We start from the raw sequence: 55,848 nt of genomic DNA, 5'->3' as shown, positions 1-55,848 counted from the left end.
TCATTTCCGGAGGAACCGGTTCGGGCAAGACGACGCTTGCAAACGCTGTGATCGACGCGATCGTCAAATCTGCGCCGGAGGATCGCCTGGTCATTCTTGAAGACACCGCGGAAATCCAATGCGCGGCCGAAAACGCCGTTCTCCTCCATACCAGCGATACGATCGATATGGCGCGGCTCTTGAAGAGCACCATGCGGCTGCGTCCCGACCGGATCGTCGTTGGCGAAGTCCGCGACGGCGCGGCCCTGACGTTGCTCAAGGCCTGGAACACCGGCCACCCCGGGGGCGTGGCGACCGTTCACTCCAACACTGCCATGTCGGCGCTGCGTCGCCTTGAACAGCTGACGGCCGAAGCAAGCCAGCAGCCGATGCCCGAGGTGATCGGAGAGGCCGTCGACCTGGTTATCTCGATCGAACGGACGCCGCGTGGGCGTCTTGTTCGAGACATCATCCAAGTCGAGCGGTTCATCAACGGACGGTACGAGATCGAATCCGATCAGCTCACCGAAGAACAGGAGGCGCGCCATGTCGCGTAAGCATGCTCTCATCGTTGCCGCGCTCTGGGCGGTGCCAATCGTTCTTGCCTCGGTCGCGCCGGCGCTTGCCAGCTCCGGCGGCAGCCTCCCATGGGAAGGGCCGCTGCAACAGATCCAGGAGTCGATCACAGGTCCGGTCGCGGGTGCGATCGCGCTTGCAGCCGTGGCCATTGCCGGCGGCATGCTCATCTTCGGCGGCGAGCTCAACGATTTCGCGCGGCGACTTGTGTACGTCGTTCTCGTCGCCGGCATCCTGCTCGGCGCCACCAACATCGTCGGCCTGTTCGGTGCGACGGGCGCTTCGATCGGGCTGACGGACGATCAGATCACAATTGTTTCGAACGGAGGAGGGGAGGGCGATCATGGTTGAGTCCCTTTCCGGCCTGCGGCGCAACCGAATCCACCGCGCGCTTTCGCGCCCGAACCTACTGATGGGCGCCGACCGGGAGTTGGTGCTGATCACGGGTCTTGCAGCGGTGATCCTGATCTTCGTCGTCCTCACTGTTTATTCGGCGCTCTTCGGCGTCGCTGTATGGGTCGTGATCGTCGGGCTGCTCAGAATGATGGCGAAGTCCGACCCGCTGACGCGGCAAGTCTATATCAGGCACATTTCCTACAAGCCCTACTACAAGGCGACCACTTCGCCGTGGCGGCGGTATTGAGGAGGCGGCCATGGTAGCTCTCAAACGCTTCCGGGTGACCGGCCCATCCTTTGCCGATCTCGTTCCCTACGCCGGCCTCGTCGACAATGGTGTCCTCCTGTTGAAGGACGGAAGCCTGATGGCCGGCTGGTATTTCGCTGGCCCGGACTCCGAAAGCGCGACCGACCTCGAGCGCAACGAGCTGTCGAGGCAGATCAATGCCGTTCTGTCACGGCTTGGAAGTGGCTGGATGATCCAGGTCGAGGCCATCCGCATTCCGACGGTCGACTATCCCTCGGAAGACCGTTGCCATTTCCCTGACCCGGTGACCCGTGCGATCGATGTCGAGCGCCGGGCGCATTTCGCACGCGAGCAGGGGCATTTCGAGAGCAAGCATGCGCTGATCCTTACCTACCGGCCGCTCGAGTCCAGGAAGACTGCTCTCAGCAAATACATCTACTCGGATGAGGAAAGCCGGAAGAAATCCTACGCGGACACTGTGCTCTTCGTGTTCAAGAACGCGGTGCGAGAGCTTGAGCAGTATTTTGCCAACACACTTTCGATCCGACGAATGGAAACCCGCGAAACGGTCGAAAGGGGAGGGGAGAGGATTGCCCGATATGACGAGCTCCTCCAGTTCGCCCGATTCTGCACCACCGGGGAAAGCCATCCAATCCGGCTTCCCGATGTTCCCATGTATCTCGACTGGATCGCCACCGCAGAGCTCGAACACGGGCTGACGCCAAAAGTCGAAAACCGTTTCCTCGGCGTCGTTGCGATCGATGGTCTGCCGGCCGAAAGCTGGCCGGGCATTCTGAACAGCCTAGACCTGATGCCGCTGACCTACCGATGGTCATCGCGCTTCATCTTTCTCGATGCCGAGGAGGCCCGACAGAAGCTCGAACGCACACGCAAGAAATGGCAACAGAAAGTTCGGCCGTTCTTCGACCAGATATTCCAGACACAAAGTCGATCCGTCGACCAGGACGCCATGACCATGGTGGCCGAGACTGAGGACGCCATCGCGCAGGCCTCATCGCAGCTGGTTGCCTATGGCTATTACACACCGGTCGTCGTGCTGTTCGACAGCGATCGCGAAGCACTCCAGGAGAAGGCCGAAGCGATCCGCCGGCTGATCCAGGCGGAAGGTTTCGGGGCGCGGATCGAAACGCTCAACGCCACTGACGCCTATCTCGGTAGCTTGCCAGGCAACTGGTATTGCAACATCCGTGAGCCGCTGATCAACACCAGCAATCTCGCCGACTTGATTCCGCTGAACTCCGTCTGGTCCGGAAATCCGGTCTCCCCATGCCCCTTTTACCCACCGAATTCCCCGCCCTTGATGCAGGTCGCGAGCGGCTCGACAGCGTTCCGTCTGAACCTGCACGTCGATGATGTCGGCCACACGCTGATCTTCGGGCCGACCGGTTCAGGCAAGTCTACTTTGCTCGCCCTGATCGCGGCACAGTTTCGCCGGTACGAAAATGCGCAGATCTTCGCCTTTGACAAAGGCAGTTCACTTCTGCCCCTGACGCATGCAGCCGGCGGCGATCTCTATGAGATCGGTGGTGACAGTGCGGAGGGAGAAAGGGCGTTGGCCTTTTGCCCCTTGTCCGAACTCAAAAGTGACGCCGACCGGGCGTGGGCGACAGAATGGATCGAGATGCTGGTCGGCCTGCAGGGTGTCACCATCACCCCCGATCATCGTAACGCCATCTCTCGGCAGATCGGCCTGATGGCGAGCGCATCCGGTCGGTCGCTGTCTGATTTCGTCAGCGGCGTGCAGCTGCGCGAGATCAAGGACGCACTGCATCACTACACCGTCGATGGTCCAATGGGCCAGCTTCTCGATGGGGAAGAGGACGGCCTCACGCTCGGCGCCTTCCAGACCTTCGAGACCGAACAACTGATGAACATGGGTGAGCGAAATCTCGTGCCAGTGCTGACCTACCTGTTCCGTCGAATTGAGAAGCGTTTGGATGGGTCCCCCAGTCTGATCGTGCTCGACGAGGCGTGGCTGATGCTCGGCCATCCTGTATTCCGCGACAAGATTCGCGAGTGGCTGAAGGTGCTGCGCAAGGCGAATTGCGCTGTCGTTCTTGCGACCCAATCGATCTCCGATGCCGAACGGTCCGGGATTATCGACGTGCTGAAGGAATCCTGCCCGACCAAGATTTGCCTTCCGAATGGCGCCGCCCGTGAGTCGGGCACGCGAGAATTCTACGAGAGCATCGGCTTCAACGAGCGACAGATCGAGATCGTCGCTACCGCCATGCCGAAGCGCGAATACTACGTCGCCACGCCAGAAGGCCGGCGGCTCTTCGACATGTCGCTTGGGCCAGTCGCCCTGAGCTTCGTCGGCGCGTCGGGCAAAGAGGACCTCAAACGCATCCGCGCGCTGAAATCCGAACATGGCCGCGACTGGCCGATCCACTGGCTTGAAACGAGAGGAGTTCACGATGCCGCATCGCTACTCAAGTACGAATAGATGGCTTGCCCGCTTGGCGGCCGCCGCTCTCGTGATCGGAGCTGCAGGCTCAGTGCAAGCCGGTACAGCCACCGGCGCTGCGACCGAATGGACGCAGCTCGCCAACAATGCGCAGCTCGTGGATCTCATGAAAAGCTCCGGCATCCAGGTCGACAATCAACTGACCCAGATCAGCCAGCTTGCAGAGCAGATCCAGAACCAGCTGAAGATCTACGAGAACATGCTGCAAAACACTGCGCAGCTTCCTCACCATGTCTGGGGTCAGGTCGAAAGCGATCTCAACCAGCTGCGCAGTATCGTCGACCAGGGACAGGGCATCGCCTTTTCGATGGGGAATGCGGACGACGTTCTTCAGCAGCGCTTTCAGAGTTATGCCGATCTCAAGACGAATTTGCCGGACAACGCAACGTTCTCCTCGACCTACCAGTCCTGGTCGAACACCAACCGCGACACAATCGCCAGCTCGCTGAAAGCGGCGAGCCTCACGGCCGACCAGTTCGATAGCGAGGAAGATTCGATGTCGTCGTTGAGGTCGATGTCCGAAACGGCTGACGGGCAGATGAAGGCCTTGCAGGTCGGCCACGAGATCGCCGCCCAGCAAGTCGCGCAAATGCAGAAGCTTCGCGGTCTCGTCTCCCAACAGATGACAATGATGGGAACCTGGCTTCAGACGGAACAGACCGACAAGGACCTGGCGCAGGCGCGGCGGGAAAAGTTCTTCAACGCGGAGGTCAAGAGCGTTCCGGAAGGCCAGAAAATGGAACCGCGATGGTGAGCCGCCCCGTCCTGATTGCCTTGCTGGTGGCTGCCGCCGCTGCATCGTCTGCAGCGACTGTGCTAATCCTCAATTCGCGAAACACAGGAATAACTGCGCTAACCGAGGAGCAGCGCGCCGTCCGGGAAAAATTCTTCGGCTCCGACAAGGAACTGCCGCCGATCAAGGAAGGCCAGGAGATGCGCCCGAGATGGTGAAGGTAACTGTTGCGCGTTCGTTCCTGATTACAGGCCTCTTCTTCCTCGCCTATGCAGTTCCCGCATTTGCGCAGGAGGGACAGGTCCTCACGGAACTGGAAAACCAGGTCTCGTCCGCTGCGAAGGGGTGGGAGACCACCATCATGGAGGCGGCGAAATCCCTATTCTGGATTCTCGCAACGATCGAGATCGGCATTGCCGCCGTCTGGTTGGCGATACAGTCAGCTTCACTGGACAGCTGGTTCGCCGAACTGGTGCGGCGGATCATGTTCATCGGGTTCTTCGCATTCGTTCTGACCCAAGGTCCGACCTTTGCGCGAGCAGTAGTCGACAGCCTTTTCCAGATTGGCGCCGGCGGGGGTTCAGCTTCGCCCGCTGAAGTGTTCGATGCAGGCATCCGCGTCGCCTCCCAAATGTCGCAACAAGCACAGTTCGGGGTGTTCGAAGACAATGCGCTCGCGATTGCCGCCGTTCTCGCCATGGGCATCGTTGTCATCTGCTTCTCGCTGGTTGCGGCTATTTTCGTGTCGGTCATGGTCGAAATGTATGTCGGCTTGCTCGCCGGCATGATCATGCTCGGACTGGGCGGCTCTTCCTTCACGAAAGACTTTGCTGTTCGCTACCTCGTCTATGCCTTCGGCGTCGGCATGAAGCTCATGGCCTTGGTGATGATCGCCAAGATCGGATCGAACGTGCTGCTCGGCCTCGCTCAAGCTCCGACTGCCTCGTCAGATCAGTTCGTCACCACCTTGGCCATCGCCGGTATTTCCGTCGTGGTCTTCATTATCGCCATGTATGTCCCGAACATCATTCAAGGCGTTGTCCAGGGCGCATCGGTTTCCGGAGGAATGGAAGCGATCCGCCACGGCGGGCAGGCGGCCTCTTTCGCCGCGGGCGCTGGCTTCCTCGCTGCCGGCGCTGCCGGCGCGGGCTTTGCGGCCGCTCAAGCCGCACGAGCTGGCGGTTCATCCGTCGCTGGTGCCGCTCTACGGGGGATAGGTGCAGGCTTCGGTTCCGGCGCGCAAGCAGCCGGATCGGCCGCGAAGGAAAAGGCGATCGGTTCGCCCGGCGCCTATGCGGGGTCCATTCTCGGACTGGCCAACGCCAAGCTCGATCAACAGCGCGGCGGTCATAGCGGACCGAAACCTCCTCCCGAACGCAACGACAAACCGTAATCGAGACAAGGGAAGAATAAATGGCAGCGAACCGCGCCCCGGAAAACCCGTATCTTGCCGCCCGCCAGGAATGGAGCGAACGTTATGGCTCCTATGTGAAGGCCGCAGCCGCATGGCGCATTGTCGGTGTCCTCGGCCTGGTCATGGCCGTCATCGGCTTCAGCTACGCGATGTATCTGAGCACGCAAGTGAGGCTCGTGCCTTACATCGTCGAGGTCGACAAGCTCGGAGCCGCAGTCACGGCAGGCTTTCCCGAGCAGATCGAGTATGCCGATGTCCGCGTGGTGCGCGCCACACTCGGCAACTTCGTCACAAGCTTTCGCTCGATCACGCCGGATGCGGTGGTGCAGAAGCAATATATCGACCGCACCTACGCCCTTCTTCGCACCTCCGACCCGTCAACCGAGAAGGTCAACGCCTGGTTTCGAGGCAATTCTCCATTCGAGAAGGCGAAGTCCTCGACCGTTGCCATCGAGGTCAACAACATCGTCGCGCTCTCGAACCAGACCTATCAGATCGACTGGACGGAATACGAGCGGGACCGCAAGGGCAAGGAAACCGGCACACGCCGTTTCCGCGGGATCGCAACGGTGACGCTCACCGCGCCACAGGATGAGGCGACGATTCGCCTCAATCCGATCGGCCTCTACGTCCGGGATTTTGACTGGACGGGACAGCTTTAAGGGCAGGGATTCTTTCAATGAAAAAAACGGGATTGATCGCAGCCGCCGGCTGCATGGCCGGACTCTTGCTTGCGGCGGGCGCGCAGGCGCAAAGCATGACGACGAATGAGGTCAGGGGAACAAATCTTTCCAGAAAGTGGCGTGGCACGCCGGGACTGGTTACGACAGGTCCGGACGGCAAGGTGATCTTTCTGTTCGGCGAGACCCAGCCGTCCGTCGTCTGCTCGCCGCTGCAGGTCTGCGACATCGAACTTCAGGGTGGCGAGATCGTCCGCGACGTCCTCGTCGGCGACACCGTGCGCTGGAAGGTAGAGCCTGCGACGTCGGGAGCGACAGGCGGGCAGGCCATCCACCTGATCGTCAAACCCTCCGAACCTGGGCTCGTTACCTCGATGGTCGTGACGACATCGCGGCGCACCTATCATATCCAGCTCAAGTCCCACCCCAGCCAGTACATGGCGCGCGTTGGGTTCGAATATCCGGAAGACGTGTCGACCAAGCTCGCCGACATCAACGCCCGTCTCGAAACCGGTGGCATTCCGGGCGCCGCGCCGGACAAGCTGAATTTTTCCTATTCGATCAGCGGCAGTGCTTCTTGGAAACCGAAACGGGTCTATTCGGACGGGGTGAAGACCTACATCCAGTTCCCGAAATCGATCTCCGGCGAGGACGCGCCGGTGCTCTTCGTCGTCTCCGGCGGTCAAAATCGCATCGTCAATTATCGGATGAAGAACGACGTGATGACCGTCGACTATGCGATCGACAAGGCGATCCTCGTTTCCGGCGTCGGTTGGCGGCAACAGAAGATCAGGATCCGGAGGGGAGGCTGACCATGCGGAGGCTTCTCGCGTTTTTCATCGCGGTCGCGCTGCTCTCCGGCTGCCAAACGGCGGGCGACGCACTGACCACCAGTTCCACGCCTGTGGCCGTCACCGGACCGGCTGCAAGCGCCATCGCCGGCGACATGGCAAGTCGCCTGGCTGAACAGATCGGCCCGGCCGGTGCTACGAACACGATCAAAATGGAAAAGGATACGTCTGAATTCGCGACCGCCCTTGAGGCGGCCCTGAAAGGGTGGGGCTATACAGTCGCCACCGACGGCAAAACGGCCAAAGACGTCAAGCCGGTCGAACTTGATTATGCAATCGAGGGCTTCGACGGGCAGGTGCTGGTGCGGCTCTCGACGCCTTCCATCGCTCTTGGCCGCGCCTATACGCCGACAGAGGCCGGCGCCACGCCGGCCAGTCCGCTTTCGATCATGCAGCGCAATTGACGGAGACAAACATGGTCCAGTCGCTCCAGCTTGGCACGCCCAGCCAAGCCGACGATCAGAATGGCATGCGCCGGCTCAACCGCCTGCCGATCATCGTCGCCATCATCGTCATCGTGCTATTCATCGGCGTCGTCGTGATTGGTCTATCGCTGCGGGGGCTCTCCTTCAATCGTGGCGACATCGAGGGTGCTTCCAACACACCGGCGACGACTTTCGGGGACCAACTCAAGCGGGGTGTCACGGATGGCATTATCGGTGAACCAGAAAAGCAGGAGGTGTTTCAGCCGACACCCGTCGTGGTGGAAAAAAAGGAGACGCAGGAACCGGTCGTCGAGCGCCGACCTGAGGAGAGACAAGACCGTCGCCAAAGGCTCGAGTCAGAGGAAGAGTGGAAGGCTCGCCTGAAACGGGAGGAGGATGAACAATATATGCGCGAGGCCCAGCGCCAACGGATGGCACGTCTCCAGGCTCGCGCGACGGCGCTCGAATCGCCGTTGCAGGTAGACATCTCCGACGTCGAGAAGGCCGCAAACTCCACCAACGACACCGGCCGTCAGCCGACAAATATCGCAGCAAACAGCGCGTCAGACCTTTATGCCGCCGCCATGAAATCCGGCCTGATGGGACAGAACGTCGATCAGAACGGGCAGACGTCGAAGGAGGACTTTTTCAATCAGGACATCAAGGATCTCGGCTACCTGCCGAACCAGGTCGTGCCGCAGATGTCGCCGTATGAGCTGAAGCGTGGCTCAGTCATTCCCGCCACCTTGATCACCGGCCTCAACTCCGACCTGCCGGGGCGCATCAGCGCGCAGGTCAGCCAGAACGTCTATGACAGCGCCACCGGCTATCGGCTCCTGATCCCGCAGGGTGCCAAGCTCTTTGGCCGTTACGATTCCAAAGTCTCGTTCGGCCAGGAGCGTGTCCTCGTGGTCTGGACCGACCTGATCTTTCCTAATGGATCGACCCTGCAGATCGGCGGCATGGCCGGCACGGACGCCGAGGGATATGGCGGCTTCAAGGACAAGGTCGATCGGCATCTCTGGCGCACCTGGAGCTCGGCAGCACTCGTCGCGTTGATCGGAACTGGGATCGACATGTCGATGCCGGAGAGTTCGACGATTGCGACGCAGGACACGGCGTCCGATGCGGCTAGGCGGAATTTCGCGGAAAGCTTCGGGCGCGTCGCGGAGCAGACGATCTCGAAGAACCTCAATGTCCAGCCGACGATCCAAATCCGCCCGGGCTACAAATTCAACGTGCTCGTCGATCAGGATATTATTTTTCCGCAAGCTTATCGACGGTAGCAACTGTGATGAATTCTCTTATCACTGCACATGCTCCAAAAATACTCGCGACGATAGCGGCTTCCACAGTATATGGGCTTTTTCCGCCCTTAGGGGTTGCATTTAGCGACTGGCTCGGCGATTCTGGGGTCACTAACCCGCAAACGATAATGACTGTTACGGAAAGAAGCATGCAGGAAAACGAGCATTCGCCAACCTATCCCAACGCTTTCAGCGCGATGAAAAATGCGGCGACAGTGGCGTCCGCTTTGGATGAATTCCAATCGCACTATCCCATTGATTTCGTCACATTCCATCTTGCGAGGACAATCGTCGATAGCGTTGACGCGCCATTTGTACGAACCACCTATCCCGATAGCTGGGTTTCGCGCTATCTGCTTAACGACTACATAAACGTCGATCCAATCATTCGAGAGGGTTTTTCTCGACAGCTGCCTTTCGATTGGCGCGAGATTGATATTGCCGAGACCGCGCAGGAGTTCATGGTCGATGCCGAGCTGCACGGAATCGGGAGCAACGGGGTCTCTATCCCGATTGTTGACAAATCGCGTCGTTCGCTCCTTTCGATCAACTCCCAGAAGAGCGATGATGAGTGGGCGTTCATCGAGCGCCAATTTTTACCGGAGTGGCTTGAGCTCGGATTCCTTCTGCACCGCAAAGCAGTGTTCGAACTCCACGGAGAGAATGATCCCGTGCCTGCGCTAGGATCACGGGAAATCGAGTGCCTTCATTGGGCCTCGCGCGGTAAAGATAGCAAGGACATTGGCAAGATTCTGGGATTATCCGAGCATACGACGCGCGGCTACCTGAAATCGGCACGCTATAAGCTGGGTTGCCCCACATTGTCGGCCGCCATAGCCCATGCAGTACACCTGAACCTCATCACTCCTCATCTGGGTACCCCAACCTAGGGGTATCAGTCCGGGGGATTTATCTCCGCGCATTCCCGCTGCATGTTCGGACAGCCCGACGAACAGAGGGAGAGTGGGATTGAACGACGCGTTGAGGAATTTGATCGATACGATAGAGGCGTCGCAAGATGAGGTAGCGATCAAAACAGCGTTGCGTAACTACGGCAATGCATTCGGGCTTGAGCGATATGCTTATGTCGACGCGTCAGGCACCGAAATTCGCACCTTCAACAACTATCCAAAAGAATGGCAAGAAACATATTTAGCCAATCATTATTCACGCATCGATCCAGTCGTAACTGAAGCCAGGCGCCGACGCGAGGCCTTTGTCTGGACCGCAGATGATTGGCCGGCTCGAGGCATGTCCCAACTTCGAAAGTTCCGAGATCAGGCGTTCGATCACGGGATCCGTCGCGGCGTCACAATCGGGCTGAACGGCAGTTTCGGTTCACACATGATGCTGACGTTTGCAACATCGGAGGCACGAACAGATTTCCATGAATTGCAGCAAACACTTCCAGCTTTGCAGGCTTTGATGGTCATTCACTACCAATTGAGGTTCATCGCTGCGAAGATGCGCCTCGCCCCAAAGCAAACGCTGTCACCGCGTGAAGTGATGTGCCTTATGTGGGCGACGAAGGGAAAGACCGCACCCGAGACGGCGGTGCTCACCGGCATCAATGCTAGAACCGTGCAACACTATCTCGACAAGGCGCGTGAAAAGTTTGACGCCCAGTCCGTGCCGCAGCTCGTCGCAATTGCCAAGGATCGCGGCTTGGTCTGACGTTTATCCGTCACTCTCAAGTGGCACGTCCGGAACGTAGCCGAGCGCGTCCAGGATTTTCGAGAGTTCCTCTTGCTGGTTCTCGGACTTCTTCTGGCGCGCGATGTGTTCGTTTTGAAGGGCTTGAAGCACCGAACCGGAGATCGACGGGTCGTCACTGGCGAGAACCCACTCGTCATATACGGCTTGATCGGCTGCGAGGAGCCGACGGTGTTCGCGGATCGCCGAAACAGCCAGCGTCTCCAAATCCGATTTTCGCGCTGAACTGTAACGAAGTTGTCTTCCATTTTTGTCGTCTGCGCCGGATGAGCTGGCGTCCTTCATCCCCGTCTCCTCAAATTGCATACTGTGACGTCAAGACCCGAGGCCGCATACGCTCGCGATTAAATACCAGATCGTCACAGGATGGGAGGGAGTTCGTATTTTGAGCGGCTCAGCACTCGCGCGAAACTAACTTTCTGACGCTGCTGCATCATCTTGATTCGTCAACGGAATGTCTTTGTAGAGAATACTCCGTGGTGAAATACTCTACAAGCCGATGCTCTCTCGATCATGGAGATTCGAGAGGTATTTGCACGAAATCTGAAAGCCGCGCGGCTGGCCAAAGGCCTATCGCAAGAAGAGCTTGCTTTTCGAGCAGATATCGATCGCACTTACATCAGCTCCCTCGAGCGCAGCGTCTACAATGCGAGCATCGATGTGGTGGACCGCTTAGCAGCGATTTTGGAAGTAGAAGCATCTGATCTGCTGAAGCGGCCGCCGGAGAAGAAGTGACCCCTCCTTACTGGTCTGACGGGTCCCTGGTATCGAGAAGCTCCGTCAATCTTTACGGGCGATGTCAGCTGCATTATATATTCTCCACAAGGAGAATGATTATGACCGACACCTCACACGCCTACACGCCCGCCGAGGCCGCGGCTGTCAGCGAGATCGCTGTGAAGTCAGTGCACAATGCGATCGACAAGCGGATCATCGCGACGCATCTCATTGGCAGCCGGGGTCGAGCGCTCACCGATGAGGATCTGCTTCGGTTGAAGCTCTGGTACGGCGTCGGATCGATCTTGTCTGCCGAGCGCCGCAAGCGCTTATTCGATACGATCGACCAGAACCCGCATGCCGAAACTGTTAGGGCAGACGACTATCTCATTATCGACGTTGCGCGGGCACGAGAACAATTGGCCGCGCGGGCCGAGGCGCTTCGAGAGGCCGAACGAATGATTGAAAGCGTGAAAGGGGTCGTGGGCGGCGAGCCGGTGTTCAAGCGAACCCGTGTTCCCGTGCGAACGATTGCCGCGATGAAGACCCAGGGCGCAAGTACCGCGGAAATCGTCGAGGGTTATCCTGCGGTCACCGAGCGTATGGTGGACCTTGCCGAGATCTGGGCTGCGGCCCATCCCGGCAGGGGCCGGCCGCGGAAGCTTTCGGAACAGGGCCTGACGGTGAAATCCGTGAAGCGTCTGCGATTTCGAAACGACAGCGCTCCCAAACCCTCCGGCTCGACCTCGTGAAGTTCCTTATCGATGAATGCCTCCACACATCGCTTGTGGCCGTAGCGCAAGCGCATGGCCACGATTGTTTTCATGTGAACTGGCTGGGACTGAGCGGCGAAACCGACTGGGATCTGATGCCTCGGATCATCGAGGAGGATTTCACGTTCGTGACGAACAACGCCCGCGACTTCCGGAAGCTGTACGCGAAAGAGGAATTGCATGCGGGCCTGGTGATCATTGTCCCGCAGGTGCTTCCCGCGCAGCAACGAGAATTGTTTGCCCCTCATACTGCAGGATTTGGCGGGAGAGCAGGCTATGGTCAACGAAGTCATCGAAGTGACCCTCGATGGCGAGGACGCTGTTCTCACGCGCTATTCGCTTCCGGAGGCTTAGCGGCCTTCATTTGGCATCATTTGCCCCCAATCCTCGACAGGTCAATCCGCATCTCCGCTGATCCGACGCTTTCGGCATCTGTATCCGCAGGCGGCAGGTCGACGGTGGCCTTGTCCTGGTGTGCAGGCAACACGTTGTCGATCGTGACGCTTTTCCCAGGATCTTCCGCCTGAAAAACGCTCACCCCCTCGAACTCTCCGGTCTTCCAGGCATAGACCGCATCGTCGAAGATCTGCGGGAAGACATCGTCGTTCTTCGGATTGCCGTACCACTTGGCGACAATCCGCAAGACCTTGGCAAACATAGCCGTTCCCTTGCGGAGGTTTTCGCAAGGATCGACGAGATCGGGCTTCAGATCAGCCGCGTCCTTCACACCGACGCCAGCCGGAAACTGCGTCAGGCCGACACGCACCACCGCCTGGCCGACATACTGCCGGACGATCGCCATCGCCTCATCCTGCGTTGTCGCCTTCGGAACGAGGATCAATCGGCCACCTGATTTGACGGTGACGGCGAGCGGACCATTTGCGCCCGCCGCGGTCACGAACTGCTCGACGATTGCGGGCTTCAAAGAGGGGTCGGCGCATTGTTGGATGAGAGCGGCGTCGAGCATCAGGTCTCCATGGCATTCAGGTGTTGAAGGAGAAAACGACGGGTTTGTCGAACAGACGCGCCCAAGCGTTTGTGCTGGCGCGCTGGATAGCCACGATGGACGTCCCCTTGGTCCACCAACCGTTGCCGACGGCAATGACGACGTCCGGATCGTGGAGCATGGATTGGAGAAGGGGCCAGACGATCAGTTGCTCGTAGCAGATCAGGGGTGCGGCCCGCCTGTAGGCAATTGTCGCGACCGGGTTCGCGAAGAAATGCGCTCGCGCTCCGCCGCTCTGACCGAGGAGGGGCCGCCAAGGCTGCCACATCGAACCTGGCACCGGCATGCGCTCGCGATAAAGGAGGCGAGCCCCGTCGCTGGAGATGGCGATCAGAACATTGTCGTATCCGCCTGCATCTACGACAGCGGCGCCGGCGATAACGGTGGCGTCAGTTGCCTGCAAAGCTCGCACCCATAGCCGCTCGACGGTCGGCGTCCAGAAGCCAAGAGCGCTTTCGGGAAGAACAATCGAGCGGGCGCCGCCCGATGCCCGATCCGTGACCGTGGCAATCAGATCACGGTAACGCTGCAAGCTAGTGTCGCGCCCCAACGACGCTCCCATTTCGAGATCGACCCCCTGCCAACCTTGGGGTAGCGTCGATTCGTCCCAGGTTGCGGCGGACCCGATCCAAAAGCCTGCCAGGACGATCGCGACAGCTCGCCACATGCGGGTTACGAGGCCCATGAGGCCGGCTGTCACGGCAACCAGCCCCCACCATCCCCATCCTGGAAACAGCACGCCCGCGGCCGTGATCGGATGAGCCCAGCCGGTGATGCCGAATGGCGGAATGGCCATCAGAGCCGCTGCCAGGAAATAGTGACACGGACGAGCACCCGTCTCCTTCGTCCAGAGGACGGTGTACACGATGACGAAGCCGGTGGACGCACAGAGCCAGAGCAATAATCCAGGCCAGAGGTCAGACGAATAGAAGGTGGCTACGCCCTGCGGCAGACCGCGTGACGCAGCGAGAAAATAGCCGGCCGAGACAAACGCGGCCGTCAGCCTCGTTCGCGCAAGCGCCCAGAGAACCGGAAACGCGAGCGCGACCGGGAGAAGGAGGACATGTCCACTCCATCCCACCGTCCCGGCGACGATTGAAACGGCCATCAATGCGGTTGGCTGGAGGTGCTCACGGCGCATAGGTGAGCACCGGTTGCGCCAGACCGAGGATTCCGGAGGCGGGCAGGGGGCCGAAATAGCGGGAGTCATAGGAGCTCCTGAACGGTGAATGGAGAAAGACGCTTTCGTCGGGCACGACGCCGCCGGGAAATGGCTTCATCGACCGGCCATTGCCGTCCCGCTCTGCCAGATCGGAAAATGGGATTGGATGCCCATCGATTGTCACTCGGGCGCCGATTTGAACATGCTGCCCGGGGACTGCGACGACGGTCTTGATGAGCGGCGCTACGCCGCCCGGGCAGGTGCCGGAGCGGAGATAACCACGCTCTCTCGCCGCCATCATCACCGCAGTTTGCGGAGGGCAAATGAAGACAAGGTCTCCGGCAGCGGCCGGGCGATCGAGCGCCACGATCCGCCAGAGGCCGAGGGGTTCGCTCGGTGTCAGGTTGATGCGGAAACCGCCGACGATTGCGGCAGCAACACCGCTGCCAACGATGGATGCCGCCAAGGCCAAGAGCACGACTGCATGCGCCCTTTGAGCGCGTCGCGTCCCAAACGCAAACACGGATGTCTTCATTTGAGCGAGAGCCCCTGGCTCTTCGTCTGACGCAGGGTCTCCGCTTGCTTCAGCGCCTCGGTCGTGCGCTCATGAGCGGCGAGTTGCTGCACCGTCCGCATCGAATTCCACGCCGATTGCACCTCCGTCTTCTGTCCGGCCGTCATTCCCGAAGTGACGGCACTGAAGGTCTGTCCATTGGGTTCCTTCGCGGCAAGCGACAGGAAGGTTCGCTCGCCGAACCGCTCCGATACCGCCTTGGCGAAACCCTCCAGTTCCGCCTTCACCATTTTGTCGGCGAGCGCGTATTCGAGACCGGCGGGCAGGTCGTTCCGGTCGATCGCATCGCGAACGCGTTCCAATGTTTGTTTTGCGTTTGGCGACAGTGCGGGAATATCGATCGAGACCTTCAGCCGGACGGCACGTTCTTCGACCTCGAACTTGCGTTCCGCCTCCGCCCGCTGGCGCAGATAGCGCTCCAAATTTCGGGCCAGCGCCGGCGCATTGGTCCCAGCCTTCTCGCGCTCCTGTCTGTCGGAGCGGCTGGCGAGGATCCCGGTCTTGCCCTTCAGCGCGCCGAAGCTTTCGGGCTCCGACCCAAGCTTGGCCAACGTGGATTTCTGGGCGGTCTCGTCCTTCAGCATTGCATCGACATTGACTGCCTTGAACGCGCTTTCCGGCTGGGCGTAAACGAGGTGGAAGCGGGTCGAGACCTCCTCCCATTGCTTCTTCAATCCTGGATCGGCGGCGATCTTGTCCTCGATCGCCTGGTCGACCGATTTGGCGAAGGTTGTGATGCCCGAGACCATCGGCTTTGCCTCCTTGGTGTTGTTTTGGGTTGGGGACTGCGCGGCGCCGCGGATGAGGCCGAGCTTGCCGGCGACGGCGGCAAGGCGAGCGCCGAGATTGGCAAGTTTTTGCTTTTGGCTGACGACCCATTCCAGCCGGTCGCGAACCAGGGTTCGGGCGACGTTGACCAGATGCAGACCGCGTGCTTCGGCAAAACGAAGCGCCTCGCGGTAGAAGTCACTTTTCTCGTAATCGAGAGTCGTTTCCTTCGCGTTCCTTCGCGACAAGATCGGGATCAACCCACCGTTCTTCGCGAAGGATCTACGGCCGTAGTAGACGGTCAGGTCCTCACGATGACGGGTCATGGCGACATAGGTGAGATGGCGATCGAGCGAAAGGGAAGCGAGCACCTTGACCTGGTCGACCGTCGCGCCCTGGCTCTTGTGGATGGTCGTGGCATAGCCGTGATCGAGGTTGTTGTAGAAGCGCTGTTCGACCAGCACCTGGCGAGCATTCTCCCTCTCGCCGATCCGCGCGGTGATGCGTCCTGGTCCCGTCTCGACGACCTTGGCCAGCATGCCGTTCTTGACGCCGAGCGATCCCTCGTTCTTCAGGAAAACGATCTGATCGCCGACGGCGAAGTTGCGTCCGCCATCGGCGGTCTTGAACATGGTTCCCTGGTCGAGAACCCCGCGTTCGATAAGCTTGATGCGCGCCATTTGGTTGAGCATGCGCACGTCGCGGCGCAGATGAGCGAGGATAAGCGACGTCTTTGCCGGATCGTAATCGCGGTCCCAGGCAGCGATCAGGTTGTCGACTGCGTCGGCTTTCAGGTCCGATCCTATTATCTTGCCATTGGCACGGTAGGCGTCGACCGCCCGGCCGACCTTACCGCGCGCGAGATCGAGCGAGGCATAGCGCATCCATTGCTGGCGCTGGCGATAGATCGTTTCGAGTTCGGCATAGCCGATGCGATCGGCGATGGCGCGGAAGGCAGCCCCAGCCTCGATCGGTTGAAGCTGTTCGGGATCGCCGACGAGAACGAGCTTGGCACCGGCTTTCGTCACCGCTTCGACGAACAGCGCCATCTGCCTAGATGACACCATGCCGGCCTCGTCGAGAACGAACACCGTCTTGCCATCGAGCTGGTCACGGCCCTGGTTCCAGCGAAGGTCCCACGATGCAAGGGTCCGAGAGATGATGCCCGCTTCCTTCTCCAGGCCCTCGGCCGCCTTGCCGGCAAGTGCTGCGCCGACGACCCGATAACCGGCCGCTTCCCATGCCTCCCGCGCCGCCTTCATCATCGTCGTCTTGCCGGCGCCGGCGCGGCCGATCACGGCGGCGATCCGCTCAGGTCCCGCCACATGTTCGATCGCGGTCCTCTGCTCGTCAGATAGACGTTCATGACGCTCGAATGTCGCTGCCAGCACTGCGTCGCGAACGCCATGCGAAGAGCGCTGAGACAGCCAGATGGCGCGATTGGCCATCTCGGCTTCGAGCCGGATCATGTCGCGCGTCGTGTACTTGGCGGGCACTCGGATACCGGTGGCAAGGTCGATCCGCTCGCGCTCGATGCGGAAGGTTTCGGGGTGCAGAATGATCCGTACCATAAGGCTTTGGAACAGATCCGCGTCGTCGACGTAGCGGTGGAGGTTCTTAGCCACGTCGCGCTCGTCGAAGACGCTCTTCTCACGCGTGATCAGGTCGAGCACGAGCTTCGGATTATGGTCGATTCGTCTCGCGTTCTCGGCCCTGCGAGCCTCCTGCAGTTCGAGGCGTTCGAGCTCGACCGGGTCGGACGCACCATCTGATTTTCGCTCGATCGCCTTCGTGCCGACGCCGAGATGGATAGTCGGCTCGAGTTCAATCCCTTGCTTCTCGAAGGAGCGGCCATCGACGTAAATGTCGAGGCCGGCGAGCGCCAGGTGCCTGTTCTGGCAGGCAAACCAGCCGTCGCGAAACGCGTTGAAATCGTCGATGCTTCCGGCCCAAAGCTCATAGACGATTTTGCCGGCGTCGTTGCGGATCGGATTGCCGTCCGGTCCTGTTACCGGGACCTTCTTGGCTCCAAAACCGTCCGCGGTCAGCGGCCGCAAGGTCGTCATGAGATGAACATGCGGATTGCCGGGCGCATCATGGTAGACCCAGTCGGCCACCATGCCCTTCGCCGTGATGTACTGCTCGACGAAATCCCGCACCAGCGCGATGTTCTGCTTGGGCGTCAGCTCGACCGGCAAGGCGATCGTCACATCCTTGGCGAGCTGCGCGTCGGAGCGCTTCTCGAAATCTTCGACCTTGTTCCAGAAAGCCTCGGAAGCGCCGGACACCGAACGATCGGCAATCATCGAGCGCAGCCATTGCGGCGCGTCGGCGGGAATGACGAACTCCTCATGGAGCAATCCCTGCTTGCGGGTGTAATCGATCGTGCGGGCCTCGCGCTCGAACTCCATCTTGGCGCAATGCCGGTAGGCCGCTGACAGCACGGCGCTGCGGCCTGAGCCGCGGGCGACGACGCTGACGGAGAAATGGGGGACGGCCACGGCGGAACTCTTTCAACAGGTTCTGTCCAAGAGCGGCAGGCCCGCTAGGGGCCTCAAGCAAGGACGTCGCACCAGCGACGTATAATTGCGCCCTTCGGATCCGCTCCTTCGGAACGGCCGGGATCATTCACGAAAGCATCGCCCTTGGCGATTGTAGGATTCACAGTAGTGCGTTCCGCACTCACCTCCGGGACATTGGGTACGAAAGACAAGCTTTCTCACCCAAGGGAGTTAGACGGAATGAAGAAGCCATCCTCGAAAATCCGCGACGAAATCGCCAAGCTCCAGGAGCAGCTCAAGGCCGCCGAGACCCGTGAGGCAGAGCGCATCGGCCGGATCGCCCTCAAGGCTGGACTTGGCGACATCGAGATCGACGAGGCGGAGCTGCAGGGCGCCTTCGAGGATCTGGCCAAACGGTTTCGCGGAGGAAAGGCCGCGACGACCGGAGGGAAGAGGGGAGCTGACGTCGGCGAAAGCAGCGCACCGTCCACGCAGAACCCGTCTGTCGCGCCTGCGGGCGGGACTGCTGAGGCTTGAGCGGATGGCGCGCACGACAATATCCGACGCCCGCAAGAAGGACACGCGGGAGAAGATCGAGCTTGGCGGTCTGATCGTCAAAGCCGGTCTTCGCTACGAGAAGCGGGCGCTTCTGCTGGGCGCGCTGATCGATTTGAGCGAGCGGCTCAAAACCAATGTACAGGAACGATCGCGGCTTCTGGCAATCGGTGCGGAGGCCTTTGGGAAAGCCGATGAGTAGGATCATGCTCTTCATCGCCCCCGTCGCGCTCATGATTCTCGTCGCCGCTGGTTTGACCGGGATCGAGCACTGGCTGTCCGGGCTCGGAAAAACGGAAGCCGCACGGCAGACGCTTGGTCGGGCCGGGATCGCGCTGCCTTATGTCAGTGCAGGGCTCGTCGGCATCGTCTTCCTGTTTGCCAGCGCCGGCGCGATCAGGATCAAGACGGCTGGATGGGGCGTCGTCGCCGGCGGTGCGGCGACGATCCTGATCGCCGCAATTCGCGAAACGATGAGGTTGTCTGCGCTCACCGATAAGGTTCCGGCCGGTATGTCCATTTTCTCCTATGTCGATCCGGCGACGCTGATCGGAGCGGCGGCGGCGGCGATTGCCGCATGCTTTGCTCTGCGTGTCGCGTTGGCCGGCAATGCGGCATTCGCCAGCGCCGAGCCGAAGCGCGTCCGCGGCAAGCGGGCGCTGCATGGCGAGGCCGAGTGGATGAAGCTGCCGGAAGCGGCAAACCTGTTTTCGGATACCGGCGGAATCGTGATCGGTGAGCGATACCGTGTCGACAAGGACAGCACCGCAGCGCGCTCGTTTCGTGCCGACGAGCCGGAAACATGGGGCGCCGGCGGCAAATCACCGCTGCTCTGCTTCGACGGCTCGTTCGGTTCGTCGCACGGTATCGTGTTCGCCGGTTCGGGCGGTTTCAAAACAACATCGGTGACGATCCCGACCGCTCTGAAATGGGGCGGCTCGCTGATCGTTCTCGATCCATCGAACGAGGTGGCGCCGATGGTCTCAGCCCACCGGACGAGCGCGAACCGGGATCTGTTTGTCCTCGACCCGAAGAACCCGGCAACAGGCTTCAATGCCCTGGACTGGATCGGCAAGTTCGGCGGGACGAAGGAAGAGGATATCGCCTCCGTCGCCTCATGGATCATGAGCGACAGTGGCGGCGCGCGCGGCGTGCGCGATGATTTCTTCCGAGCCTCGGCATTGCAATTGTTGACGGCGATGATCGCCGATGTTTGTCTCTCCGGTCACACGGAGAAGGAAAACCAAACGCTGCGCCAGGTTCGCGCCAATCTCTCTGAGCCCGAACCGAAGTTGCGGCAACGTCTGCAGGAGATCTACGACAATTCGGACTCGGATTTCGTCAAGGAGAACGTCGCGGCCTTCGTCAATATGACACCCGAAACCTTCTCTGGCGTCTATGCCAACGCGATCAAGGAAACCCACTGGCTGTCGTATTCGAACTATGCCGCGCTGGTTTCGGGTAGGACGTTTTCCACGGGCGATCTCGCCGATGGGAACACCGACGTCTTTATCAACATCGATCTGAAAACACTGGAGACGCATGCCGGCCTCGCGCGCGTCATTATCGGCTCGTTCCTCAACGGGATATATAACCGTAATGGGACTATGCCCGGCAGAGCGCTCTTCCTCCTCGATGAGGTGGCGCGGCTCGGATACATGCGGATCCTGGAAACGGCGCGCGATGCCGGCCGAAAGTACGGCATCACGCTCACCATGATCTACCAGTCGATCGGCCAGATGCGCGAAACCTATGGCGGGCGCGACGCCGCCAGCAAGTGGTTCGAGAGCGCGAGCTGGATCAGTTTTGCGGCGATCAACGATCCGGAAACGGCGGATTACATCTCGCGCCGTTGCGGCACGACGACGGTCGAGATCGACCAGGTCAGCCGCAGTTTCCAGGCGAAGGGATCCTCGCGCACGCGATCGAAGCAGCTGGCCGCGCGACCGTTGATCCAGCCGCACGAGGTGCTTCGCATGCGCGCCGATGAGCAGATCGTCTTTACCGCGGGCAATGCGCCGCTCAGATGTGGCCGCGCGATCTGGTTTCGGCGCGACGACATGAAGGCTTGCGTTGGGACGAACAGGTTTCACAGGCTCAGAGGCACGCCGGAAGCCTCTCGGATCGAGCCGGCGCGCAGTGCAACGAGCAAGGCCGATCCAGAACAATGAAGAGTATCGGAGAAATCAGCATAGCGGCCGCACGAAAGGGCGGGATTTCGGGAATTCTCGTCGTGCGAGGAGCGGGAAACAGCGCAGCCGCAGGAGCCTCAACATAGTGGCCCGGAGGGGAGGCGGGACCGACTGCGCCCCGCTCCCGCACACCATATTGCCGGCCCGACTGCAGGTCGAGGCCGTGCGTCTCCGTAAACGCAGATGAAACCGGGGTCGATATAGGATGAGGCAAACAGGAAGGGAGCGGGCAGGTGGCGAAATCGAATGTGGTTCCGTTCAGAAGGCCGCGGAAATCCGGCGGCAAGAACGATCGCCGTAGCCCGCAGAGAAAATCCCGAACGGGATGGAAGGGTCCACGCATATCGCTGATGGCAGTCATCTCAGCTATTGTCATTGCTGCGGCAGGCTGGCTTGCCTTTGGCGGCGCCGGCAGCCTCCCCGGACTGCCGGCCGTGGCCAAGACACCGGCAGCGGACTCATCGTCGGCCGCGTTTTCAATCTGCGGCGACGGCCGTCATGTGAATTGTGTCGTCGACGGCGACACGTTCTGGTTCCAGGGCCAGAAAATCCGCATTGCCGATATCGACACGCCGGAACTCAGCCCGCCGCGCTGCGAGGCGGAACGGATCAAAGGCGAGGCGGCGAAGGCACGCCTGCTGGCGCTGCTGAATGGAGGCAACTTCTCACTGACGGCCGGCTGGCGCGACGAAGACAAGTATGGCCGCAAGCTCCGGACCGTAACGCGATCGGGACACTCGATCGGCGACACACTTATCGATGAGGGTCTCGCCAGACGCTGGGACGGCGCAAGACATGGATGGTGCGGCTGAGTGCCGCGAGAGGATCGTCGCCCATGGGGCGGAGACCGTGTGCGGGCTCCGTGAGCGCCGCGACTAGAGCCGTGCGCCGCAGGCGTCTCGCCCAAACACAATGCGAGTTTTCGCCTATCATCACCGATATGAATCGATCAACGCCGACCGATTCATAACTGTCGTTGGACGCGATTCCGGGGATCGGCGATTCTGGTCTCATGATCGCACAGCCCTATCACCTCTATGTCGAACGCACCGATGTAGCGAAGAACATGGCGCGCTACTATGCCATGTCGATCGAACCGAACCTCTTCGGCGATGTTTGCCTGCTCAGGAAATGGGGGCGCATTGGCGCAAAGGGTCAGACGATGATCCATCATTTCGGACGGGAAGAAGAAGCCGTGCGGCTGTTTCTCGATCTGCTCCGACAAAAGCGAAAACGCGGTTACCGCCCGCGCGCCTCTGTGGCGAGTTGAGAAAGGCCCGTCGAAGCGGGCCATGTGGGCGCCTCATCGGCGCCGGTCCCAATCGGTCTCGAAGGACACCTCGATATCGAGGAAGAACGGGATCTTGATCGCAAGCTTCAGGCCGATTTTCCCCTTGCGGAAGAAGTGGCTGATCACTTTGCCGAGGGCGCGGAGCCGGCGGCCAGTGGCGGCGAGGAATTTGGCGAGCTGTTGCATGGTATTTCTCCTTTCGAATTGCGGTCATCGCGAGGATAAGCGGCGGACCGGAAAGGAGGGGCGCACCCAGAGGGCCGCAACGAACGGACTTGCCGGCGACTGAATTTTGATCGGCGAGGAGCCGCAGAAGGCGGCGGGGAAAATTCTGGCGGCGGCAGGTTGCGTCGCGACGCAGGGGCTGCAGCATCCCCGATGATAGATGACGGCAGGTCGAAAGGAAGAGGCTCAGCTGGCCGTTCTCGCCATCATTGCGATGGTCTCGCAGGCAGCGCAACGAAGGGCCGCTCTCGCCGCCCTCCGGATGGTCGAGCCCGCCGACGGATTGATTATGATGCTGGGCACCTGATGTAGCTGACACGGGAGGCGCTTACAGCGATACCGGTTTCGCGTGTGATATCCTTGATGATCGGCGCAAGTGAGCCGAGTTCGACGTCGGTGAGCGCAATCAGCTTCGGATAGTCGATGTCGACGCCGGTATAGTCAGCCGTCAAAGCGCTGGACCAATCGCCGCCGTTGATGCGGAATTCGTGCGTGTCGAAATCGATGTCGAGCTCATCCATCAGGTTGATGGTGAAGCGCCCGAAGATCTCAGCCTCACCCTCAAGCCGGTACTCCGCGATGAGAACGCTGCGCTCCAGCGCCATGATAATCCGCACGCGCCCAATTGCTGCCTCCAGTCCTTCGAGCAGGCGATCATGAAGCTCTCGCGAGAATTCGCTGTCGCGGCCGAACCGGTTCGCCAGGACGACAAGCCGGAAACCGGAAAGCTTGGTGTAGAGCGCAAGGTTATGGTCAGATGTCATTGTGTGATCTCCTCATCTTGATGACGGAGATCGGCCACTCCGTGGCAAAGAGGGGTCAAGGACCGCGGGACGCGGCTCGCAAGCGGGGGAACCGATTTTTCCGAGAAGCGAAGTGCAACGCAGCGGCGGAAAAATTGGGGGAACCGCGCCGTCCTTGACGCCGGATTTGCTGGAGTAAAATAGGAGGTCAGAGAGAGAAGAGACCCACGGCCCTGGAGGGGACGTGACCGTATCCGGCGCGAGCCGGTGAGAGTGTCGAGGGGAAACTCCTGACAGCCGGGAGGCCGGTCGATCCGGCGGACCGGCTCATGATCCAGCAGAATGAGAGCCGCCTCAGAAGGGCGGCTCGGCTTCGATGATGCCGTCCTGTTCGGCAAGCGCCACGGCCAGATCAGCCTGGGCGAGCTGAAGCTCCGCTTCGACCTGGCGCCGCTCGACGGCGTCGCAGGCGTTCCTCAACTCGGCCCGCAGCTCCTCGATGTGCTGTTCGATGGTCATCGTCTCATCTCCTTGAGTTCGTGAAAGACGAGACGGCGGGGCGGGAAGAGATGACGGGGTCAAGGAGCGCGGAAGCGACCGGCGGAGCCGGCGAGTGGGGGAGCCGATTTTGTCGGAGTGGAGGGCGCACCGGAGCGAAGGCAAAATTGGGGGCACCGCTCGTCCTCGAGGCAGGCATTTCTTCCCGGCACGATAGCCTCCACTGAGCAGACAAATTCCGGTTCCGTATCGCACCGAAAAAGCCGGCGGCAGGCTCGACGCCTGCCGACGGCTTATCTTTGTCGCCGGTTGACCCCGCCTCGGCGGCGGGGCCTGTCCGGATCTCAGTCCCGGTTGGGGCGGGACCAGATCAGCTGGTAGCCGTCCTCGCCCTCGACCTCGGTGAGCGTCGCGTAGATCGGAGCGGGGAAGCTCGGGTCGTCGAGCTTGACCGAGAGGTAGTCGCGATCCTGCTCGGAGCGCTTCTGCCAGGCCGCACCCAGTTCGACGTTGCCGGCGTAGATGCGGTAGTGCGGGCCCTTGTCGGAGGGGTTTTCGATGCGGGCGATGCGGGCCTTGACGTTGAGGGCGAGGGTGCGGATCGAGCCGTTGAAGCCGGTTTCGGTGGAGGTGAAGGTGCCGATGGTTGCCATTGTCGTATTCCTTTGCTGTTCGGGCCGCGCCCATCGCGGCCTCGATGGCTGTCGCAAGGATCGGGGACGATCGGACCGCACCCCCGGGGTCCCTGTTGCGCCTGCGCAATGGGGTGGCTCGTAGGGCCGGAATGAAATGGAGGGCGGCCAGGAAAAACTTTGTTGTTCCGCGAGGAATGGGCGCACCGCGCTCAGGGGAAGAAAGTTTTGGAAGGCCGTTGCGGGAGGACGATCGAGGCGAAGCCGGTTTTCGATCAGACATGCCTCATCGAGCCCGCGAAGGACGTGGCTCGGCTCAGTGGCGGAAGGTATATGACGATGGCAGCCGCGCTCCGACTGCCTGCCGGATCCTGCCGTCATCAAGGGAACATCCGTAACACGACGCTTGCCGCCCCCGTAGCGAAAATCAGGGATTTCCGCGACACGGGTCTCGTTACCACTCCCGCCATTCGGCGGTGATATCTTCATCATCCGGGAGGCTGAAGCCCGAGGCCCTTACGACCGCCTCGATCAGGACACCAAGTTCGTCGCGCTCCAGTGTTTCGATCATCCCGCTTCTGCCGTGGATCTCATTGATCGCAAGAACGATGTCCTTGACCGCTGCCTGGATTGCCTGCGCATCCCGCTGGCTGGTTGCGGCCTTCACCGTGTCGATGAACCCATTCAGCGCCGTTTCAGCCGTGGCGATATCGGCCGCGTTGAAAAGCTCGTCTCCCTCGGCCATGGACTCCCGCCAGCGCTGCGTCGGCATCTGGACCCGCAATGCTTCGACTTTATCGATATTCCCTGGCATGATCTTCTGCTTGGGCAAGGACGCCTTTCGGCGCGTGGCCTTGAGCATGGTGCGGTCAGCCTGCATCAGATAAACCGCCATCAGCCGCAAGTCGGAGTCATATTTTGCGATCGCGACTATATTGCCGACAGCATATGAGTGAACGAAGCGTTCGGCTGAATATTCCGGCAGCGTGCTGCTCTTGCCTTCTCGAAACGGGCCCGTCCCGAGCTTCTCGGCCACGATGTCGCTGCTGTCTCCGAACGTCAGACCGAATGGCAACGCCGACGAATAGGCGCGTTGCACTGCCCTGATCGCATCCGGCCCGGTAAATGACAGGCGAGAGACAATCCTCTCCTCGCCGTCCGACAGGCGTCTTGACCGCACCTCTTCGAATTCGGCAATGTATGCGGAAAGGCTTTCCACCTGCAGACCGAAACCGCTATCGAAACCGCCGAAAAATCCCATCTCCGCATTCGTACGAAAATCGATAGGGTCAAGCTTCTCGTGATGGGCAAGATAAGACTCGACAACTGGGTCGGCAATGCTGCGGCCAAGTATATCGAAATGATCCATTCTCTGCCTTCCTTTCACAGTATTTCTATCCAACATGACCTTACGTTCATTGTGACGTCGAACGAGTTACGTCCGCTTATGGCAGATACCGTTGAAAAACTCCGACGAGCGGCTGTTGAGATTAGATTGCTATCCGTTAACCTGTACGCGACCGCCTTCGATAACGACATGGCGGCCTTGAAGCTCGACAAAGCGCCAATCCTCACCAAGTGAACCATCCGGGAAAACCTGCAGGCGGTAACCACCTGACAGCAAGAAGTCGGCCCCGCCGTAGTTATCTGTGTTAACGGCTATGACGACGAGTTGCTCTGTGGCGTTCACGAAGGAGTTTGTCTCCGCGTCGTAGCCTTTCAGCAGAGATGCAATTTTGATGAGCTGTAAGTTTCCCGATTTAGGGTCGTCATCGTTTGGCTCCGTTCCTTCAGCCGGCTCGACGAAACGATCTGATGTCCCTGTGACTATTGTCTTCTCGTCAACGAAGCGCCACGGGCATTGAACATGCAGTGCATAGGCCCCGACAGTCCCTCTGCCTGAGGGATGCGGTCGAATGGTACCAAAATGGAAAACCTTCATGTCCGCAGCGTTGCGGGCAATGCTTAATGGCAGCCCTACCAGTAACTGAAGGCAGTTTTCGAGGCTGACTTGAATATCGTTTTCGGCCATCAAATTGAAACTCGGCTAAATCAGAAAAAAGACGCGCTCGTTGACGGCCCTGTTAGGGTGGCTTGCCCTGGGAGCAGCGCATTAAATCAAACGCGCCTCTTCATCTCAAGTTCTGCTTGCCCTTGCTCACATAATCAGACACTTCCGGTCACGCATGGCACCGAAAAAGCCGTCGGCAGGCTCGATGCCTGCCGACGGCTTATCTTTGTCGCCGGTTGACCCCGCCTCGGCGGCGGGGCCTGTCCGGATCTCAGTCCCGGTTGGGGCGGGACCAGATCAGCTGGTAGCCGTCCTCGCCCTCGACCTCGGTGAGCGTCGCGTAGATCGGAGCGGGGAAGCTCGGGTCGTCGAGCTTGACCGAGAGGTAGTCGCGATCCTGCTCGGAGCGCTTCTGCCAGGCCGCACCCAGTTCGACGTTGCCGGCGTAGATGCGGTAGTGCGGGCCCTTGTCGGAGGGGTTTTCGATGCGGGCGATGCGGGCCTTGACGTTGAGGGCGAGGGTGCGGATCGAGCCGTTGAAGCCGGTTTCGGTGGAGGTGAAGGTGCCGATGGTTGCCATTGTCGTATTCCTTTGCTGTTTCGGGCCGCGCCCATCGCGGCCTCGATGGCTGTCGCAAGGATCGGGGACGATCGGACCGCACCCCCGGGGTCCCTGTTGCGCCTGCGCAATGGGGTGGCTCGTAGGGCCGGAATGAAATGGAGGGCGGCCAGGAAAAACTTTGTTGTTCCGCGAGGAATGGGCGCACCGCGCTCAGGGGAAGAAAGTTTTGCAAGGCCGTTGCGGGAGGACGATCGAGGCGAAGCCGGTTTTCGATCAGACACGCCTCATCGAGCCCGCGAAGGACGTGGCCTGATCTGCGGCGGAAGGGAATATGGCGATGGCAGCTGCGCCCCGACTGCCTGCCGGATCCCTGCAACGGTGGGCTCGCCGCCCCGTCCACATGTCAAAATCAAACGTCCGGGAACAGCCAAGCAAGGGCGTTGCGTTGGCCGTTCTTCGGGCTATCGTCGTGCTCGCGAATCGTCGCCCATCGTCGAAATCAAGCCATCCCGGAAGCTCAAGCCGATCGACCGGAAAACCTCGATCTGGGGCAAATTGGATCTCACGGCTGATCCCGACACGCTCCCCACGTTGAGGCCTGAACAGTTGCCGGCCGCTGGCGAGACCAACGACCGACGCTAAAGTCCTCAGGCAGCGAGCCGGTCGTCGGCACGTTCGGGCTGTAGGCCATGCAGGAAACTTACGGCCCGTTGCGCATGCGCCGCCGCCTGGAAGATCGCCCGCCTGTCGTCGCTCAGGACCTTGAGCCAGGAGTCGAGGTACGAGGCGTGATCAGGGCGGGGCCTGAGCTCGGGAGCAATGCCGAGATCGGCGCACAGGAAGCAACTGCCGAGTTCGGCGATCAGTTCCTCTCGCGCCCGCTCGGATTTGTCCTCGTCATAGCGGCTGAGGTCGCGGCCGAGGCGATGGCCCGGCGCCGTCCAATGGGTGACCTCGTGACTCAAGGTCGCGTAGTAGCTTGCCGCATCCTTGAAGCTCTCAAATGGTGGCATCTGGACGATGTCGGCGGCCGGCGCAAAAAAGGCCTGGTTGCCGCCATGGCGAATTGAAGCACCGGTGTTGCGGAAGAACCGATCGGCATTCTCGATGCGCTCGACGGGATCGAGAACCGGAGCCGGCTGGTGATGATACTGGTCGGAAAGTCCGTCGATCTGTTCGACGTTGAAGACACTGTACGCCTTCAGGAAAGGAATCTCCCGCTCGACCTCGCCGCCGTTCCCGTCGGTTTCGGACTTGGTGAAACGGCTGGCGAAGACGACCGTGGCGCCTGTTTCGCCCTTGCGGACGGCAGCACCCAGTTCGAGGGCCTGCTTGAACGTCATCCACGTGGATGACGTATATCCCCGGGCGCTGCCCTCCGACCAAAGAAGCAGCACGTTGACGCCGGAATACGGCTGCCCGTTATGACGCAGCGGCCGGGTAATACGGCCGGTCGTGTTCTCGGCGTTCCATGGCTTCATCCACGGCCGCACGCCCTTCGCCAGATCCTCAACGATTCTGTCCGTGATCCGGGTATAAAGATCGACCCGCTGTTTCTCCGTATTGCTCATCTTCAAGCCTCCGTTTTGAGGCCGCGCCCGTCGCGGCCCGTTACGGAGGGCAGAAGGCAGGAGCCGATCAGCCGGCCGATGCACCGGAACGGCCGGAACTTCAGTGGAGGACGGCGGAGCCGTTGCATCTGCCGGTGGCTCCTGCAGACCCGACGAACGGAACGGGCCGTGAAGGGCGTGCCATCCGCCTGATTTCCGTTTCCCTATTGGCCGCGTCAGCGACACGAAAACAGGCCGGCTCCGCCATGGAACCTGCCGTTCACGCGTTTGTCGAGAGGCGGGGCCGGAGCCCCGCCGGCACGGCCTAGTCGAAGGCCGAGATCTGGGCTTCAGCGGCCTTGCGGCTGAGCGAATGACCCGGCTGCTCGACCGGCCGGTCGAAAGGCTTCCAGGTCTCGCCGATCACCTGGGCATAGGCGGCGACGGCGCCTTCGGCCGCCATTCTGAGCGAATGGGCCTGTATGCCCATGTCGGCGGCGAATTCGCGCTTGCGCTGGGCGGCGCTGTCATAGCCGACGGGGCCGTCGAGATCCTCGTCGCGGGCATCGTTGGCGGCCTTGGCGGTGGCATCGCGCGCCTCGGTGACAGCGCGGCTGTAGAACTGCCCGGCGCCGTGGGCAGAGCCGACGAAGGCGCCGACGATCCGCTGCAGGTGGATCTGCATCGCCTTGTCGCCCAGGCCCTCACCGAGCGCATCGGCGGTCTCGATGACGAGCCGTTCGTGCAGGTCGCGAATGCCGTCGCTGTCGATGACCGCCGTGCCGAAACTCTCGGCGATCTTCACCGCCTGGCTGGCGTCCGGGCATGTCAGCCGGACCATTTCTATAGTGGCGCCCTTGCGCAGTTGCACGACGCGGGCAGACTGGCGAGAGGAGGGTGCGGACTTGGCCATGATCGTTTCCTTTCGAGGTCGTCCGATCGGGCTCCGGCCCATGCCGGCTTGCCCTTCGGTGCGGTCATTCCAACCGGCGGAAGACGGGCGTTTCAGGGTCCGGTCCTGCCTGGACGAGCGGAGCCGGTTTGCGGGCGACGAGGGCAAACTGCCCGCGAACGAGCACGCGAGCCTGATCCGTGAAGGACGGCGGGGTCCGGCCGCCCCGCGGCGCGACAGCGGCCTTGAAGCGCACGGCCGCCGGTTCAGACCGCAGCAAAACCGAAGGGCGATCCGGCAAGGCGCGGGACTATGATGTCCTCGAACGAAACGACAGGCCCGCCCGCTTGCCTGAGCCTTTCCAGCTCACCGACGTCAAGCGCTCGACCTATCGCTTGGCCGGCTTCGGCAACCGGTAGGATTGTAGCCAGGTGGGACCGTGCGAGTTGCGAAGTCCACGAAGCAGACCGCCGTCATCATACGGCGGCCCGCCCATCCAGGCGTTGTTGAGGATCGATTTCCAGCGCCTTCCATTCCTGGCGGCATAGGCCTGAAGTGCTGCTTCCTGTTCCGGCGTCAAAGGCGGCAGCGTTTCGCGTGTGCGACGAACGGTGCGCGTTTTTGGTCTGGGATCCGCCGGTGCTTCCCTTAGAGCGATCAACCGCCTGAGTTCCGCGACACCGGCATTGAGGCAGGCTTCGCCTTCGAGGTGATGGAACTGCAGCCAGAAAGCGGTGCGCTCCGCCGGTGATGCGCCGATGCCTGCTCTTCGCTCCAGGTCTCCGATCGTGCTCATGGCGTCCTGCCTCCCGGACCGGTAGCAGCCACGACTGTGCCGTCGGACCCGGCTCTCGCCCGCAGCGCCGCGATTGCCGCATCCTGTCGGGCGAGTTTTCTCGAAAGCGCATCGATTTCCGGCTGACGCTCGGCGGTGATCGCTGCCAGGTTGGCCCGGTAGCGTTCGAGAAAGGCGCCTGCTTCCGGCGCCTTGCCGCGGCGATAGCCGGAGTGACGGCGACCAAGCTGGGGAATGATCGTGATCATGCGTCGCATGATCTGCCGGTCGATCAGATCGAGCTGGTGCTGGGTCTGCCGTCGCGCCGATTCCATTCTGGTAAACTGCCCGGCGCGTTGCTCGGAGTTGGACATTACGACGCCCTCCCGCGCCAGGCGGCGAAGCTGGAGGAACCCTCATAGGCGGCATGCCGTGTCTCATCGATGACGAAGCCAAAGCGGCCGGCCGCATATTCGTCGCTCTGCACCAGGAAGCGGCGCTCTTCCACTCGCTCGCCGCGCGCGCCGCCGATGGTGGCGATCACCTCGATCATACCAGTGTGATGGTCCGAACGAAGTGCCGCGGTGACGATCCAGTCGCCGGCATGCTCTCGTGCGAATGCCTGGGCGTCTCTCTGGTAAGACTCGCCGGGGGCGAGCGCCCGACCGAAGATCGTTTCCCAGGCGTCCGGCCAGCTGTCGCGGATAGTCTTATCGGCGCACTTGCGCTCATAGGTCGTGAACAGGTCCGGAAAGGTGAGTGCGACGATTGCCCAGGCAGCGTCCTCTTCATACCAGCCGCCATCTGTCCTGAGCATCGGGTGGACCTTGGCATTGCTGGCGTCAGAGAGCCTGAAGCCACCGTGACCTGCCGTCGTATGGCAGACAATTCCATCGGCGTAGACGGTGGCGCCCTGCGACGGACCCCATGGCGTGCTGCAGGTCACCCGGACGGTCTGGCGGGATAGGAGCCGCAGTTCGCGGCTATGCCCGGCCTGTTCGATCATGCGGTTTCGGAAAGCGGCTTCGCCCTCAACAGAGCCGTAGTGCGAATAGAAATCATCGCGCTTCAGTTCCGCAAGCGGCCGTGACACGCGCCAGGCGCTGGCGAGAAAATACTGGCCATCCCGGGCCGGAACCATCGCGAAGACGAGATCGCCGACATGTGCGACAGCCATGCCGTCGGCGCTTCTGCCGAACTCCGCCCCCGACGCGTCAGGGGCGGAGACTTCGTTGGAGTCAGAAGAAAGCATAGTCATGCCGCAGCCCTCCCTTCGATCTCATCTGCGGCGACCTCGTCGGCAGTCGCCTCCTCGAGAACGGCATGCGGATAGCCGTGCCGGGTGAGCCATTCCGCGGCCGCCTGCCGATTGTCGGCCAGGTGAACGAGTTCGGCATTGGCGCCGGGGCGATCGAAGACGCGAACAGATCCAAGCGCGGGGCGCTCGACGACTTTGAATGTCAGGCCGCTATCGAGCGAAAAGGTCCGGTGGATACGGACGGTGATGATGCCATTTGCGCCGAGATCGCCTTCATGCAGCGTGAAACACGGTGTCAGACTGGTGTTGCCGACGCAGCGCTCGCCTTCCTTGCGGATCAGCCGGCCCTGGCTATTGCGTGTTTGCCAAGCGGACAGTTTCTTCCTGTGGCGCTCGGGCGGTCGTGGGGTACCATCCGACCAGGCGACGATGGAGCCGATCGGGGCGAGGTCATAAATCAGAGACGCGGACATCGCATCCTCCTTCAGGTTTTTGTGGGTGGTGGAAACGAAACCGCCGCCGGGAGGACCGGCGGCGGAAGATCAGGCGGAGAAGGACGGGGGCGGCTATTCCGCCGCGATCCCGTAGGCGGTTTCCTCCTCGTCGGAGGCGGCATCACCCACGGGTTCGGCGACGGGATCGCCATGTCCCGTCGCTGTTGGATCGAACCTGTCGACACCGACGTTCTCGCCCTCAGCACCGTCGCCGTCGTCGCCGGTGAGATCATCGGCGTGCTTCATAAGATCTGCGATGTCCTTCGGGTCAGGCGCAAACAGCGCCGCCGGAAGGACGAAGGCAGCATCGGCCGCGAAGTGACCGATAAGTGCCGCGCGGGTTTCGCGGACCCGTGCCCGCGGGACGAGATTGACCGACTTGGCGGCGGCTTCGAGCGCCTGACGCGACAGGCAAAGCAGGAAATCCTCGGTGCCCATGTTTGGAAGGAAAGCGTCCGCGCCGATCGCGTCACCGGCAATGCGCGAGACGACGCCACTGTTCGACATGCCGCGCCGGCATGAGAGCACGTCGATGAGAACGGAGCGGGCGGCGACACGCACGCCGTCCATGTCGAACGACAAGCGTCCGTCTGCGGAATAGAGGCGCGCGACATGACGCTGGAAACGCTTCGATCCGAACACGGTGTCGTTGGCACCGGAATCGACCCGAACATTGGTGCCGGCAAACGCCATGACCAGGAGCGCCATCAGCATGTCGTCCTCGATCGGCGCCCGGGCGAGCGCCTCATGCAGCGCATCGGTACGGAAATCGCCAATCATGTCCTGGCCCTTCTGCGTGACCTCGGGCCTGGTCTTCCCGACGACATCGGTGTCGTCGTCGGCCTCCGTCGAAGCGTTGCCGGCCGGACCGGATCGCCCTTCGGTTTTCCTTGCCTCCGGCATCCGGTAGTGGACGCTCTGCACCTTGCCGTCGCGATCGAGATACATCGCGGTGCAATCGCCCTTGGCCGGCTTGCCGTAGACGCGTTCGGCCTTCTTGGGCAGTTCCGGCTGGCCCCAATTGTTGACCTCGACGATGGCGCCCTTCTTCGGAAGGTTGCTCGCCATCCACTCCTGCTGGGCGCCGAGAAAGGCTTCGACATTGGTGGTGTAGCGATTGTCCTCGTCGGCAGGGCCGAACAGGTCCTCGGCCCACTCGATACCGTACGCGAGGCGAAGATCGTCGCCAAAACTTGCGTCGCGGGCATGCATGCGGGTTTTCGAGAGGCCGTTGGCGATCTGCCACCAGGCCGCCGTGTCGCCCTTCTTCGGCTTATGGGCTTTCCAGACCTCTTTCTGCTCTTCGGACGATGCGGCCGCGATCGTCCTTAGCTGCTGCTCGTTGGGCATGTCCCCCTTCGCCATCTGGTCGAGCATGGAAGGCAGCACGTTGGCGAGCAGACGAAGCTTGCGGATCTGGCGGACGGGAAGCGCGAGCGCCACCGCGATCGCCTCCTCGGTCCAGCCGAGCGCGACCAGCCGCTCGATGCCCCGCCATTGGTCGACCGGATTGAGCGGCTCGCGCGCAATGTTCTCGACCATCGAGCGCATGGCGCCGTTGTCGTTGGCCGCCTCAACGACGATCACGTCGATTTCCTCGAGACCGGCGGCAATCGCCATTCGAGTGCGCCGGTGACCGGCTTCGATGATGTAACCGTTGCCGCCGACTTCCGGGAAAATGACCGGCGGCTGGATCACGCCGACGGCCTTGATCGTCGCCAAAAGCAGGGCGTCGGCCTGCGGCGTCGACTTCGATTGGCGCGTGTTGTCGGGGTTGTCCTTCAGCGCACGCGGATCGACCTTCATCAGTTGCATGGGATGCTCCTTGTCGGGGATTGGACACGGCCCTCTGCCTGCCCTTCTCGCGTCTTCATTCTTTCCGAAGACACTTTCCGGACCGCCGAGCGGGCGGCTGGGTGCAACTGCGGCCGAGCATCGCTGCCGCGAAGGACGAGCGGGGCTTACAGCCCTGCGAAGGACGAGTGGCGGGATGCGGAGGCGGCGGTTGAGCGGAAGCGGCGACCAGCCGACTGCTCTGCGACCGGTTCATCTCCCTCTTCCTCCTTTTCTCCCTTGCCTGCTTCTCATTTCGGCGGCTGACGCCGCCGGCCTGCAAAAACGCATCGGCTTGCAAGCGACTGGATGTCGATCGGGATAGATGGGAGATAAAAAAATGGGCCAGCGGAAACCGCGGCCCATGAAGTGTGAAGGTCAATAAACCTCCAGAGGGGAACAGCTGCTGCGGCGGAACTGGGAGGAAAGCCGCCATGTGCATCAGCTGTGTGCACTATGCTCGAATTTTGACCACTTGGAAAACACTTTTTGTGCACTGCAGCTATGTGAATGCTGCAGCGCTTCCAAAATCCGCGGATGGAGGTCAGGCAAATGGCGTCAGACCTCAGGCCGCTTCCGAGTGGGCCAAACCCTCCTCGCGTGCCACGGCTGCCAATGCCTGATCGACGTCCCGTAGTTGCCGGCGCTTCTCGGCGAGTTCTTCGGAAAACGCAAACAGGCCGCCCTCGCGCGAGCGGTAGGAGGCGAGACGCCGCTGGGCGTCATGAAGGCGATGGCGATAGCGTTCCTGCTCCTCGTCAAAACCGTCGAGCGCGTTTTCGAGGCGGGAGGTAGCGCCAAGCGGCGTCACGGTCACCGGCAGATCGATTTCGTAATCCGCTCCAGTGCGTTGGAGAAGGGTCGTGTAGCGATACCCATCGTCCCTGCCGAATCGCTCGCCGAAATAGACGAGATCGAAGCCTCCGATCGAGGCGATGACGCTCTCGTCTTCCTGCTGGAGCTGAACCAGGGTGAGGATTTCCTTCATCAAGGCGCGACCGGCGGCTTTCCGCTCGTTGAAAGCCTCGTCGACGACCGTCATGGCAAAGGCCTCGGCCGCGGTCGGAACAAGACGGTCAATGTCCTTGCCGATTTCCGCAACACGTCGCTCCGAAATCTCGATATCGCGTTCGGCGTCGCGGATCTGCCGGCGCACCGCATATTGATCGTCGTCATGGGCGGCGCGCAGCCGTTCGAGCCGGGCAATGTCCGCCTCGAGTCCCGCCTTCTGCATCAGGCGTTCGTCGCCACTGGCAATCGCCTTCGCCATGGCGAACTGATTGGCCGCTCCTTCCCCGAGATCTTCCAGCCGGCGGATCGAGGTATCGCCAGACAGCGCCGCCGCGATGAAGCGGGCCTTGCGTTCGTTGTTCTGCCACATCGAGGCGTCAAGCGAACCTTGGGTGGCGTAGGCGAAAATATCGACCTCGTCATGCTGGTTGCCCTGACGAACGATCCGGCCCTCGCGCTGTTCGATCTGCGAAGGCAGCCACGGGACGTCGAGGTGATGCAGCGCCTTAAGGCGCAGTTGCGCATTGACGCCGGTCCCCATCGTGTCCGACGAGCCGATCAGGAAGCGGACCTTGCCGGCGCGGACGTCGGCGAACAGACGCTGCTTCGCCTCGGTCTTCTTGTAGTCCTGCATGAAGGCGATTTCGGAGGCCGGAACGCCCAGGCGGACGAGCTCATCCCGGATCCAGCGGTAAGCGGAAAAGCCTCTGCTCTTCTCGACGTTGATGGTGCCGAGATCGGAGAAGATCATCTGCGCCGCGCCAGGCAGATCGAAGGGCTTGCCGTCGGGTCGCACGAACGTGCTTTGCGACGTCTCCTGCCAGATACGGAAAGCGTTCTGGACGAGCAAGTTGAGCTTGTTGTCCGGCTCGTTGTCATTGTCCACGTCGACCAGGCGCAAATCGATGGCGGCATGGCGACCGTCGGTGATGACGGAGAGCAGGATGTCGTCGCCGGGCTGCGCCGGCCCCTCACGCATCTCGATCGCCTTGATACGGGCGTCGAGGACCGTCTGGTAATTCTTGAATGCCTGGGTCGGCTTGGCCGTCAGGATCTGCCGGCGGCCGGTCGAGATCTCAGGCACCTTGACGTAGTCGCGGAGATCGCCGGGCAGCACCACGTCGGCGAAAGACCGGAACATGGCGATCAGTTCCGGGACGTTGACGAAGGAAGCAAACCGGCTGACCGGCTTGTATTTGCCTGATGGCTGGATCTCCAGTTCCGTCGTCGTGTCACCGAACGTCGAGGCCCAGGCGTCGAATTCATGCAGGCCGCGTTCGGCCAGCGCCGCGTGCCCAAGCTGACGTTGGACCGAAAACATCTCGCCAAGCGTATTGGTAATTGGCGTGCCGGAGGCGAGAACCAAAGCCCGGCCGGGGTCCTTCGTCTCGACGAAACGAGACTTGACGTAGAGATCCCAGGCACGCTGCGAACCGTTCGGATCGATGCCTTTCAAGGTCGACATGTTGGTGGCGAAGGAAAGCTTGCGGAATTCCTGCGCCTCATCGACGATGATCTGGTCGACGCCGATTTCGGAAATCGTCAACAGGTCGTCCTTGCGGGTGGACAGCGCCTCCAGTCGTTCCTTCAGTCCCTCCTTGAGCCGTTCGAGACGCTTGCGGGAGACACGGTCCTCGCTGTCGACCTTGGTCAGCAGCTCCTCGTAGAGCTGCAGTTCATCCTGGATCATCTGCTGTTCGAAACTCGACGGCACGGCGATGAACCGGAATGCCGAATGGGTGATGATGATCGCGTCCCAGGTCGCCGTCGCCGCCCGCGAGAGGAAGCGAGCGCGCTTGTCCTTGGTGAAGTTGGTCTCGTCGGCGACGAGGATGCGGGCGTTCGGGTAGAGCGCGAGAAACTCGCGGGCGGCCTGGACGAGGCAATGGCCCGGAACCATCAGCATCGCCTTGGCGATCAGCCCGAGCCGGCGCTGTTCCATGATCGCGGCCGCCATGGTCATCGTCTTGCCCGCACCGACAGCGTGCGCGAGATAGGCCGAGCCGGACGAAATGATCCGCCAGATGCCACGCTTCTGATGCCCATAAAGAACAAAGGCGCCAGAGGCGCCGGGAAGCATGAGATGGGAGCCGTCGAACTTTCGAGGCGCGATATCATTGAAACGATCGTTATAGACCCGCGCCAGCCGGTCGGTGCGATCAGGATCGGTCCACACCCAGTTCTGGAAGGCCGTCTTGATTTTCTGCAGCTTGTCGCGGGCGGCTTCGGTATCGACGACGTTCAGCACCCGCCGCTCGCCATCGGCATCCTTGAAGACGTCGAAGATCTGCGGCACGCGGCTGTTCAGCGCATCGGCAAGCAACTCGCCGGCGTGGCGTCGGTCGGTGCCCCATTCGGATGTGCCGGCCGCCGTCCATCCAAGTTGCCGCGCCTCGACCGTCCATGAACCGAGTTCCGGCATGTGGTGGATCCTGATCTCGGCGCCCATCGTCTCGTGCACGAAGTCGACGATATCGGCGGCCGGAATCCAGGGAGCACCCAGCCGTGCGGTGATATCAGACGGGCGAAGGTCGGCGGGCTGCACCGCCTGAAGCGCACGGACATTGCGCTCATAAGCGGGATCGAGCTCGGCCGCAGCTGCCGCGGCAGCAAGTTTGGTGCGCACGGCCCCAGAGAGATAAGCATCCGAGGTTTGCCATGAGCCGTCGGCGGGATCGCAAAAGATTGCGTCACCGAGCGCATCGAGAACCGCATCCGTGTCGCAATGCAGAAGCTCGGCGATATGATCGAGGTCGATGCGCCCGCGTTCGTTGAGGACGACCGCTAGAGCATCGGCTGCGGAGGTGATGACGGGCGGGGAAGGGGGCGCGATGACGCGTTCCGAGAAAATCGGCCCGGGCCTGGCGGTGTCGGTTTCGAGGTCATAGTCCTCGATGGAGGCAACCAGCCAGCAGTCGGGATCGTCGCGAAATGGCATAAGGTTCGGCTGGCGATGGGTTTCACGAACCTCGCCCGTCGTCTCATCCTCGATGATCGAAACCGTGGTGTGGTTGATCGGGCCAAAATCGCGCACGAAGTTCGACCAGGCGATGCGCAGCCGCACCTGTAGCTCGCGCCACGGCCGGTCCAGTTCCTGGGCTTTCAGGACGTCGCGCACGGCTTCGCGGATCGGGATCAGTTTGCGGATGATCCGGACGTGCTTTTCAGAAATTCCCTCGCCACTGCGCGCCTTGCGCACCTGCACCGCGACGGGCTCGCCATCGACGACCTGCATGAGGCCGTGCCTGACATCGACAAAATAGCTGCCTTCGCGCATCTTGGCATCGTCGGGGCGGAGATCGACGTTCTCGGCAAGCTCGTCCTCCAGATCGATGTCGATGGCCGTCGGCTCGCCGTCATAAAGGCCTTCCGGAAGAAGAGCGATGGCTGCCGTCAGCGCCGCGTCGAGCTCCTCGCCGGCGCGTGATCGGCACGTATAGGTCTCCCCGAAGGGACCGGAGCTCAGGGCATGGTCGCCGAGGACAAAATCAGGATGCCGCGCGAACCACCTGTTCACGCGGATCGCGCCCTCGTCCTTGGTAGCCGGCCGGACTTCCTCCAGGTCGAGCCACGAAAGGTCGCCTTCCGGCTCGCCTGCCTTGCGTTTGCGAAAGAAGAGGGTGTCGACCACGACATCCGTTCCGGCGTCGCGCCGAAAACTGCCTGCGGGCAGTCGGATTGCGGCGATCAGGTCGGCGGACTTGGCGATGTGTTCGCGTGCGGTGCCGTCCGCCTTGTCCATGGTGCCGGCGCTGGTGACGAAGGCAGCCAGGGCGCCCGGCTTCAGGAGATCGATCGATCGGGCAATGAAGTAATCGTGCAGCCGAAGAACGAGCGAACGATATTGCCGGTCGGAGCGAACCGTCCGATCGGAGAAGGGCGGGTTGCCGATGGCAAGATCGTAGATCGCATTGAGGTCGGCGCGCGCGAAATCGCCATTGATGATGCGCGCCTTCGGCTGCAGCAGTTTCGCGATGCGGGCCGTGACGGGATCGAGCTCGATGCCGGTGACGTAGCTCAGTTCGCGGTACTGTTTCGGCATCAGCGCCGGAAACAGGCCCGTTCCGATCCCGGGCTCCAACACACGGCCGCCGCGCCAGCCGAGACGTTGAATGCCCATCCAGATTGCCCGAATGACGAATTCGGGGGTGAAGTGGGCATATTGGGTGCAACGGGCAAGCGACGCATAGTCGCCCACGCTGACCGCGGATTGCAGCGAGTTGCCGAGATCGTCCCAGCCTGTGCGGAAGTCGGCTTCGCCCGGCCGCCGGAACATGCCATTTGCCAGCTCGCCGGCGCCGAAGCCGGTGAAGCGGATGAGCCTCGCCTGCGCGGCCGGAGTCACCGGCAGGTTCATCTTCTCGATTTCGTTGGCGGTGAGGATTGCCGCAACGTTGATGCGTGCCCGCTCCTTCCAGCTCGCGGCGAGCTCGCGGTCGCCATCGTCGAGATAGAAGTTGGCGCGCTGCCCCTGCTTCCGCGGGACCGGCCGGTTGGTCACCGGCAGAGCCGGCTCAGAAGAGGGCGGGGTCGGGTCAGGCTCGTCGTCGTTGGCGGCAAAACCGCCGAACGCAGCGACGCCAAGACCAAGTCCTGATGACAAAGCGCTGCTGCCAAACATATCAAGGGTGAAGGGATCGCTGCTCATCGAAAACTCCTTGTGAGCGAGCGTCATCGATCCGCCGCAAGCGACAGTCGAGGAACGCGAAGGGGGGAGGCCGCCTGCATGGGCTGCGCGGCTATCGTGGTCCGAGCGCGATCGCTTCGCGCACGGATGCAAACGGAAACTCTCAAGCCGCGATCGGCGAGGGGAGGTGGCGCAGTTGTACCGGCAGTTTGGCGGCGATCTCGTCCTCGCTGAGGTCTTCCAGCAGCTTCAGAACAGTGCCGCCTTTACCGCCGTAGATCATCAGGGTGCGTTTGCCGCGCGAAGCCTCTGGCCAGCGCTCGCCAGCATAGCCGCGATAGTCGTCCGCCGTACTGCTCCAGATATGCTCGAGACGCTCCTCGCGCGTCATGGACCGAACCGGGCGGCTTTCGCGCTCAATTATCGCGACGCGCATGGTCTCGACGGAGGCTTGATCGGCAAGATCACAATAGCCGTGAAAATAGCGGATCGCCTCATCGATCCGGAGTGCGAAGAACACCGATGTCACCGAGCCGGTCAGGAACTCGCGCATCGCAAACATCGAACCGCGGATCCAGAGCGGCGGCAGGATTTCGAACATGTAGTCGTGCTCGGCCTCGCCGATCTCGAACCATTCGCCGGCATAGAGCGGCGTTGCGTCGGCTTCCCAGCGGTTGGGCCGCTGGAGATGACGGTCGAACATGCGGAACATCTGCGGTCGGCTTGCGACACCCTGGAAGACTTTTCGGATTGCGGGAGAGGGGTTCATCTACAGCTCCTTCGGAGGTTTCGGACCGAAGCGCGGCACTGTCCTCTCGACCGTGCCTTCCTATTCAGTCCTTCATGACCCCTTGGCTGCCGCCGGCATCGCGACCGTCAGGGTCAAGGGCCGGCTACGCCGGGCGAAGCCTCCCTTGACGCGGGCGGCGCGGATGCGGCACGCCTCCTCCTTCCATCCTTTCCCTCTTTTCCTTTTCCCTGATCTTCAGGGTTTCGTTCCAGTCCTCTTCCGGCGGCCGAAGCCGTGTCCAGTCGCAGCCGGCATCGTCGGCAAGCGTCCGCAGCCGTTCGGCAAACATGTCGCCCTGGGGATTGGCGTCCGTCGCCGCGATGATCTGGACGCCAGTTTTCGCGGCCAGCTCCCGCAACGCTGCCTCCGTGGCCGGCGACCATCCGCCGCCGGTGCTGAGATAAAGCGTGCCCTCCCGCAAACCCTCGATCGCCGCGAGGCTCATGGCATCGATCGCGGCTTCTGTGACGGCCAAGCGCGATGCGCTGTCCGAACCGAAACGGAAAAGAACCTTGGTTCCTCCGGATGCAAAACCCCGGTATTGCGGACCCCGCGCTTCCCAGCCGGTCAAGGCCCCCGCCTGGTCTCGGTGCGCCGCCCACATGCTGCCTTGCGGACCTTCTCGCAGTAGGTCGCCTTTGATAGTCGCTCGCAGCACGTAAGTTGGCACGTGGCGCTCGCCACTGAGGTATCGACATGTCGAGGAACCGGGCCAGGGTCGCCGGCGGGACTGCCAACGATCGGGAAGAGAGAGGTCGCATCTCTCGCCATGTTTCGCCGGCTGCCACTCCGGCTCCGTGATCTGAAACCCGATGAGAGCCGCGATCCGTTCTGCGCCTTCGAGAAAGCCGACCCGTTCGAGATGCTCGACGAGCCGGAACACATCGCCTTTCGCGTCGGACAGTGGATCGAACCATCCGCGTCCTTCATAGGTGACGATGACGATCTCGCCGCCGCGGCGGAATTTGACTGCCCGCCGTGTGCTTTCCTTCGCGTCTATTGCAAACCCGGCATGCTCAAGCACCGCCGCACATCTGACCTGCTCGCGCAACGCTTCTATTTCTCTTCTCTTCATTTTTCCTTCCGATCGCCCGGCGATCGGCCTCCATAGCCCTTCCTTGCCCGTCGGTTCACCCGACCCCTTTCGGCAGGCCCCAAAGAGCAAAGGCCGCAAGGGCGCGGCGCGCAATTGTCGGATCATGCAAGCTGAAATTGGCCGCGGCGAAGCTTCCCTTGCGGCCCGCCGCTCGCAAGGGGCACGCCCCGGCGGTGCCGGCTCAATGAGCCGGCCAAGGCATGTACTCATGCACGATCGCCAGATCGTCGTCGGCGTCGATCTCATCGGAAGGAATGACGCCATATTCGCCGTCAACTTCGAAAAGGGTGACCGGTACCATCAGGTCACGGGAGAGCTGGAAGGCGTGGGACTGGGCGAGAGAGAGATCGTGCGACATTTGAGAGGCTCCTTCGGGAGCGGGCCAATTCCCGCTCGATGGCTCCTCCAAAGGCACGGGTCCGGGCGCGATCACCGCGACGCAAAGCGGAAGCGGCCGCAGCTTGCTAGCGGACCCCTCGCGGGTTGATCGTGGAAGATCCGGAACCGGCCAGGACGCCATCGGTAAAGAGCGGGATTGGCTTGCTTCCGTTTGGGCCACCGTTTGACGCACGATTTTCGAGCTTCGTGCCAGGTCGTCGCTCCCCCAGGCCGATTACTCGTGTCTTCGATTTAGCGGGTCAGGTGTTAGCTGAGCGAAGGACTCTGCGTCGCCGCGTGACCGAATGTCGCGTCAGCTTCAGTCGTGGCACCGCCTAAGTTGCGATGAGTCGTGCCTTTCGCGGTTTGCGGAACCCGACCCTGCAAGCGAGAGCGATGGTGCCCGGAGACCGAATGCATAGTTCGCCGCCGACCCAATCTGTCCGCTAAGTTTGATTCCCGGATGGCCGCGAAAGCGGGTGTCCACCCTCGGGCGGCACACGGAGGAGTGTTGCCGGATTTCTATCGCGGCGCGTTTCACATCAATAACCGAGCGGCACTCTGGATTGGCTTCCCCTTAAGCTCGGCATCACTTCGGTTCTCAGTATGATCACGCTCAAGAAGCGATGACACTATTGAAGCCTATCACGGGTTCCCTCAGACAACTCCTTGAGGATCAGCGCGCAAGACGTCGCACCAGCATCCAGCACGCCGAGCGATCGTTCGCCCAGCCTGCTGGCTCGGCCGATCCGTGCGATCAAGTTCACCGTCGAATCGCGGCCACTTTCGGCTGCCGCAACGAGGAGTTCCAATGCCTCGTCGAAGGATTTTCCTTCTGATGTCGCTTTGTCAAAAGCTTCAACAGCAGGCACCAACGTGTCAAGCAATGTCTTGTCGCCGACTTTAGCCGAACCAATTTCTTGAATACCCGTCAAGCCAGCATGCAGCATTCGGCTGAACGTCTTGCTGTCGATCTGGTCGACCTGATCGATCTGCTGGGCAAACTCGGTGAACATCACACCGTAAAGCGGACCCATAGATCCGCCGATCTCGGTCATCAGGACTGTTCCCAGGGTCTCAAGCGCTTTTGCGAGCGATAGCTCCTTGCCGCGTATCCGGTCGGCCACTAAACCGAAACCTTTCGCCATATTTATTCCGTGATCGCCGTCGCCAATCTTGCCGTCGATCTCGCTGAGGTAGTCGCGGTTGTCGATGATCGCTCTTGCCATGGAGACTACGATTTCTCCGGCTGCCGCGTTATTCATTTTTTGCATTGTTCCCTCCTTAAAGTGTCGCCGCGCAGCGAACCTCGACCTCCAGTAGCGACTTTAGCTCTTCATCGAGCGCCATAACCGTCAAAGTCGCTCCAACCATCTCAAGAGACGTGAAGTAGTTACCAACATACGCTTTGTGGATCCTGAGGCCGCGGCCGGAGATTTCCTCCTCGACTGTGTCGAAGAGAATGTAAAGTTCGTTCAGCGGTGTCGCGCCAAGGCCAGATACCAGTACGGCCACTTCTGTCCCCGAGCCGAGATCATGGTCATCCAGCACGATCTGGCACATATCCTTGGCGACCTCTGATGCGCTCTTGAGCGCTTCTACTCGCACGCCCGGCTCGCCGTGATGGCCGATACCGACTTCAATGGTGCCAGGCTCGATCTGGAAGTTCGGATGTCCGACCGCTGGAAGAGTGCACGGCCCCAATCCGACACCGACCGAGCGGCAATTGTCGATGGCCTTCTGCGCTGCGTCACGAACCTCGGATAGGCTGGCGCCCATCGACGCTTTCGCTCCCCCCACCTTCCACATGAAGATCTCTCCGGCAACGCCTCGGCGCTTCGCCTGCTCCTCCGCGGGGGCGGAGCATACGTCGTCGGTTGCAACGACCGTGGCAACCTCGATGCCGTCCTTTGCGGCGAGCTTCATCGCCATCTTCACGTTCATGTTGTCTCCGGCATAATTTCCGTAGAGGACAACGACCCCTTTCCCACCATTCGCTTCGCGTATGGCATCCTGAAAGCTCTTGGCCGTTGGCGACGAAAACAGCTCGCCGACCGCGACCGCGTCAAGCATGTTGCGGCCTATATAGCCAATGAAGGCAGGCTCGTGTCCGGAGCCACCTCCAGTTACGACACCCACTTTTCCTTGCGCGGGCCGGTCAATCGCCGTCACCACGCGTTGGTTTTCGGCGAGGCGCACGATGTCTCGGTGTGCCTTCACAAAGCCCTTGATGGTATCTTCCACGACCTCATCGCGGTTGTTTACAAAACGTTGCACTGCGTCCTCCTCCAGACACGGTCATTGATTGTCGTTGAGCGCTCGCCGGACGACCTTGAGCGACCGAGCCAGCGAGTCCTCGATCGATGACAGCGGCACGGGATCTCGGCGGCGAACGGGCTGCGCCTGCCGATTGCGATGCAGTCTCAAGGGAAGTTCAATACTGACCGGGAGGCTGTCGAGCTTTGCGATTGCAGCCAGGAGGCGCTCGCACCCGACCTTGCCGTCGCCGATATCGCAGAAAAACCAACCTTCGTCGGTTTCACGAACATCCTTGATATGGGCGTGCGCCGATTCCGGCAGCGCCAGGATTCCATCACCTGCGAGATCGTCCATGTCCGGTCGATGTGACGCTGTGTTTGCGGCGTCGTAATTTAGCTTTAGAAAGGGCGATCCGAATTCCTCAACAAGAGAAATACCGTCTCGCGCGGTGTTGATCAGGCTATCGCTGCCGTCTCCTGGGTTTTCCAGGCCAACGATGATATCGAAGGCTTCCGCTCTTCTCAGTATGGTTTCGACGTTGCGACGGAATGTTGCCTCTCTTTGTCGGGCGGCCGTGTTGGTCGCAATAACCTTGGCTCCAATCGCCGCGGCGAATGCCATGCGGCCCGTGAACACTTCGACCGAATCTTCGAAACCGAGGTCGATGTGCGACGACATTGCATGACACAAGAGCCCCGAAAACCTAAGCGCGCTGCGCCAACTGGTCATCTCGGAAGGTTTGAAGGCGGTCTCGTCAAAGGGTTCTGTATATCCAACGATAAAGGCCGGCTCGAAATGCGTGAACCCGAGGGTTGCCGCGCTCTCCAGTGCGGCCTCTCTGCTATGCCCGTCGTACGGCGCGCCGGACACGGAGATCACCCGTTCAGCCATGCATTCCTCCCTTAGAAGAACGGCGCAAAGTCCGTTCCGAAGGGCAAAGTGTTAAAAACGCTTCATCCGGACAAGCGAATTCCGTCGGTCAATGCATGAATACATCTCAACAGCTGCATCATTTGCGTTAAATTTCCTCATGGAATATAGATGAAGGGCGTCCTCCAGCGTACTGAATCTCTCCAGTGGGAAAGGTGGCGAGGCACGCATAAACGGGAGGAGGGGTGATGAGCGCGTTGGAGTTTCCTTCGCTGCGATCGCTACAGGTGTTGGAAGCTGTCGCACGTCTTGGATCTTTTGGAAAAGCCGCCGAGGAACTGAGCATCAGCCCCTCGGCCGTGAGCCATCAAATGGCCGCGCTGGATTCGGAGCTCGGAATTGCTTTATTTCATCGCTCCGGGCGTTCAATCATACTGACTGACGCGGGGAGGGCTTACGCCGAAGAGATCAGCGCCTCGTTTCGAAGGATCGAGAGCGCCACGCGCAATTTCACGAAGAAGGGCAAAAGTGACATTCTGAATATCCATTCGGTCGTCAGTCTAGCTTCGCAGTGGCTCATGCCTCGCCTGGCCCGGTTTAGCGCCCGCTATCCGGAGATCGATCTTCGACTGCACGCTTCTGGTGACCCGGCCGAGCTCAGGACCGGCAACGTCGATATAGACATCCGCTACGGAACGCAGCCCGTGGAGGTTGGCATCGCCGTCGAGCCCTTCCCACCCGAGCCAATAATGGTCCTGTGCGCCCCATCGTTGGTCGAGGGCGCAAACGGAATACGCTCACCGCAGGATCTCGCCAGATTTCCGCTCATCCACTCCGAAGTGAACCTCTATCGCTGGCAGGATTGGGCCGACGACCACGGTGTGAGGCTCAACATGGATCGGGGACTGCGTTTCGATAGATCTTTCATGTCCATCAATGCGGCCGCGGATGGACTTGGCGTTTGCCTGGAAAGCCTCATACTCGTCCGGCAAGATCTGAAAAGCGGGAGGCTCGTTGCGCCGTTTGGCCCGGAAGGCCCCAGCATCAATTGCCATAGTCTCGTGTACTTGAGGTCCAGGGCAAGAACACCAAAGATCGCTCTGTTCAAGCGTTGGATCGAAGAGACCCTGGCTGGCGACACGGTTTCTGCGAGTGAGATCGACGTCGGCGGGAGGTGAGTTATGCACACTCAGGGTCGGTGATGCGCGACTGGTGGATCAGACGCGCATCCCCGACGTCAGGCAGTGGTTTAGCCAAAGAATTTCCGGAGTTCGTTCGCTATGAATTCGGGAGCTTCTTCCGCAACCCAGTGACCCGAGCCCGGGATCAATCCGCCTCGAACGTCACTCGCCACCCGCTGCATTGATTCCATCGTCTCCATGCCGCGGCCAAAACCACTGTCTCCGCCCAGGGCGAGGACCGGCATTTCGAGCTTGCCATCCCTCTCGAGGAATAACTCGTTGTCTTTGACGTCGGTTGGAAAGCCCCGATAATAGGCGAGAAGTGTGCGTAGGCCACCCGGTTTTAGGTAGGTACGGAAATACTCATTCTTGTCTTCCTGAGATAGCACGTTTGCCCGGCTGCCATAATTGTCAAACAACCATTCCAGATAGATATGCTCGCGACCGCCGAACATCGCTTCCGGCAAATCCGGCGTCCTGAAGAAGGGGTGGTGCCAACGCCGGCCGCCTTGCGACATGTCCGCTCCATCGCCAGGAATGGTAACGTCCAGGATCGCGAGCTTGCTAACAGCCTCCCGGTGCTGCGCGGCCAGGGCAAACGCCACCGGGCCGCCCCAGTCGTGTCCCACAAGATTGAAGCGATCGATCTTCAGATGTTCAGAAAGAAGCTCCCACACGTCTTCGGCAATCGTCTTCTTGTCGTACCCATCGGCGGGCCGGGAAGTGTCGCCGAGGCCCCGCAGGTCCGGCGCGATGATCGCGTACTTGTCGGCGAGGAAGGGGATCACGTGCCGCCATTCGTGCGAACTCTGCGGCACCCCGTGAAGGAGAACCAGCGGCTTACCGGATCCTGCGGTCAGGTAGTGCATGGTGATGCCGGACAGTCGCGCGTAATTGCTTTTGATCTCGGCACTCATTTCTTTGCCTCCTTCTGGCCCGCGGTCATCCCCCGATACGCACGAATGACCTGACTGTCATCTGCCGAGCCCGACCCCTGGCCAGACGCGGCAAGGAAGAACTGATGCGCAACGGAGGCGAGCGGCAGGGCGGCCCTGGCAGAGGAGCCAGCGGCAAGCACGATACCGAGATCTTTCACAAAGATGTCTACCGCGCTCGTTACCTCTGGGTCTTCCAGAAGCATACGCTGGCCACGATCGTTGAGCATCCAGCTGGCAGCCGCCGAGCCGGACACGATCTCGAGTACCGTTGAGGTGTCGAGCCCAGCCCTTTCGGCGAGCGACAGCGCCTCAGCCGCTGCCGCCAAGTGTACACCGCACAGCAACTGGTTGACCGCTTTGGCAACCGATGCCTGGCCAGGCCGCTCCCCGAGATAATAGATCTTGGAGCCGAGCACGTCGAGAAGATCGCGGCTCATTTCATAGGTTTGCCTGTCGCCAGCCACCATAATGGAAAGCGACGCGTCACGCGCTCCGGCGACGCCGCCGGAAACAGGTGCATCCAGAAACCGGTGACCGCGAGCAGTCACGGCCTCGGCGAGCTGTTCAACCTCGCCGGGAGGGCATGTTGACATCAGGACGACGATGCTGGTCCTGGTTGAATTTGCCAGGGCGCCCCGTTCGAAGAGGGCTTGGTGCGCCTGGTCGATGTTGACCACCATCAACATCAAGACGTCGGTCTCGCTGGCGGCTTCTGTGGCGTCTGGATAGGCAGTCCCGCCACTGTCAGCGAAGCTTTTTAGAGCATTCTCCGAGATGTCAAACCCCTTGACGTTGAAGCCGCTTTTTAGGAGATGCGACGCCATGGGCAATCCCATGGAGCCGAGACCAAAAAAACCGATTGTCGGTTTTCCCGGTCCTCGTGCCGGGCTCGGCTTTGTTTCTAAAGCTTGGTGCAATTCCGGTCTCCTCCGAGATACTGGCACGTCATAGGTCGGCACATCCCACCGGAGTGCCATGGTCGCATGCAAAGCGGTTAGCATAGCGGCTTCCTCCACATCAAAAGAGTTTGCCCAAAAAACATGTGATCTGGATTCATGTTGCCTGGCGCGTTCTCCTAGAAAAACTTTGTCTCCATCGCGGGTCACGCCGAACTCGCCTGAGTTCAACTCACCATTGGCCTGAGGCAATTCATTTGCGGACGTTTGGCGCAAGCGCCTATTTTACGTCCAGCCGCACAGTGGGAGGCTTCCGGCTTCAGCGACGTCACACCAAGGTCTAAGCAACCTGCGAGAAACTGAGGACCGCTTACGAGGAGAGCGCCTGCGCTGGAGGCTCCTAAAAACATCGACATAGATCAACACGGTTAGAGGAGGAACCAATGATCACAATGAACCGCCGTACCCTTATTATGAGTTCCGTGGCGATGACCGCCACGCTTGCGGCACCTCGCACAATGCGCGCGAGCTCGCCAGAGTTTTCGTTTAAATTTGCCAACATCATGCCCGTTGATCATCCGCTCAACACCCGCATGACCGAGGCTTCCAACAAGATCAGCGAGCAAACAGACGGCCGCGTGAGTATTCAGGTGTTTCCCGCGAGCCAGCTCGGCACCGATGCTGATATGCTCAGCCAGCTTCGATCGGGTGGCCTGGACCTTCTTGCGCAGACAGGCCTCATCGCAGCGACACTCGTTCCGCCCGCGGCCATCACCGGCGTAGGATTTGCCTACCCCAACTATGCTCAGGTCTGGAAGTCGGTGGATGGCGAGCTCGGCCGGAGCATCCGGACGGCTTTTGAGAAGGTCAACCTGATCGCCTTCGAGAAGATGTGGGACAACGGCTTCCGGCAGACCACCTCGATCGGCAAACCGATCAAGTCGCCCGAGGACCTCAAGGGCTTCAAGATCCGCGTCCCTCCTGCGCCGCTCTGGACATCGCTCTTCAAGTCCCTCGGCGCCGCGCCGACATCAATTCCATGGGGCGAAACCTATTCCGCGCTTCAGACTCACGTGGCTGACGGTCTCGAAAACCCGCTCGCTGGCATTTACTTTGCCAAAATGTACGAGGTTCAAAAGTATCTTTCCCGGACCAACCATATGTGGGACGGCTTCTGGATCCTCGCCAATCGGGACAACTTCGAGATGTTGCCTGAGGACTTGCGTGACATTGTCGTCACCGAAATCAATCGCTCGGCTCTCGTGCAACGCGCTGATGTCGAAAAGCTGAATTCCGAACTCCAGGCAGAGCTGACGAGCAAGGGTCTTGAATTTATCGACGTCGATACTGCCCAGTTCCGCGCGACGCTGCAGGCTTCGTCGTTCTACTCCGATTGGAAGGGGCGTTTCGGCGAGGAAGCATGGGCGTTGCTGGAGTCTACCTCGGGCAAATTGATCTGAGGCGTTGACATGGCTACTTCTGAAAATGTCAGCCCCCCGGTGATTGGCGCGTGGCCAGTCCTGGCCAAAGCTGAAGCGGGCGTGGTGCGCCTGATTGAATTGATCGCCGCAGCACTTGTTGTCGTCGAGGTACTCGTGCTGTCGGCGGGCGTCTTCGCCCGCTATGCATGGGGCGAGCCGCTCATCTGGTCGGACGAGCTCGCCTCCATGTTGTTCCTCTGGCTTTCGATCGTGGGCGCGGTCCTCGCTTTTCACCGCGGACAGCACATGAGGATGGGCGTTATCGCGGACGCGATGCCGCCCGTCGTAAAGGCAAGACTGGAGGTGGCTGCACTTGTCTTTTGCCTTTCGGTCTGCGTGCTTCTTCTACCCAAGGCCACGGTCTACGCTCTTCATGAAGTTCCGGTCGTCACTCCCGCGATGGAGGTTTCGGTCGCATGGCGTTCGTTTGGTCTTCCGATCGGACTTGGCCTGATGCTTATCCTTGGCGTGACCAATGCCCTTCAGCGCATCAGGCTGAGCGATTTCCTGATCGGAGTCCTTGTAGCCGCATGCTTGATAGGGTTGGCGATTGCGGCGAAACCGTTGATCATGGCGATGGGCAACTGGAACCTCGTGCTTTTCTTCGTAGTCTTCATCGCACTAGGTGTGCTGAGCGGCGTACCAATCGCGTTCGTGTTCGCTCTCGCTGCCATCAGTTATGTGGCTCTGGGTACGAGCCGTCCGATAAGCGTGATCGCGGGTCGGCTTGACGAGGGAATGTCGCATCTTCTCCTGCTGGCGGTCCCGCTGTTCGTGCTGCTGGGTATGCTGATGGAGGTTACGGGCATGGCAAAAGCGATGCTGAACTTCCTGGCGTCCTTGCTCGGACATGTCAGAGGCGGCCTGTGTTACGTCCTCGTCGCGGCAATGTATCTGGTGTCTGGGATATCGGGTTCGAAGACCGCCGACATGGCTGCTGTCGCCCCGGCACTGTTCCCGGAGATGAAAGCGAGAGGATCAAAGCCCGGTGATCTCGTGGCCCTGCTTGCGGCTACGGGTGCGCAGACGGAGACGATCCCGCCGAGCCTCGTATTGATCACCATCGGATCGGTTACGAGCGTATCGATTTCGGCCCTGTTCATAGGCGGTCTTTTGCCGGCGTTCGTCTGCGGATTGATGCTTTGCGTTGTCGTCTGGTGGCGCTATCGCAACGAGGACATGTCGGGTTTTCGCAAGCCGCCGGCCAGGGAGATCTTCCGCACATTCCTGATTGCGCTTCCGGCTTTGGCCCTGCCTTTTATCATCCGTACAGCGGTTGTCGAAGGCGTTGCTACCGCCACGGAAGTCTCGACAATCGGCATTGCCTACTCGCTGCTGGCAGGCCTCCTCATTTACCGCCGGTTCGACTGGAAGCGGGTGGGTCCGATGCTGGTGGAAACGGCGGTCTTGTCCGGAGCCATCCTTTTCATCATCGCGGCGGCAACGGCTGTGGCCTGGTGCCTAACTCAATCGGGTTTTTCGCGTGGGCTGGTTCAGACGATGGCGGGTCTACCCGGAGGAGCGCCGATCTTTATGATCGTGTCGATCGTCGCGTTCATTGTGCTCGGTAGCGTGCTGGAAGGCATTCCCGCGGTGGTTCTGTTCGCACCTCTGGTATTTCCGATCGCCAAGGGATTAGGGATCCACGACGTGCACTATTCGATCGTGGTCATTCTCGCCATGGGAGTGGGCTTGTTCCTCCCGCCGTTCGGCGTCGGTTATTATGCCGCCTGTGCAATCGGCCGTGTGAACCCGGTGGAAGGGATAAAGCCGCTGTGGGGGTACATGATCGCCCTGCTTCTCGGGCTTGCGATCGTCGCAGCGGTGCCCTGGATCTCGATCGGCTTCCTATGACGTGCGACCGTAGGCGGCCGGTAGAGAAGTCGGCCATTCTACGATCGTAACCATGTCGGATAAGGCGGAATGCCGGGCTGGCAACGTGCTTCAGAAGCATGCTGCTGGCTCCGCAATATGCCCGGGAAGGAATGTAGCGCCCACCGGAAGATCGTTACGTCCTCGCGGTTTTCCGTGGCTTCTTCCTCAAGGAGCGGTGCGCTCTTCGAGGGAAGAGGTAACATCTATCCTCCTACCGCTTAATGAACACAGTTGGCGACCTGACGCAGAGCCACTCACATGACAAAGAGGCAGCCAAGGCGATCCACGATAATCTTGCCGATACTCGGATGCGAGCCGCGTCCCGCAGTCAGGGAGCCAAGAGTTCTTTCGAACTCACCGTAAGCCAACGAGATCTGATGGCCGGAGCAACGCGGTACCCCGAAACCGCTTGTTTCGATTGATTAATCGCAGGTCCGAGCGAGATCATTTGTTGAGCGATGCTCATTGAAATGGACTTGCAATTCAATTGTCGTAGACCTGCCACTTGATACCTTTCCAATGCAGACAAAGCCGAAATCCGTCGCAAGACAAGCGCGGTCTGCAGACGCTTTTTTACAAATGGGGAGGAGTGAAATGGGAAATGAACGTTTCGAGATCGACCGCCGCAACTTACTATTGGCAGGGGGAGCTGCTTTGAGTGGAGCCGTTTTGGGTGCGAACAGTATAGCGGCTCACGCTAGGGCGAGCCCCGTTTCCGGGGCACAAGCTCCGGACTTTTATCGATTTGCCATTGGGGACGCCCAGGTAACCATCGTATCAGACGGCCCACTTCCGCTCGGCGACCCGACACAAAGCTTTCTCGGCGTCCCGGCCGACGAGATAAGATCCATGCTAAACCACAGCTTCCTGCCCACGGATGAGATCGTTCTCGCTCAGAACGCACCTGTCGTAAACATCGGTGGCAAGCTGATTTTGTTCGACACGGGGATGGGATCGCTTAAGCAATTTGGCCCGACGACTGGCCGTCTCAAGTCTTGCTTGGCCGCCGCGAATATTGCGCTGGAAGATATTGACGCTGTCGTCTGTTCGCATGCTCATTGGGACCACGTCGGCGGAATCTGGGGCGACGACGGGAAACCAACGTTTCCAAACGCCCAGGTGTACATCAGCCAAACCGACTACGATTTCTGGACCGACGAGAAAAAACTTGGAGGCGATCTCAACGGTCTTGTTAAAGCCGCGATCCACAACCTCAAACCCGTGCGGGACCGCATGGTTTTTTTCCAGGACGAACAAGAGTTTCTTCCTGGTATTCATGCCATTAGCGCTCCTGGACACACACTCGGCCATAGCTGCTTTATGATTGAATCAGCAGGAAAGACAATGTGCTATGGCGGCGACCTCACTCATCATCCTGTGCTTCTGTTCGAAAAGCCTTTGATGGAATTTGCGTTCGATACCGATCCCAAACTGTCGGCTCAATCGCGTGTGCGCATTCTGAAAATGCTGGCCTCCAATAGAATACCCTTCATGTCCTACCACTTCCCATGGCCGGGCTACGGGCACGTTGGCATAGCGGGAGAGGGCTTCGAGTATTTTCCTGAGCCACTACATCTTAGCCTGTTGGACTGAGTGGTAGAGAAGGGCGCGAGGGCAATACCTTCGCGTCAATCCTATCCGGAGGGCAGTCGAACGAAATCATCACATGGCGGAAGTTACGCAACAAGCAGTGTGCGCCTTCATCGCGTTGCTAGACATCAAGTCTCGCGGGAACGCCAACTGAAATCAAGAGCGATCGGCGGACCGCACCTAAAGGCCATTCCTGATCGGAAACATATCCTCGCCGTAGTGGTGAAGCCTCGTGTGATGCCGTCGGCATAACCAGCGCACCTTTAAAGGGTCGTCGTATTGATCATGATGGGCGTCGACCATTTCAATCCCGCAGACCTCACATGTTTGCTTTTCCAGCTCGCCTGCCTTTACAGCTCGCTGTACAGCAAGATGAGCATCATATTTCGCTGGATTAGCACGGCGCCAATTTGCTTGGCGGGTGTCGGTTTTCAGCATCGCCGCATCCTGTGCCTGTAATTTTGCGCTCTCGACCGATAGATACCTGGAAAGGGCTGCAGGCTCAAGTTTCGGCACAGATCGACGGCGTCTGTCCGTGGCTCCGCGTCCGAAAACAAGATTTCTCATTGCCAGAAATGATCAGGGTTGGGCGATCGAGATCCACCTTTGCTGCCCGCAATCTTCGCACCGGCGGATACGATATCGCTCGGGTGGATCGGTGCTCCCGATCTTAGCGCGCTGGATGACTAAGCTTGAAATTTCTGCTCGATACATATGTCCTGAAGGAGATCGGTCGAGCCGAACTGCACGAGAATGTGGCAGCCCTCGATATGATTGAGGATTCCGATCTCGCGGCTAGCGTGAGCTCAGTTCGAGAGACTGCGAAAGGCATCAAAAAAAAGCGTAGGACCGACGCTGTCGCGAACGTGTCCGCCAACGCTTCCGACGCCATCTTCGCCGCCTATGAAGGTCGGTATCCTTCCTGTCGATGACAATATCGCCCGTCTTGAGCCATTCATTCACTCATTCACCGAGCTTCACCGCCACTGCGCTCTTTTTTTGGGACTCAACCACCGCCAAACGTAGTCTTTGATTCTCTGCACGATTAGAGCGCTAAGACAGCGCCCTTTTGCGTGACAGTTCCACTCAAACGGATGTCGGTGGCCGAGAACCCAACCATAACTGCAAATTCCCCCGTCTCTATCCGCCAGCACCGCTCGGTCGTGTCGAAGAAGGCAAATGTTCGGGCGTCAAGAATGAAACTGAGCCTTCGTTTCTCACCGGGTTCCAGGCCGATTTTCGAGAAGGCCTTCAATTCTTTAACCGGTCTGGGTACAGATGCTTCAACATCGCCCACATAGATTTGCACCACTGCCGAACCTGGCCGCTCGCTGACGTTGGTCAATCCCAGTGTCACTGTCACCGCGCCGGCAGGATCCGGCAGCCCCACCGTCAGGTCTGACATCGCAAAGCTTGAATAACCGAGACCATGACCGAAGGGGAACAGTGGCTTAATGTCCTGGCGATCGTAGTGCCGATATCCAACGAACACACCTTCGTCATATCGCACATGGCCATTCTTGCCTGGATAGACCGCGTCATCCTCGGTATGTGTGGGATTGTCAGCCCAGCGCACGGGGAAAGTCTGTGCCAGTCGGCCCGAGGGCTCGGCCTTGCCAAGGAGCACATCGGCGATCGCGTTGCCAGCTTCCTGACCGGGATACCAGCATTGCAGTACTGCACGAGCACCGGAAAGCCAGGGCATTTCCACCGGTCCACCGGTTTGTAGGACGACAATCGTGTTCGGATTGGCCGCAATTACCGCCTCAACAAGCTGGTCCTGCAGACCAGGAAGTGCAATGCCGCGGAGATCGGAGCCCTCGGTATCCCAGTCGCCCGTTCTGCCCACGAAGACTACCGCATGATCAGCCTTCGCGGCGACGGCTGCTGCCTCGGCAATCTCCGCTTCGGCCGAAAACCTGCCTATTCCTACCCGAATTGCGGCGATATAGAGGTTGACGTGATCGTGCCGGGCGTACTCGGCGACGACCTCGTATGTACGGCCGGCTTCGAGCGTGATTTCGCCCACGACCTCCTCGCAGCCTTCTTCAAAGAATGTGGTACCACGTGTCCAGGAAGCCCAGGCGTCCACCACAAGCCTGCCGTCCACATAGACCCGACCAAGCCCGGCCGAGGTCAGGCCGACGCGATAGACGCCGGCTTCTAAGGCTGTGAATACGGTGCGCATTCGGGCGGAAAAGCGATACGGATCGACTAGGCCCCCGGCCACGGGGGGCAACCATACACCGAGGCTCGACGGTTCCTCGATAACCTTCACGGGCTCGCCAGCAAGCTCCCTTTCTTGGAAAAATTCGAAGGTTGTCGGGTTTTCGATCAGCGGCTGAAACCGATAATTGCTGCAACCCTGAGCGTAGCACACGTTCTCCTCACCCAGGGCGTCCGCCAGCCCCTGCCACGGACTGACGACATAGTGGGGGTTCAACTGCGCCGAGCCGCCTCCCATAACCTGCGCGATCTTGGCATTGGGTCCAATGATGGCGACCGTACCTTGCTGAGCCAATGGCAGGATGCCGTCATTCTGTAGCAGAACTGCGCTTTCCGCTCCCGCGCGCCTGATGAGTGCCCTATGTTCCGGCCGATTAATGGCGTACTCCTTAAACTCGCGATGATCGTTGATTGCGCCGGTGCGTTCCATCAGGGTCAGGATATTGTGCACACAGGCGCGGACGGTCTCGACACTTACCTCGCCCGCGTCGATCGCCGCCAGAAGCTTGGAGCCGCGGTCGCGGGTCGGGCCCGGCATCTCCAGATCCAGCCCAGCATTCACGGTGGGTGCGGTCGAACGCGAGCCGAACCAGTCCGACATCACCACGCCGTTAAAACCCCAGTCACCGCGTAGTACCTCGTTCAACAACCAATGGCTTTCCGCCGTGTAAGTACCGTTTAGTTTGTTATATGAAGACATCACGGCCCAGACCTTTGCCCGCTTCACCGCCGCCTCAAAGGGTATTAGGTAGACTTCGCGCAGAGTGCGTTCATCGATATCTGAAGAGATGGTTGTACGTTCGATCTCG

At 60.6% G+C, this 55,848-nt stretch carries 56 protein-coding genes and 1 pseudogene (2 of these 57 only partly in view); 27 read left to right on the top strand and 30 right to left on the bottom strand.

The genetic code is table 11. The features are described 5' to 3' along the window. The 13 genes from trbB to AB8B31_RS34655 all read left to right on the top strand — a co-directional run. On the top strand, positions 1–536 hold the 3' portion of the coding sequence (gene trbB, locus AB8B31_RS34715) for a P-type conjugative transfer ATPase TrbB (RefSeq protein ID WP_064843803.1). Its footprint begins 442 nt before the window's first position; only the last 536 of its 978 coding nucleotides appear in the window; the start codon falls outside the window, past its left edge; it ends in the stop codon at positions 534–536. Continuing rightward, a complete protein-coding gene (locus AB8B31_RS34710) occupies positions 526–906 on the top strand; it encodes a TrbC/VirB2 family protein (protein WP_064843801.1) in 381 nt (126 codons plus the stop codon). Before trbB ends, AB8B31_RS34710 begins: the two co-directional genes overlap by 11 nt. Then, positions 899–1,198, top strand: a complete 300-nt coding sequence (locus AB8B31_RS34705; RefSeq protein WP_064843799.1) for a conjugal transfer protein TrbD — start codon at positions 899–901, stop codon at positions 1,196–1,198. Before AB8B31_RS34710 ends, AB8B31_RS34705 begins: the two co-directional genes overlap by 8 nt. Positions 1,199–1,208: 10 nt before the next feature. After that, the gene (locus AB8B31_RS34700) at positions 1,209–3,665 is read left to right on the top strand and encodes a conjugal transfer protein TrbE (RefSeq protein WP_096771499.1); all 2,457 of its coding nucleotides are present in this window, start codon (positions 1,209–1,211) and stop codon (positions 3,663–3,665) included. Continuing rightward, a complete protein-coding gene (gene trbJ, locus AB8B31_RS34695) occupies positions 3,637–4,440 on the top strand; it encodes a P-type conjugative transfer protein TrbJ (RefSeq protein WP_064843797.1) in 804 nt (267 codons plus the stop codon). The genes AB8B31_RS34700 and trbJ overlap by 29 nt, the downstream gene beginning before the upstream one ends. Continuing rightward, positions 4,437–4,637: an entry exclusion protein TrbK gene (gene trbK, locus AB8B31_RS34690; RefSeq protein WP_081284279.1), complete on the top strand. Its 201-nt coding sequence runs from the start codon at positions 4,437–4,439 to the stop codon at positions 4,635–4,637. The genes trbJ and trbK overlap by 4 nt, the downstream gene beginning before the upstream one ends. Beyond that, a complete protein-coding gene (gene trbL, locus AB8B31_RS34685; protein WP_088395896.1) occupies positions 4,631–5,812 on the top strand; it encodes a P-type conjugative transfer protein TrbL in 1,182 nt (393 codons plus the stop codon). Before trbK ends, trbL begins: the two co-directional genes overlap by 7 nt. Positions 5,813–5,832: 20 nt before the next feature. Beyond that, complete coding sequence (locus AB8B31_RS34680) at positions 5,833–6,495, top strand: conjugal transfer protein TrbF (RefSeq protein ID WP_088395895.1); 663 nt, start codon at positions 5,833–5,835, stop codon at positions 6,493–6,495. A 17-nt stretch (positions 6,496–6,512) separates the two neighbouring features. Then, positions 6,513–7,325 carry a P-type conjugative transfer protein TrbG gene (gene trbG / locus AB8B31_RS34675; RefSeq protein WP_088395894.1) on the top strand — a complete coding sequence of 271 codons (813 nt, stop codon included), beginning with the start codon at positions 6,513–6,515 and terminating at the stop codon, positions 7,323–7,325. Between the two features lie 2 nt (positions 7,326–7,327). Next, positions 7,328–7,768 carry a conjugal transfer protein TrbH gene (trbH, locus tag AB8B31_RS34670; protein ID WP_088395893.1) on the top strand — a complete coding sequence of 147 codons (441 nt, stop codon included), beginning with the start codon at positions 7,328–7,330 and terminating at the stop codon, positions 7,766–7,768. Between the two features lie 11 nt (positions 7,769–7,779). Further along, positions 7,780–9,075 (top strand): IncP-type conjugal transfer protein TrbI, encoded by a 1,296-nt coding sequence (gene trbI / locus AB8B31_RS34665; RefSeq protein WP_096771500.1) that lies wholly within the window; start codon positions 7,780–7,782, stop codon positions 9,073–9,075. 170 nt (positions 9,076–9,245) lie between these two features. Next, on the top strand, positions 9,246–9,986 hold the full coding sequence (locus AB8B31_RS34660; protein WP_096764645.1) for a LuxR family transcriptional regulator: 741 nt from the start codon (positions 9,246–9,248) through the stop codon (positions 9,984–9,986). A 79-nt stretch (positions 9,987–10,065) separates the two neighbouring features. After that, entirely contained in the window at positions 10,066–10,770 is a 705-nt protein-coding gene (locus AB8B31_RS34655) for an autoinducer binding domain-containing protein (RefSeq protein WP_088395890.1), read from the top strand. A 3-nt stretch (positions 10,771–10,773) separates the two neighbouring features. Here the strand turns inward: AB8B31_RS34655 and AB8B31_RS34650 are convergent, their stop codons facing one another. Next, positions 10,774–11,094 carry a transcriptional repressor TraM gene (locus AB8B31_RS34650; protein WP_088395889.1) on the bottom strand — a complete coding sequence of 107 codons (321 nt, stop codon included), beginning with the start codon at positions 11,092–11,094 and terminating at the stop codon, positions 10,774–10,776. A gap of 228 nt (positions 11,095–11,322) precedes the next feature. On the opposite strand from AB8B31_RS34650, the gene AB8B31_RS34645 reads away from it, so the two are divergent. The 3 genes and pseudogenes from AB8B31_RS34645 to AB8B31_RS34635 form a co-directional block, all read left to right on the top strand. Next, positions 11,323–11,544, top strand: a complete 222-nt coding sequence (locus AB8B31_RS34645; RefSeq protein WP_088395888.1) for a helix-turn-helix domain-containing protein — start codon at positions 11,323–11,325, stop codon at positions 11,542–11,544. Between the two features lie 101 nt (positions 11,545–11,645). Beyond that, a complete protein-coding gene (locus tag AB8B31_RS34640) occupies positions 11,646–12,278 on the top strand; it encodes a DUF433 domain-containing protein (RefSeq protein ID WP_088395887.1) in 633 nt (210 codons plus the stop codon). Beyond that, positions 12,275–12,487, top strand: a pseudogene (locus tag AB8B31_RS34635) (DUF5615 family PIN-like protein); the annotation flags it as partial. The gene AB8B31_RS34640 and the pseudogene AB8B31_RS34635, both read left to right, overlap by 4 nt. Positions 12,488–12,669: 182 nt before the next feature. On the opposite strand, the gene AB8B31_RS34630 reads toward AB8B31_RS34635, so the two are convergent. The 4 genes from AB8B31_RS34630 to traA are packed head-to-tail and all read right to left on the bottom strand — an operon-like array spanning position 12,670 to position 18,310. Beyond that, on the bottom strand, positions 12,670–13,266 hold the full coding sequence (locus tag AB8B31_RS34630) for a TraH family protein (protein WP_096771501.1): 597 nt from the start codon (positions 13,264–13,266) through the stop codon (positions 12,670–12,672). 16 nt (positions 13,267–13,282) lie between these two features. Next, positions 13,283–14,446: a conjugal transfer protein TraB gene (locus tag AB8B31_RS34625; RefSeq protein ID WP_088395885.1), complete on the bottom strand. Its 1,164-nt coding sequence runs from the start codon at positions 14,444–14,446 to the stop codon at positions 13,283–13,285. Beyond that, positions 14,436–15,002, bottom strand: a complete 567-nt coding sequence (traF, locus tag AB8B31_RS34620; protein ID WP_088395884.1) for a conjugative transfer signal peptidase TraF — start codon at positions 15,000–15,002, stop codon at positions 14,436–14,438. Before traF ends, AB8B31_RS34625 begins: the two co-directional genes overlap by 11 nt. After that, a complete protein-coding gene (gene traA / locus AB8B31_RS34615; protein ID WP_096771502.1) occupies positions 14,999–18,310 on the bottom strand; it encodes a Ti-type conjugative transfer relaxase TraA in 3,312 nt (1,103 codons plus the stop codon). The genes traF and traA overlap by 4 nt, the downstream gene beginning before the upstream one ends. Positions 18,311–18,550: 240 nt before the next feature. Between traA and traC the strand changes: the two genes are divergently transcribed. The 5 genes from traC (at position 18,551) to AB8B31_RS34590 (ending at position 22,327) form a co-directional block, all read left to right on the top strand. Further along, positions 18,551–18,847, top strand: coding sequence for a conjugal transfer protein TraC (traC, locus tag AB8B31_RS34610; RefSeq protein ID WP_088395915.1), 297 nt, complete (start codon positions 18,551–18,553; stop codon positions 18,845–18,847). A gap of 4 nt (positions 18,848–18,851) precedes the next feature. Continuing rightward, on the top strand, positions 18,852–19,067 hold the full coding sequence (gene traD / locus AB8B31_RS34605) for a type IV conjugative transfer system coupling protein TraD (protein WP_040140151.1): 216 nt from the start codon (positions 18,852–18,854) through the stop codon (positions 19,065–19,067). Next, the gene (gene traG / locus AB8B31_RS34600; protein ID WP_096771503.1) at positions 19,060–21,036 is read left to right on the top strand and encodes a Ti-type conjugative transfer system protein TraG; all 1,977 of its coding nucleotides are present in this window, start codon (positions 19,060–19,062) and stop codon (positions 21,034–21,036) included. Before traD ends, traG begins: the two co-directional genes overlap by 8 nt. A 371-nt stretch (positions 21,037–21,407) precedes the next feature. After that, positions 21,408–21,869, top strand: coding sequence for a thermonuclease family protein (locus AB8B31_RS34595; protein WP_210259757.1), 462 nt, complete (start codon positions 21,408–21,410; stop codon positions 21,867–21,869). Positions 21,870–22,069: 200 nt separating this feature from the next. After that, positions 22,070–22,327: a WGR domain-containing protein gene (locus tag AB8B31_RS34590; RefSeq protein WP_096771504.1), complete on the top strand. Its 258-nt coding sequence runs from the start codon at positions 22,070–22,072 to the stop codon at positions 22,325–22,327. 33 nt (positions 22,328–22,360) lie between these two features. Here the strand turns inward: AB8B31_RS34590 and AB8B31_RS34585 are convergent, their stop codons facing one another. From AB8B31_RS34585 to AB8B31_RS34545, 9 genes are all read right to left on the bottom strand, one after another. Beyond that, positions 22,361–22,534: a hypothetical protein gene (locus AB8B31_RS34585; protein WP_170961491.1), complete on the bottom strand. Its 174-nt coding sequence runs from the start codon at positions 22,532–22,534 to the stop codon at positions 22,361–22,363. A gap of 326 nt (positions 22,535–22,860) precedes the next feature. Further along, positions 22,861–23,337, bottom strand: a complete 477-nt coding sequence (locus tag AB8B31_RS34580) for a hypothetical protein (RefSeq protein ID WP_096771505.1) — start codon at positions 23,335–23,337, stop codon at positions 22,861–22,863. A 333-nt stretch (positions 23,338–23,670) separates the two neighbouring features. Beyond that, a complete protein-coding gene (locus AB8B31_RS34575; RefSeq protein WP_167669584.1) occupies positions 23,671–23,835 on the bottom strand; it encodes a hypothetical protein in 165 nt (54 codons plus the stop codon). A 323-nt stretch (positions 23,836–24,158) separates the two neighbouring features. Next, positions 24,159–24,467 (bottom strand): DUF736 domain-containing protein, encoded by a 309-nt coding sequence (locus AB8B31_RS34570; RefSeq protein WP_011427435.1) that lies wholly within the window; start codon positions 24,465–24,467, stop codon positions 24,159–24,161. Between the two features lie 433 nt (positions 24,468–24,900). Further along, the gene (locus AB8B31_RS34565) at positions 24,901–25,545 is read right to left on the bottom strand and encodes a hypothetical protein (protein WP_171378200.1); all 645 of its coding nucleotides are present in this window, start codon (positions 25,543–25,545) and stop codon (positions 24,901–24,903) included. Between the two features lie 399 nt (positions 25,546–25,944). Further along, positions 25,945–26,478, bottom strand: a complete 534-nt coding sequence (locus AB8B31_RS34560; RefSeq protein WP_088678666.1) for a hypothetical protein — start codon at positions 26,476–26,478, stop codon at positions 25,945–25,947. A gap of 250 nt (positions 26,479–26,728) precedes the next feature. After that, entirely contained in the window at positions 26,729–27,037 is a 309-nt protein-coding gene (locus AB8B31_RS34555) for a DUF736 domain-containing protein (protein WP_011427435.1), read from the bottom strand. A gap of 629 nt (positions 27,038–27,666) precedes the next feature. After that, complete coding sequence (locus AB8B31_RS34550; RefSeq protein WP_096772369.1) at positions 27,667–28,590, bottom strand: ArdC family protein; 924 nt, start codon at positions 28,588–28,590, stop codon at positions 27,667–27,669. Between the two features lie 304 nt (positions 28,591–28,894). Beyond that, entirely contained in the window at positions 28,895–29,482 is a 588-nt protein-coding gene (locus AB8B31_RS34545; RefSeq protein WP_096772370.1) for a hypothetical protein, read from the bottom strand. 179 nt (positions 29,483–29,661) lie between these two features. Between AB8B31_RS34545 and AB8B31_RS34540 the strand changes: the two genes are divergently transcribed. Further along, positions 29,662–29,880, top strand: a complete 219-nt coding sequence (locus tag AB8B31_RS34540; protein ID WP_096771808.1) for a hypothetical protein — start codon at positions 29,662–29,664, stop codon at positions 29,878–29,880. Here AB8B31_RS34540 and AB8B31_RS34535 read toward each other — a convergent pair. The 12 genes from AB8B31_RS34535 to AB8B31_RS34480 form a co-directional block, all read right to left on the bottom strand. Beyond that, positions 29,850–30,257: a hypothetical protein gene (locus AB8B31_RS34535; RefSeq protein WP_096771807.1), complete on the bottom strand. Its 408-nt coding sequence runs from the start codon at positions 30,255–30,257 to the stop codon at positions 29,850–29,852. The two genes, AB8B31_RS34540 and AB8B31_RS34535, sit on opposite strands and share 31 nt — an antisense overlap. After that, entirely contained in the window at positions 30,254–30,610 is a 357-nt protein-coding gene (locus AB8B31_RS34530; protein WP_096771806.1) for a hypothetical protein, read from the bottom strand. The genes AB8B31_RS34535 and AB8B31_RS34530 overlap by 4 nt, the downstream gene beginning before the upstream one ends. Then, positions 30,610–31,494, bottom strand: coding sequence for a DUF7007 domain-containing protein (locus AB8B31_RS34525; protein ID WP_096771805.1), 885 nt, complete (start codon positions 31,492–31,494; stop codon positions 30,610–30,612). The genes AB8B31_RS34530 and AB8B31_RS34525 overlap by 1 nt, the downstream gene beginning before the upstream one ends. After that, positions 31,491–31,967, bottom strand: a complete 477-nt coding sequence (locus tag AB8B31_RS34520; RefSeq protein ID WP_096771804.1) for a hypothetical protein — start codon at positions 31,965–31,967, stop codon at positions 31,491–31,493. The genes AB8B31_RS34525 and AB8B31_RS34520 overlap by 4 nt, the downstream gene beginning before the upstream one ends. A 93-nt stretch (positions 31,968–32,060) precedes the next feature. Further along, positions 32,061–33,803 carry a ParB/RepB/Spo0J family partition protein gene (locus AB8B31_RS34515; RefSeq protein ID WP_096771803.1) on the bottom strand — a complete coding sequence of 581 codons (1,743 nt, stop codon included), beginning with the start codon at positions 33,801–33,803 and terminating at the stop codon, positions 32,061–32,063. Positions 33,804–34,386: 583 nt separating this feature from the next. After that, positions 34,387–39,480: a helicase-related protein gene (locus tag AB8B31_RS34510; RefSeq protein WP_096771809.1), complete on the bottom strand. Its 5,094-nt coding sequence runs from the start codon at positions 39,478–39,480 to the stop codon at positions 34,387–34,389. A 142-nt stretch (positions 39,481–39,622) separates the two neighbouring features. Then, positions 39,623–40,228 (bottom strand): DUF1419 domain-containing protein, encoded by a 606-nt coding sequence (locus tag AB8B31_RS34505; RefSeq protein ID WP_064843796.1) that lies wholly within the window; start codon positions 40,226–40,228, stop codon positions 39,623–39,625. Positions 40,229–40,352: 124 nt separating this feature from the next. Next, entirely contained in the window at positions 40,353–41,324 is a 972-nt protein-coding gene (locus AB8B31_RS34500; RefSeq protein ID WP_096771802.1) for a DUF3991 and toprim domain-containing protein, read from the bottom strand. A gap of 202 nt (positions 41,325–41,526) precedes the next feature. Next, positions 41,527–41,703 (bottom strand): hypothetical protein, encoded by a 177-nt coding sequence (locus AB8B31_RS34495; protein ID WP_170961508.1) that lies wholly within the window; start codon positions 41,701–41,703, stop codon positions 41,527–41,529. A gap of 652 nt (positions 41,704–42,355) precedes the next feature. Further along, positions 42,356–42,997 (bottom strand): dihydroxyacetone kinase subunit DhaL, encoded by a 642-nt coding sequence (dhaL, locus tag AB8B31_RS34490; RefSeq protein WP_064843792.1) that lies wholly within the window; start codon positions 42,995–42,997, stop codon positions 42,356–42,358. A gap of 10 nt (positions 42,998–43,007) precedes the next feature. Continuing rightward, positions 43,008–44,000, bottom strand: coding sequence for a dihydroxyacetone kinase subunit DhaK (locus AB8B31_RS34485; protein ID WP_040114043.1), 993 nt, complete (start codon positions 43,998–44,000; stop codon positions 43,008–43,010). 21 nt (positions 44,001–44,021) lie between these two features. Next, positions 44,022–44,873 carry a sugar phosphate isomerase/epimerase family protein gene (locus AB8B31_RS34480; RefSeq protein ID WP_064843790.1) on the bottom strand — a complete coding sequence of 284 codons (852 nt, stop codon included), beginning with the start codon at positions 44,871–44,873 and terminating at the stop codon, positions 44,022–44,024. A 227-nt stretch (positions 44,874–45,100) separates the two neighbouring features. Here AB8B31_RS34480 and AB8B31_RS34475 point away from each other — a divergent pair, with 227 nt between their 5' ends. Then, positions 45,101–46,030: a LysR substrate-binding domain-containing protein gene (locus tag AB8B31_RS34475; protein WP_064843788.1), complete on the top strand. Its 930-nt coding sequence runs from the start codon at positions 45,101–45,103 to the stop codon at positions 46,028–46,030. A 71-nt stretch (positions 46,031–46,101) separates the two neighbouring features. Here AB8B31_RS34475 and AB8B31_RS34470 read toward each other — a convergent pair whose 3' ends face one another. Both AB8B31_RS34470 and AB8B31_RS34465 read right to left on the bottom strand, forming a co-directional pair. Beyond that, the gene (locus AB8B31_RS34470) at positions 46,102–46,950 is read right to left on the bottom strand and encodes an alpha/beta fold hydrolase (RefSeq protein ID WP_064843786.1); all 849 of its coding nucleotides are present in this window, start codon (positions 46,948–46,950) and stop codon (positions 46,102–46,104) included. Further along, positions 46,947–47,972 (bottom strand): NAD(P)-dependent oxidoreductase, encoded by a 1,026-nt coding sequence (locus AB8B31_RS34465; RefSeq protein ID WP_439007670.1) that lies wholly within the window; start codon positions 47,970–47,972, stop codon positions 46,947–46,949. The genes AB8B31_RS34470 and AB8B31_RS34465 overlap by 4 nt, the downstream gene beginning before the upstream one ends. 338 nt (positions 47,973–48,310) lie before the next feature. Between AB8B31_RS34465 and AB8B31_RS34460 the strand changes: the two genes are divergently transcribed. The 3 genes from AB8B31_RS34460 to AB8B31_RS34450 all read left to right on the top strand — a co-directional run bounded on the left by AB8B31_RS34460 (position 48,311) and on the right by AB8B31_RS34450 (position 52,816). Next, complete coding sequence (locus tag AB8B31_RS34460; RefSeq protein ID WP_081284275.1) at positions 48,311–49,327, top strand: TRAP transporter substrate-binding protein; 1,017 nt, start codon at positions 48,311–48,313, stop codon at positions 49,325–49,327. A gap of 9 nt (positions 49,328–49,336) precedes the next feature. Next, positions 49,337–51,202 (top strand): TRAP transporter large permease, encoded by a 1,866-nt coding sequence (locus tag AB8B31_RS34455; RefSeq protein WP_064843783.1) that lies wholly within the window; start codon positions 49,337–49,339, stop codon positions 51,200–51,202. 615 nt (positions 51,203–51,817) lie between these two features. Beyond that, positions 51,818–52,816 (top strand): MBL fold metallo-hydrolase, encoded by a 999-nt coding sequence (locus AB8B31_RS34450; RefSeq protein ID WP_088395910.1) that lies wholly within the window; start codon positions 51,818–51,820, stop codon positions 52,814–52,816. A 177-nt stretch (positions 52,817–52,993) separates the two neighbouring features. On the opposite strand, the gene AB8B31_RS34445 is transcribed toward AB8B31_RS34450, so the two are convergent. Beyond that, positions 52,994–53,251, bottom strand: a complete 258-nt coding sequence (locus tag AB8B31_RS34445; RefSeq protein ID WP_081284274.1) for a hypothetical protein — start codon at positions 53,249–53,251, stop codon at positions 52,994–52,996. A 254-nt stretch (positions 53,252–53,505) separates the two neighbouring features. Between AB8B31_RS34445 and AB8B31_RS34440 the strand changes: the two genes are divergently transcribed. Then, positions 53,506–53,745: a hypothetical protein gene (locus AB8B31_RS34440; protein ID WP_064843777.1), complete on the top strand. Its 240-nt coding sequence runs from the start codon at positions 53,506–53,508 to the stop codon at positions 53,743–53,745. Positions 53,746–53,858: 113 nt separating this feature from the next. Here AB8B31_RS34440 and AB8B31_RS34435 read toward each other — a convergent pair whose 3' ends face one another. Continuing rightward, positions 53,859–55,848: the 3' portion of a beta-glucosidase gene (locus AB8B31_RS34435; RefSeq protein WP_064843817.1), read on the bottom strand. Its footprint extends 455 nt past the window's final position; 1,990 of the gene's 2,445 nt are visible here — the last part of the coding sequence; the start codon falls outside the window, past its right edge — the gene reads right to left on this strand; its stop codon occupies positions 53,859–53,861.

The sequence above is a fragment of the Rhizobium sp. 62_C5_N11_2 genome (assembly GCF_051811185.1).
Taxonomy (GTDB): domain Bacteria; phylum Pseudomonadota; class Alphaproteobacteria; order Rhizobiales; family Rhizobiaceae; genus Rhizobium; species Rhizobium leguminosarum.
Note: the sequence above shows the minus strand (reverse complement) of the source record. Positions and strands in the feature narration are given on the sequence as shown.

What these genes read in the sequence shown, in the direction of transcription:
- AB8B31_RS34710 (WP_064843801.1), top strand. Translation starts at nt 526, where the DNA reads ATGTCGCGTAAGCATGCTCTCATCGTTGCCGCGCTCTGGGCGGTGCCA.
- AB8B31_RS34705 (WP_064843799.1), top strand. Translation starts at nt 899, where the DNA reads ATGGTTGAGTCCCTTTCCGGCCTGCGGCGCAACCGAATCCACCGCGCG.
- AB8B31_RS34700 (WP_096771499.1), top strand. Translation starts at nt 1,209, where the DNA reads ATGGTAGCTCTCAAACGCTTCCGGGTGACCGGCCCATCCTTTGCCGAT.
- trbJ (WP_064843797.1), top strand. Translation starts at nt 3,637, where the DNA reads ATGCCGCATCGCTACTCAAGTACGAATAGATGGCTTGCCCGCTTGGCG.
- trbL (WP_088395896.1), top strand. Translation starts at nt 4,631, where the DNA reads ATGGTGAAGGTAACTGTTGCGCGTTCGTTCCTGATTACAGGCCTCTTC.
- AB8B31_RS34680 (WP_088395895.1), top strand. Translation starts at nt 5,833, where the DNA reads ATGGCAGCGAACCGCGCCCCGGAAAACCCGTATCTTGCCGCCCGCCAG.
- trbG (WP_088395894.1), top strand. Translation starts at nt 6,513, where the DNA reads ATGAAAAAAACGGGATTGATCGCAGCCGCCGGCTGCATGGCCGGACTC.
- trbH (WP_088395893.1), top strand. Translation starts at nt 7,328, where the DNA reads ATGCGGAGGCTTCTCGCGTTTTTCATCGCGGTCGCGCTGCTCTCCGGC.
- trbI (WP_096771500.1), top strand. Translation starts at nt 7,780, where the DNA reads ATGGTCCAGTCGCTCCAGCTTGGCACGCCCAGCCAAGCCGACGATCAG.
- AB8B31_RS34660 (WP_096764645.1), top strand. Translation starts at nt 9,246, where the DNA reads ATGCAGGAAAACGAGCATTCGCCAACCTATCCCAACGCTTTCAGCGCG.
- AB8B31_RS34650 (WP_088395889.1), bottom strand. Translation starts at nt 11,094, where the DNA reads ATGAAGGACGCCAGCTCATCCGGCGCAGACGACAAAAATGGAAGACAA.
- AB8B31_RS34645 (WP_088395888.1), top strand. Translation starts at nt 11,323, where the DNA reads ATGGAGATTCGAGAGGTATTTGCACGAAATCTGAAAGCCGCGCGGCTG.
- AB8B31_RS34640 (WP_088395887.1), top strand. Translation starts at nt 11,646, where the DNA reads ATGACCGACACCTCACACGCCTACACGCCCGCCGAGGCCGCGGCTGTC.
- AB8B31_RS34630 (WP_096771501.1), bottom strand. Translation starts at nt 13,266, where the DNA reads ATGCTCGACGCCGCTCTCATCCAACAATGCGCCGACCCCTCTTTGAAG.
- AB8B31_RS34625 (WP_088395885.1), bottom strand. Translation starts at nt 14,446, where the DNA reads ATGCGCCGTGAGCACCTCCAGCCAACCGCATTGATGGCCGTTTCAATC.
- traF (WP_088395884.1), bottom strand. Translation starts at nt 15,002, where the DNA reads ATGAAGACATCCGTGTTTGCGTTTGGGACGCGACGCGCTCAAAGGGCG.
- traC (WP_088395915.1), top strand. Translation starts at nt 18,551, where the DNA reads ATGAAGAAGCCATCCTCGAAAATCCGCGACGAAATCGCCAAGCTCCAG.
- traD (WP_040140151.1), top strand. Translation starts at nt 18,852, where the DNA reads ATGGCGCGCACGACAATATCCGACGCCCGCAAGAAGGACACGCGGGAG.
- traG (WP_096771503.1), top strand. Translation starts at nt 19,060, where the DNA reads ATGAGTAGGATCATGCTCTTCATCGCCCCCGTCGCGCTCATGATTCTC.
- AB8B31_RS34595 (WP_210259757.1), top strand. Translation starts at nt 21,408, where the DNA reads ATGGCAGTCATCTCAGCTATTGTCATTGCTGCGGCAGGCTGGCTTGCC.
- AB8B31_RS34590 (WP_096771504.1), top strand. Translation starts at nt 22,070, where the DNA reads ATGATCGCACAGCCCTATCACCTCTATGTCGAACGCACCGATGTAGCG.
- AB8B31_RS34585 (WP_170961491.1), bottom strand. Translation starts at nt 22,534, where the DNA reads ATGCAACAGCTCGCCAAATTCCTCGCCGCCACTGGCCGCCGGCTCCGC.
- AB8B31_RS34580 (WP_096771505.1), bottom strand. Translation starts at nt 23,337, where the DNA reads ATGACATCTGACCATAACCTTGCGCTCTACACCAAGCTTTCCGGTTTC.
- AB8B31_RS34575 (WP_167669584.1), bottom strand. Translation starts at nt 23,835, where the DNA reads ATGACCATCGAACAGCACATCGAGGAGCTGCGGGCCGAGTTGAGGAAC.
- AB8B31_RS34570 (WP_011427435.1), bottom strand. Translation starts at nt 24,467, where the DNA reads ATGGCAACCATCGGCACCTTCACCTCCACCGAAACCGGCTTCAACGGC.
- AB8B31_RS34560 (WP_088678666.1), bottom strand. Translation starts at nt 26,478, where the DNA reads ATGGCCGAAAACGATATTCAAGTCAGCCTCGAAAACTGCCTTCAGTTA.
- AB8B31_RS34555 (WP_011427435.1), bottom strand. Translation starts at nt 27,037, where the DNA reads ATGGCAACCATCGGCACCTTCACCTCCACCGAAACCGGCTTCAACGGC.
- AB8B31_RS34550 (WP_096772369.1), bottom strand. Translation starts at nt 28,590, where the DNA reads ATGAGCAATACGGAGAAACAGCGGGTCGATCTTTATACCCGGATCACG.
- AB8B31_RS34545 (WP_096772370.1), bottom strand. Translation starts at nt 29,482, where the DNA reads ATGGCCAAGTCCGCACCCTCCTCTCGCCAGTCTGCCCGCGTCGTGCAA.
- AB8B31_RS34535 (WP_096771807.1), bottom strand. Translation starts at nt 30,257, where the DNA reads ATGAGCACGATCGGAGACCTGGAGCGAAGAGCAGGCATCGGCGCATCA.
- AB8B31_RS34530 (WP_096771806.1), bottom strand. Translation starts at nt 30,610, where the DNA reads ATGTCCAACTCCGAGCAACGCGCCGGGCAGTTTACCAGAATGGAATCG.
- AB8B31_RS34525 (WP_096771805.1), bottom strand. Translation starts at nt 31,494, where the DNA reads ATGACTATGCTTTCTTCTGACTCCAACGAAGTCTCCGCCCCTGACGCG.
- AB8B31_RS34520 (WP_096771804.1), bottom strand. Translation starts at nt 31,967, where the DNA reads ATGTCCGCGTCTCTGATTTATGACCTCGCCCCGATCGGCTCCATCGTC.
- AB8B31_RS34515 (WP_096771803.1), bottom strand. Translation starts at nt 33,803, where the DNA reads ATGCAACTGATGAAGGTCGATCCGCGTGCGCTGAAGGACAACCCCGAC.
- AB8B31_RS34510 (WP_096771809.1), bottom strand. Translation starts at nt 39,480, where the DNA reads ATGAGCAGCGATCCCTTCACCCTTGATATGTTTGGCAGCAGCGCTTTG.
- AB8B31_RS34505 (WP_064843796.1), bottom strand. Translation starts at nt 40,228, where the DNA reads ATGAACCCCTCTCCCGCAATCCGAAAAGTCTTCCAGGGTGTCGCAAGC.
- AB8B31_RS34500 (WP_096771802.1), bottom strand. Translation starts at nt 41,324, where the DNA reads ATGAAGAGAAGAGAAATAGAAGCGTTGCGCGAGCAGGTCAGATGTGCG.
- AB8B31_RS34495 (WP_170961508.1), bottom strand. Translation starts at nt 41,703, where the DNA reads ATGTCGCACGATCTCTCTCTCGCCCAGTCCCACGCCTTCCAGCTCTCC.
- dhaL (WP_064843792.1), bottom strand. Translation starts at nt 42,997, where the DNA reads ATGCAAAAAATGAATAACGCGGCAGCCGGAGAAATCGTAGTCTCCATG.
- AB8B31_RS34480 (WP_064843790.1), bottom strand. Translation starts at nt 44,873, where the DNA reads ATGGCTGAACGGGTGATCTCCGTGTCCGGCGCGCCGTACGACGGGCAT.
- AB8B31_RS34475 (WP_064843788.1), top strand. Translation starts at nt 45,101, where the DNA reads ATGAGCGCGTTGGAGTTTCCTTCGCTGCGATCGCTACAGGTGTTGGAA.
- AB8B31_RS34470 (WP_064843786.1), bottom strand. Translation starts at nt 46,950, where the DNA reads ATGAGTGCCGAGATCAAAAGCAATTACGCGCGACTGTCCGGCATCACC.
- AB8B31_RS34465 (WP_439007670.1), bottom strand. Translation starts at nt 47,972, where the DNA reads ATGCTAACCGCTTTGCATGCGACCATGGCACTCCGGTGGGATGTGCCG.
- AB8B31_RS34460 (WP_081284275.1), top strand. Translation starts at nt 48,311, where the DNA reads ATGATCACAATGAACCGCCGTACCCTTATTATGAGTTCCGTGGCGATG.
- AB8B31_RS34455 (WP_064843783.1), top strand. Translation starts at nt 49,337, where the DNA reads ATGGCTACTTCTGAAAATGTCAGCCCCCCGGTGATTGGCGCGTGGCCA.
- AB8B31_RS34450 (WP_088395910.1), top strand. Translation starts at nt 51,818, where the DNA reads ATGGGAAATGAACGTTTCGAGATCGACCGCCGCAACTTACTATTGGCA.
- AB8B31_RS34445 (WP_081284274.1), bottom strand. Translation starts at nt 53,251, where the DNA reads ATGCTGAAAACCGACACCCGCCAAGCAAATTGGCGCCGTGCTAATCCA.